The sequence below is a fragment of the Micromonospora sp. DT44 genome (assembly GCF_049841635.1).
Taxonomy (GTDB): Bacteria; Actinomycetota; Actinomycetes; order Mycobacteriales; family Micromonosporaceae; genus Micromonospora.
The window spans coordinates 1-56,196 of record NZ_JBNCKS010000038.1 but is presented as its reverse complement, the minus strand read 5'-3'; the positions used below and the strand labels follow the sequence as shown (position 1 = coordinate 56,196).

Sequence of the window (56,196 nt, the reverse complement as noted above, 5' to 3'; positions counted from 1 at the left end):
CGGTGCGACCCAGCCGCCGGAACGGACAACGTGGCCTCCGGGTGGTGGAAATTCCGTCCGGGGGCCTCGTCCGGCCCGCACCGCGCGTACCGTCGGTGGCACGGGAGGGTGGCATGTCGACGGTCGCGGTTACCGGTTTCATCGAGGCGGACGCCGTCGATGTCTGGTGCCTGCTGACCGACCTGTCCGACCGGGCCGCCCGACTGACCGGGGCCGGTCCGGTCGAGGTGCTGACCCCGGGCCCGTTCGGGCCGGGAACCGCCTGGCGTGCCGAGCGCGCCCAGCCGGGCGGCGGCACTCTCAGCGAGGAGTTCCTGGTGGTGGAGGCGATCGCGCCCCAGCGGCTGGTGCTCTGCTCCTCCGGCGCCGGTGCCGACTACCGGATCACCTGGCGGCTGCGTCCGGCCCGACGACGTCGCGGCCCGCGCACCGCGGTCACCGTCACCCAGGAGGCGGTGCCGACCGATCCGTACGGTCGGGTGGTGGCCCTGCTGCTCGGTGGCCTTGCCGCCCGGGCGGTCGAGGTGGCGCTCCGGCGTGACCTCGCCGACCTGGCCGTCGCGGCCAGCGCCGCCGGCTCGCTCGAAGCGGCCTGACCCCACGTGCGAGGGAGCTTGACCCGTACAACCTGACCGGGCTCCGACCCACTGCGCTGGGTAGGGTGCCGGGCGGAGGTGCGGCATGGGGTTCCCGAGGGGCCGGCGACGGCTCGTGCTGGCGGTGGCGGTGCTACTCGCCGTGGCGGCCGTCGCGGTCGTCGTCCACCGGGTGCTCGCGCCGGCCGAGGTGAGTACGCCGGCCCGAGCGGACTATCCGGCGGCGCCCCAACCCGCGGCCGGCGTGATCGGCCGTCTCCCGGTCGCCCCATTGATCGTGGACGGGCGGCTGCGGGTGTACGCCGCCCACCGCCAGGTCTACGCCGACCGGCCGGTCGACTGGCGGCACCGCACCACCCCCTACTGGTCGTACCGGCGGTGGCCGGCGGCGCTGACCGGGGTGGTGGCGAGCGGCACCATCGTGGTCAGCCGCTGGTCGGACGGCCGGCTGGTCGCGCTCGACGCGTCCACCGGGCGGGTCCGCTGGCGGGCCGACGGGCCGGTGCCCGTTGCGAGCACGGCGGTGGTCCGGCGCACCGGCACCGCCGTCGTCTGGAACCCGAGCGGTCTCCTTCTCAGCGACCTCCCGGACGGCCGGACCGTGCTGACGGTTTCCGGGAAGACGCGGGCGAGCGGGGTGGAGGTGTCCAGCGGTCGGGAGCTGTGGCGGACCGACCTGCCCGGCGACTGCCGCAGCGACGTCGGCACCACGGCGACCGGGCAGGTGATCGGTCTGGACACCTGCTCCGGACCGGCTGTGATCGAGTTCCGGGACGCCGCGACGGGCCGGGTCGGAGAGCGCTGGCGACCGCCGGGCGGCCCGGAAGACCTCAGGGTCACCCCGCTCGGATGTCGTACCGGCCGATCGGGGTGCCTGGCCCTGCGCACGGCTGGTCCGGGTGACGCCGGTGGCCGGGGTTGGGTGTTGGGGGGTGGCGAGCCGGTGGCCGCGCCCACGTTGGACCCGGCCGGCGTCGTCGTGGTCGGCGAACAGGCTGTCGGCGTCGTCGACGGGGTGGCGGTGGGTCGGTCGGCGCGTACGGGTGCCGAGCTGTGGCGCTATGCGGGCCTGGGTCCGGCGCGGGTGCTCGCCGCCCAGCCCGGCCGGGTGCATCTGCTGACCGAGGGGAACGACCTGGTGACGCTCGACCCCGCAAGCGGGCGTCTGCTGTCCCGCAGCACGCTCAACGTCGGCTCGGACGGCACGGGCTGGACGCCCGGGGCGGTCTGGGCCGAGGCGGGCTACGTCGCGATGGAGCGGCTGCGCGAGCCGGTCGATCCGGACGGCGACGACCAGCGCTACTACCTCACCTCGGAGGCGGTGATCCTGGCCGCCACCTGATCGGGGCACCCGACCCTGAAACTTCCACCATGTTTGACCACAATAGGTAGGTTTTTCATGGTTCAGGTTCCGGTGGAAGGAGTCGTCGAGTGGGCAACAGAGCAGCCAGGTGGTTGATCGCCGTCAGCGCCGGCCTCGTGATCGCGGTGCCGATGCTCGGATCGGGCGAGTTGCCGGCGACAGCGTTCACCGCGGTGCGGGTCGCGCCGTCGGAAGGTACCCGGGTCACCTTCGAGGTGGTGCCGACCGCCACGCCCCAGCCATCCCCGTCTACGCCCCAGCCATCCCCGTCTACGCCCCAGCCCTCCCCGTCGACGCCCCAGCCCACCCGGCACCCGCACCGGCCGACGCCCAGTCACGGCGGGAAGCTGCCGGTCACCGGCTCGGGCGGCGGGTCGGTACTGTTCCTCCTCGCGCTGGGCGTGACCCTGGTGGCCATCGGTTGGCTCGTCGCCCGACGCCGCCGACCGAACTGACACGACCCGCCGCGGGTTGAGACGCCCGGGGCTTCGACAAAACGGACAAAAACTACTATAGTCCCTGGCGTGCGTTCCATTGTTGTTCCACTTAGCCTGCTTCTCGCGCTCGGCGGGGCCCTGCCCGTCGAGGCTGCGCCGGCCACCCGAACCGTCGAACTTGCCCTCACGCCGGGCGTCGACATCACCGTGCCTGCCGCCGTCAATCTCGGCAGCGGCTTCGTCGGTGGTGTGCTGACCGGGCAGTTGGGCACGGTGGAGGTGCGCGACCAGCGCGGTAACGGAATCCGAACCTCTGGGTCGCCACGGTGAGCGCGACGGTCTTCATCACCGGAGGTGGCGGTGTCAACCGGACCATCTCGAACGGGCAGGTCTCGTACTGGTCCGGCCCGGCGGTCAACAGCACCGGGGGCGGCACCCTCGTCCCTGGTCAGTTGACCGCGGCGCAGGCCGTCACCCTGAACGTGACCCGCGAGGCCTTCCGCAAGACCGCCGGCAACGGCAACAACCGGGTGTCGTGGATCCCCACGATACGCGTCGCCGTACCGTCCAATGTGGTGGCAGGTGTGTACACCGGAACTATTACCCACTCTGTCGCCTAATGGGTGATTCGTCCGTTATGCCCCGCCTTGCGGAGACTCCAGCCCGTAGCGTCGCTTGCATGAGGAAGCCACTTCTTACCCTGTTCGCCGCCGGGGCCGCAGTGCTGGCCCTGGCGGCCCCCGCCGCGGCAGCGCCGTCCGGCGACACCGTCGTCACCTTCACCATCTCGACCGCGAACCTGGACATCTCGGTGCCGCCGTCGGTCAACCTGGGCGCGGCCTTCGCCGGCAGCACGATCCAGGGGCAACTCGGCAACGTCACCGTCATCGACAGCCGGTCGGCGCTCAGTGCCACCTGGACCGCCACGGTAACCAGCACCGCGTTCACCACCGGCGGTGGCACCGGCACGGAGACCATCCTGCCGAACCTGGTGGAGTACTGGTCCGGTCCGGCGGTCTCCACGACCGGTACCGGCACCTTCGTTCCCGGGCAGTTGACGTCCGCCGACGCGGTGACGCTGAACCTGCCCCGGGTGGCGTTCAGCAAGACCTCCGGCAGCGGCAACAACTCTGCGACCTGGAACCCCACGCTCCGCATCACGGTCCCGCCCGCCGCGGTCGGCGGCACCTACTCGGGGGTGATCACCCATTCGGTGGCATGACGTTCTTCGTACCCTCGCCCTGGCGGTGACCCTCGCGGTCACCGCCGGGGCGCCGGCCTTGCCCGCGACGGCGGCCGGCGCGCACTCCTTCGCGGGCGCGGCGCCCGACGATCCGAACATGGTGGAGGCGGACGTACCAGGCCTGGACCGGGGCGACAAGTCACCTCGGCCCTCGGCCAGTCCCACCAACGACGAAAATGCGGCCGCGGTCGGCGTACGGCTGCTCGACGCACCGGTCAACCGGCGCGACGACACCCGTGCACACAAGTACATCGTGGACCACGTGCACCCCGGCACCACCATCCGGCGGCGCATGGTGGTGGAGAACGTCTCAGCGGTGAAACGGCTCGTCGAGGTCTACCCGGCGGCGGCGGACGTGACCGACAAGGGCTTCGTGCTCGCGCCCGACCGGACGGAGAACGAACTCAGCAGTTGGATCAAGGTCGACACGACCGAGGTCAAGCTGGCATCGGAGGACGAGGTCACGGTCTGGGTCACCATCCGGGTGCCGGAGAAGGCCGAGGCCGGCGAGCGGTACGCGGTGGTGTGGGCCCAGTCCAGCAGCGGCGACGAGCGGATGGTCGAGCAGATCGCGCGGGCCGGCATCCGGGTCTACCTGTCGGTGGGGCCGGGCGGGGAACCGCCCTCCGGATTCGAGGTGGGCCCGCTCAGCGGCGGTCGGGAGACGGACGGCACCCCGTTCGTCACGACCGAGGTCCGCAACACCGGTCAACGCGCGCTCGACCTGGCCGGCGAGCTGCGGCTCACCGACGGGCCGAGCGGACTCTCGGCCGGTCCGCTGCGGGCCGAGGCGCGGACGCTACCGCTGAACGGACGGACGACAATCCGGGTCAGGCTGGACCGGCAACTACCGGACGGCCCGTGGAAGGCCCGGCTGGATCTGGCCAGCGGATGGACCAAGCGGACGGCCACCGGCTCGGTCGACTTCGGTCCCGCCACGGCCGCGACCACCAAGCGGAAGTTCGACAGCGGGGCACTCGTGCTCGGCTCGGGCGTGGCCGGCTCACTGCTGATCCTGCTGCTGTTCGGGGTGTACACCTACCGCCGACGGTTCCGGCAACCGGCGACCGCCGGTTGAGACGCCCGGGGCCGGTCCGTACGGGGTTGACGGACCGGCCCCGGGCAACAACTGTCAGGCGAGCGCCGCCTCCGCGGCCGCCAGGAACGTGTCGTTCTCGGCCGGGGTGCCGATGGTGACCCGGACGCCGTCCCCGGCGAACGGCCGCACGATCACCCCGCGCGACTCGCACGCCTTGCCGAACGCCACGGCCCGGTCGCCGAGCGGCAGCCAGACGAAGTTCGCCTGGCTGGTCGGCACGTCGGGCACGAACTTGCGCAGCGCCTCGGTGACCCGGTCCCGCTCGGCGACGACGAGCGCGCAGCGGCGCTCCATCTCGTCGGCCTGCGCCAGCGCCGCGAGCGCGCCGGCCTGGGCAGCCGTACTCGTGGAGAACGGCGTCACCACCTTGCGGACCGCCGCCGCCACCGCCGGCTGCGCGACCAGCCAGCCGATCCGCAGCCCGGCGAGGCCCCACGCCTTGGACATGGTGCGCAACACCGCCACGTTCGGCCGACCGAGATAGTCCAGGCCGTCCGGCACCTCGGGGTCCGTGACGAACTCCCGGTACGCCTCGTCGATGACCACCAGCACGTCGTCCGGCACCGAGTCGAGGAACCGGTCCAGCTCAGCCCGGCGGACGGCCGTGCCGGTGGGGTTGTTCGGGTTGCAGACCAGGATCATCCGGGTCCGGTCGGTCACGGCCGCCGCCATGGCCGCCAGGTCGTGCCCGTGCCCGGCGTCGTTGGCGACGCGCACGCTGGTCGCGCCGCTGGTCGCCGCGATGATCGGGTACGCCTCGAACGACCGCCACGCGTACAGCACCTCGTCACCCGGCAGGCAGGTGGCCCGTACGAGGTGCTCGGCGAGCGCCACCGAGCCGCAGCCCGTGGCGATCCGGTCGGCGTCCACGCCGTACCGCTGGGCCAACGCGTCGCGCAGCGCGACCACGCCCATGTCCGGGTACCGGTGCGAGCCGCTGACCGCCTCGGTGACCGCCTCGACCACGCCCGGCAGCGGCCCGTACGGCACCTCGTTGCTGGCGAGCTTGATGGCCTCCGGCAGACCCAGCTCGCGGGCCAGGTCGGCGGGGCTGCGCCCGGGCACGTAGCTGGGCAGCGCGTCCAGGTCGGCGCGGGTCAGTCGCATCGTCGGCTGGTGGCGTCCGGAGTCGGTCATGGGGTGTCTCCCGAGGGCTGAGGGTGATCGTCGTTGGCGGGGGGACCGGTGGTGGCGGGGACCTCGACGACCACCGTCAGCGCGCGTCGGTCGTGCAGCGCCCGGCGCAGCGGGTGGTCGACGAGCGGGGACACGGAGTCGATGAGCTGGATCAGCAGGCCGATCCCGAAGCAGGGCCAGAGCAGTGTGGGCATGCCCAGCGTCGTCCATCGGCGCAGCGCCCGGCCGAAGCCCAACGGCTGGTCGGCCTCGATGGGGACGGCGCGGATACGCATCACCCGCTTGCCGATGGTCTGCCCGTTGGCGGCCATGGCGGGCACCTCGTACGCCAGCCACAGCGCGGTGGCGATCACCACGATCGCCACCTGGAGGAGCCCGGCCTGCTCGCTGATCGGCGGCAGCCCCTCGCTGGAGGTGTTGCCCTCCATCCCACGTCGGAACGCCTCCCGCCAGTACGGCGTCAGCTCTTCCAGCCACCGCCAGACGAACCAGCCGTTGACGAGCACGTTCAGCGCGAAGACGAGAGCGAAGTCGATCAACCGGGCGACGAGCCGCCGCCCGTAACCGGCCAACCTGAGCCCGTGCGGACGCGGCTCCGGTGGACGGCCGGGCCAGCCGGGACCCCAGCCGGGCGGCACGCTCTGCGGGCCCCAGCCGGGAGGTGTGCCCTGCGGGCCCCAACCGGGCGGCGTGCCCTGCGGCCCCCAATTGGCGGGACCGTTCTGCTGGCCCCAGCCCGGAGGCGGGCCGGCTTGCGGACCGTGTCCAGGGTGCGGCGGGCCGGGGTGCGGTGGGCCGGGGTGCCGCGGCCAGCCCGGCGCGGTGTCCGCCGAGGGGGCGCCGACCGGCGCGACCGGGGTGACCGGTACGGGCGGCGGCTCGGGTGGGGGCGGTCCGTCGGGCGGGGTCGCGTCGACGGGGATGGCCGCGCCGAGCCAACCCTCGCCGTCCCAGTAACGACGGGTCTCGCGGTCGGCGGGGTCGACGTACCAGCCGGGCTGCACACTCACGCCGACGCTCCGCTGCCGTACCTGCTGGTTCGCTCGCTCACGAGGCAACCTTAACGACGACCGTCGCGGCGAACTTGTCGTGGAGGCACTGCTGCCAGGGCTTGTCCCAGAGCTGCCAGAACCCGTCGACGTAGCTCAGGCCGGGGACCAGCGAGCACGCCAGGTACTGCACGAGCCACCGGCGGCCGGCCATCCGTCGGTCCAGCGTGCGGTTCGGGTCGAGCGGCGCCACCCGCAGCTTCATGATCTTCTTGCCGAGCGTCTGGCCGCCGCGCTTGAGGTACTCCACGTGGTAGAGCCAGTAGAGCCCGAGCAGCACCACGACCAGTCCGAGCTCCGCCAGCAGGAGCGGCAGGAAGAAGTCGGTGAGGAAGGCGGCCGGGTCGGGCTCCACGAGCGTGCCGTCCGGGTTGGTACGGGTCATCTCGCTGAACATCTGCCACCACAGGACCAGGAAGACCGGCAGGAACAGCACCATCGACACGACACTCGCCAGTGCCGTGTCGATGAGCCAGGCCAGCAGCCGGTCACCGAAGCTGGCCAGCGGCTGGCCGGCCGGGCTGAGCGCGGGTTGGGCGACCGGCCAGCGCGGGGGAGGGTATCCGGGTGGGGCGTACTGCGGCGGCACGCCGTACCCCGCTGGGGCCTGGTGCGGCGGCACGCCGTACCCCTGGGGGTGTGGGCCGGGCGATGGCGCGACGCCGCCGGCGGCGGGCGGAGGCCCACCGGCCGGCGGCGTCGGGTACGACGGAGGCTGCGTCACGCTCGACAGTGTTACAGGTTGCCGCGCGCTTCCTGCTCCCGCTCGATGGCCTGGAAGAGCGCCTTGAAGTTGCCCTTGCCGAAGCCCAGCGAGCCGTGCCGCTCGATCAGCTCGAAGAAGACGGTCGGGCGGTCCTGCACCGGCTTGGTGAAGATCTGGAGCAGGTAGCCGTCCTCGTCCCGGTCGACCAGGATCTTGCGCTCCTTGAGCTGCTCGATCGGCACCCGCACGTTGCCGATCCGCTCCCGCAGCTCCGGGTCGTCGTAGTACGAGTCGGGCGTGTCCAGGAACTCGACACCGGCGGCGCGCATCGCGTCGACGCTGGCCACGATGTCATTGGTGGCGACGGCGATGTGCTGGGCGCCCGGGCCCTGGTAGAACTCCAGGTACTCGTCGATCTGCGACTTCTTGCGGGCGATGGCCGGCTCGTTGAGCGGGAACTTCACCTTGCGGGTGCCGTTCGCGACGACCTTGCTCATCAGCGCCGAGTAGTCGGTGGCGATGTCGTCGCCGACGAACTCCGCCATGTTGGAGAAGCCCATCACCCGCTTGTAGAACTCCACCCACTCGTCCATGCGGCCCAGCTCGACGTTGCCGACCACGTGGTCGACGGCCTGGAAGAACCGCTTCGGCTGGATGCCGGCGTCGATCATGGGCTGCCGGTCGACGATCGGGCCGCGGGCCACGAAGCCGGGCAGGAACGGGCCGCGGTAGCGGGACCGGTCGACGAGCGTGTGCCGGGTGTCGCCGTACGCGGCGATGGCGGCCATCCGGACGGTGCCGTTCTCGTCGGTCACGTCGTGCGGCTCGACGACGCCGGTGGCGCCCTGGCCGACGGCGTGCGTGTACGCGGCGTCGACGTTCGGCACCTCGAGCGCGATGTCGCTGATGCCGTCGCTGTGCTTCGCCACGTGCTCCGCGCCGTCGGCGTCCGGGCGCACCGCGCCGGTCAGCACGAACCGGGCCGATCCGCTGGTCAGCACGTACTGGGCGTGGTCGCGGTAACCCTGCTCCGGGCCCCGGTACGCCACGCAGGTCATCCCGAACGCGGTGGAGTAGTAGTGCGCCGCCTGCTTGGCGTTGCCGACCAGGAAGTGCACGTGGTCGAGCCCACGGACGGGGAACGGGTCGTGGCTGATGTCGTGGTCGACAGCGCCGACGAGCCGGTCGATGTCGACGTCCTCGGTCGACTGGGGTCGGTCGATCGCCTGGGTCATGGTGGCCTCCCTCGCGTACCGGCCGGCCTCGTGGGCCGGTTCCTGACCGAAGGATCGCGGGGCGGGCATCGAGTGGGCAACTGTCGACGTAAATGCTGGTCAGGTTGCGCATTCGGTATGGTCTGAACCCGTGAGAGGTGAGCAGGATGTACAGCTCGACGCACTCGATGTTCGATTGGTCGAACTGCTCGCCGAGGAGCCGCGGATCGGGGTGCTGGAGTGCTCCCGGCGGCTCGGCGTGGCCCGGGGCACCGTGCAGGCACGGCTGGACAAGCTCATCGAGCGGGGTGTCATCCGGGGCTTCGGTCCGGAGATCTCGCCGGCCGCGATCGGCTTCGGGGTGACCAGCTTCGTCACGCTGGAGATCAGCCAACGGCAGGGCCACGACCCGGTCACCGCCCACCTGGCGGCGATCCCCGAGGTGTTGGAGGCGCACACCATCACCGGCTCCAGCGACCTGCTCTGCCGGATCGTGGCCCGCTCCAACACCGACCTGCAACGGGTCATCGACCAGATCGTCTCGTTCGCCGGCATCACCCGCGCGTCGACGATCATCGCGCTGGCGGAGCAGATTCCCTACCGCACGCTCCCACTGGTCCGCAGCGCCGTAACACCTTCCGGCGCAGAAAGCGCGGCGACACGGCGGCGCGGGCGTACGGAAGATCCGTGATCGTGGCTACGGTGTGCGGGTGGCGAAGGGGAGCGTGCGCGTCGGGCTGCTGGCCGGCCTCGCCGTGGTCGTCGCCCTCGCCGCCACCGGCGTCTGGAATCCGTTCCCCGGCATCTGGGACTGGGTGGACCGCAGTGAACCCATCTCCGAGCCGGACGTGGTCTGGCAGCAGCGGGTCGGAGGCACCCCGCGCAGCGTGACCATCGCCGGCGACACTGTCGTGGTCGAGCAGCGCACCCGGGTGGAGGCCCGCAGCCTGGCCACCGGCGCCCAGCTCTGGGAACGCAAGGCGGACTGGTCGGCGGTCGCGGGTGGCGACCGCGATCCGGTCGTCGCCGTGGGCAAGCTCCTGGTCAAGGGGTACGAGCTGCTGGACCCGACCACCGGGGTGGTCCGACGGCGCGACGACGACGCCGTGGCCGTGTGGACGTACCGGAACCTGCTGCTGGACGCCCGCTGCACGGATGCCACCGACTGCACGCTGAGCGCGTGGGACCCGCGCGGCACCAAGCCACTGTGGACGGCCTTTCTGCCCGGGGTGCACAGCGGCCTGCTCGCCGACAACCCCGGCCTGCGCGGCACACGCCGGCTCACCGCCACCCGCATCGACGACGGAGTGGCCGGGGCCGAGGCGGCACCTCCGCTGCTCGGCTTCCCGGTCGACGGCCGGGTGCACGTCGTCGACACCGCCACCGGTCGCGTGCTGCAGAACGTCGAGCCCGGCCGGGACGAGCGGCTGTCGGTGGTGGGCGGCCGGATGCTGCGGATCGCCGCCCGCTCCGAGGACGGCACCTGCTACTTCGCCATCTCCGCGCGGGACCCGGCGACGGGGCAGGAGGCGTGGCAGCGGGCCGGGGTCAACCTGCGCACCGCCGACACCGCCGGCTGCGTCCAGCGCGAGGACCCGCAGGGCGCGCGGAACGTGCTGATCGGCGTCGGCCCGGACGGCCGCGAGGCGGTCATCGACGGGTACGACGGACGGCTGCTCTGGGTCGGCGAGGCCAGCACCAAGCTCGTCGCCGTCGACGACCGCTACGCGGTGTTCCGCTCCGCCGACAAGCGCTCGGTGGTGTCCCGTGAACTCGGTGCCGACAAGGTGCGGTGGACCAGGCCGGCCACCGCCAAGGCGGACGCGGCGCTCACCCCGTACGCGGCGGTGCTCGCCGACGAGAAGCCGTCGCGGCTGGTCGCCCTCGACCCGCGCACCGGGCGGGAGCTGGCCGTCCTGCGTACCTCGGCGAACGCTCTCGCCGTCGGCTCGCAGGGCATGATCATCGGCGAGGGGCGGGAGATCGGGTACGTCCGCTTCGGCGCCACGCCCGGCGCCCCCGTCCCGCAGCCCGGCGACGGCGGCAACCCCGGCCCGGGCGGCACCCGCCCGGGGTCGGGTGACGGCAACGGCGACTGCGGGCCCAAGGGTGAGTTGTGCACCGAACCGGACGGCGGCAAGGACGGCTGAGCGGACGGGACTTCGGGGCGCTGAGCGCTGCCGACCTCGGTGGATGAGAGCGGCGTCCCAGACCCAGCCCGGCGGGTGGGAATGATCGACCGGTCTGCCCTAGGCTTGCCGCTCATGAGCAGTGCCGCCGCATTCTCGTACGCCCCCCTGCTGCCGACCGGCCCCGACCAGACGGAATATCGCCTGGTCACCGACGAAGGCGTGGACGTCGTGCACGGCCCGGGGGGTCGTCGTTTCCTCACCGTGGAGCCGGCCGCGCTGACCGCGCTGACCGCCGAGGCGATGCACGACATCGCGCACTTCCTGCGCCCCGCGCACCTGGCGCAGCTCCGGGCGATCATCGACGACCCGGCGGCGTCGCCGAATGACCGGTTCGTCGCGCTGGACCTGCTGCGCAACGCCAACATCGCCGCCGGCGGGGTACTGCCGATGTGCCAGGACACCGGCACCGCGATCGTGATGGGCAAGCGCGGTCGGCACGTGCTGACCGACGGCGCGGACGCCGAGGCCATTTCCCGGGGCGTCTACCAGGCGTACACGAAGCTCAACCTGCGCTACTCCCAGCTCGCCCCGCTGACCATGTGGGACGAGCGGAACACCGGCAGCAACCTGCCGGCCCAGGTGGAGGTGTACGCCGAGGACCCGGACGGACACCCGGACGCGTACAAGTTTCTCTTCATGGCCAAGGGCGGCGGCTCGGCCAACAAGTCGTACCTCTACCAGGAGACCAAGGCGCTGCTCAACCCGACGCGGATGATGCAGTTCCTGGAGGAGAAGCTGCGGCTGATCGGCACCGCCGCCTGCCCGCCGTACCACCTGGCCATCGTCATCGGCGGCACCTCCGCCGAGTACGCGTTGAAGACCGCGAAGTACGCCTCGGCGAAGTACCTGGACGCCCTTCCGACGCAGGGCTCGATGAGCGCCCACGGCTTCCGCGACCTGGAGCTGGAGGCGGAGGTGCTGGAGCTGACCCGCAACTTCGGCATCGGCGCGCAGTTCGGTGGGCGCTACTTCTGCCACGACGTACGGGTGGTGCGGCTGCCCCGGCATGGCGCGTCGTGCCCGGTGGCGATCGCCGTCTCCTGCTCGGCGGACCGACAGGCCGTTGCCAAGATCACTCCGTCGGGCGTCTGGCTGGAGCGCCTCGAAACCGACCCGGCGCGGTTCCTGCCCGAGGTCACCGAGGATGCGCTCGACGCCGAGATGGTCGTCCGGGTCGACCTCAACCGGCCGATGGACGAGATCCGCGCCGAGCTGTCCAAGTACCCGGTGAAGACTCGCCTGTCGTTGTCCGGCCCGCTCGTCGTGGCCCGGGACATCGCCCACGCCAAGATCGCCGAGCGGCTGGACGCCGGTGAACCGATGCCGCAGTACCTGCGCGACCACGCCGTCTACTACGCCGGCCCGGCGAAGACGCCCGAGGGTTACGCGTCGGGCTCGTTCGGCCCGACCACGGCCGGCCGGATGGACGCGTACGTGGAGAAGTTCCAGGCCGCCGGCGGCTCGCAGGTGATGCTGGCCAAGGGCAACCGGTCGGGTCAGGTGACCCGCGCGTGCCAGCAGTACGGCGGGTTCTACCTCGGCTCGATCGGCGGACCGGCGGCCCGCCTCGCCCAGGACTGCATCAAGCACGTCGAGGTGCTCGAATACCCCGAGCTGGGCATGGAGGCCGTCTGGAAGATCGAGGTGGAGGACTTCCCCGCCTTCATCGTGGTCGACGACAAGGGCAACGACTTCTTCGCCGAGGTCACCAAGCCGGTGCTCACCATCGGCCGCCGCTGACCGCTCCGTCACGCCAAGAGGCGTCTCTCGCGTCGGTGGTCGGCCTGCGCCGAGCTGTGATCGTCGGACTACTCTGCTGGTTGGTTGTGTGATCGACGCGGGGGAGTAGATGCGGTTCGGGATCCTGGGGTCTCTGCGTGTCGGTGGTGGGTCCACCGTCACGGCAGGTCGGGACCGGGTCGTGCTCGCGATGCTGCTGCTGCGTGCCGGCCGGCTGGTGCCGGTCGACGAGCTCGTCGACGCGGTCTGGGAGGAGGATCCTCCGGCTACCGCCCGTGCCCAGTTGCAGACGTGTGTGTCGCGGCTGCGGCGTCGCCTCACCGAGCTGGGATTCACCTCGGGGACCATCGTGACCGATCCCGCCGGTTACGGCGTGCGTATCGATCCCGCCGACCTGGACGCGAACCTGTTCACCCGGGGGGTGGAGGTAGCTCGGGCGGCGGGCGCGGCCGGTCGTCTGGTCGACGCCCGTACGCACTACCGGGCGGCGCTGGCTCTGTGGCGGGGCCCGGCGCTGGCTGGCATCGCCAGCCGTAGTGTCCGTCGCCGGGCGCAGACGCTGGATGAGCAGCGCCTCACCGTGCTGGAGGAGTGCGTCGACGTCGAGCTGCGCCTCGGGCGGGCCGCCGAGCTGATCGTGGAGTTGACCGAGAGCGTCGAGGTGTACCCGTCGCGGGATCGGCTGCGGGGGCAACTGATGATCGCGCTCTCGTCGGTGGGTCGACAGGCCGACGCGCTGGCGGTCTACCGGGAGGGCCGTCGGTTCTACGCCGACGAGTTGGGCCTCGAACCGGGCGGCGCTCTGCAGGAGTTGCACCAGCGGGTGCTGGCCGGTGACCTCGCGCTGGCCGGCCGGGAGGTCCGGTCGGCGGGCCCGGTGCGCTCGCTGCCCCGGGCGATCGGCGACTTCACCGGCCGGCAGCAGACGTTGACGCGCCTGCTTAAGGACGTGGAGGCCGGCGCACGGATCCAGCTCATCGACGGCATGGCGGGCAGCGGCAAGCCCCTACCCGGAATTTGACACACTGATTTTCCGACCTACCGCCCGCATTGACCATGGATCAGCGATCTATGACGGCTACGTCCAAGCCGTCCCGTGTGCGCATGCCGGACTGGGTGTGCCGCTCGCAATGTCCGCCTCTGCTGAGAGGGCGGCCCGATGAGTGGCCGTGCCGATTGGGTGTTGCGCGCGTTGGCGTGGGTGACCGTTCTCGCGTTGGCGGGCGTCGCGGGCGCGATCTCGTTCGCTCACATGACCGAACTCGCCTTGCTGCATGGCCAGTCGGGTTGGAAGGCGTATGCGTTCCCGGTCAGCGTTGACGGGTTGGAGATCGTGGCGAGTCTGCATCTGGTAGTGCAGCGGCGCGCTGGCCGTCGGACCGGCTGGGTTCCGTGGGTGGCGCTCGTGGTTGGCACTCTGGCCAGTCTCGCCGCGAACGTCGCTGTGGGCGGCGACGATCTGATTGGCAAGGCGTTGGCCGGGTGGCCGGCGCTGTCCATGCTAGCGGCGGTCAAGTTGCTGTTCAGCATGATCGATCACGCCGGGGACGATCAGCGGACGGTCCGGGACGATCAGCGGACGGCCGCTGATCGTCCGGCGGTCCCCGGGACCGTCCTGGGGACCGGCCCGGACGGCGGAGCGTCGTCCGGGCCGACGCCGGACGGACGGACGGGCAACCTCGGACCGTTCGCGAGGGACGGGACCGGCCTACCGGGGAGCCCGGCCTCGGGCCGGTCGGCCGGCCCGCCCGTTCCGGTGGGTGCGAGCGCGGTGATGCATCTGCTGGCGGCGGCGCGGGCCGCTTACGCCGCCCTTGCCAGGGACGGTCGGCCCCTGTCTCGGGACGCTTTGGCCGACGCGATGCGCGACGACGGGCACGGAGTATCCAACGCTCGCGTCTCGCTGCTGCTGAAGATCCTCAGAGCGGAGCAGACTGCGTTGCCCGCGTCTTCGGCTGACAGCGAGGCGACGTTGATGTTGGATCAGGCCGAAGCGAGCGAGGACGTGGCCTAACGGAAGGCGGATTGCAAGGCCGGCCGGCAGGCATCCTCGTTAGGGTTGCCTTCCGCTCGGCGTCTGCCTGAGCAGCGTCGGCAACGCCGGGGGTCTCCAGAGGTGCTGTTTAAGGGTGACAGTGGACCCAGGCTGGGCCGGAAGCCAACGCGTAATCAAGTTTCCGCGCGAACCACAGGGCCGCCCACGTCAACCGGCCAGCGCTGTTGCAGCCCTGTGGAGCTTGGCAATGGGCATGGACCACAGTTCCTGCCGGCCTACTCATGCGGACCCCTACCGCTGTCGCCTCAGGGGCATCCCGCCGCCACTGCCTGGCTGCCTCAGTCAGGTTTCTGGACGGTTCGCCGGGTAAGCGACCCGGCCGAAAGGGGGGGAGCCATGTCCAGTCGTCGGGATCGCCGGGGTTTGGTGTGGGCGGTGGTGCGATGCCGCCGGCCTTGCGGTCTGCGACGATGTTGGCGATGATCTGATCGACCGTCATGGCGGCTAGGCGTTCCGGCCACTCGTACATGTAGTCGTAGCCATTCAGGACATGCCATTCTTTGATCAAACTGGCGGCCTCGCGCTGCTCCTCAATTCTGAGGCCACACCGGTCCGCGTACGCGACACGCGCGATGAGCTGCTCGATGACCGTCTCCTCGTCAAGCTCGCGAATGCTGATGGACCGCTGGGGTGTCCTTGACCGCCCGGCTGAGTACCAACCAGCGATAGGCCTCTTCGTCGTCCATCACGGTGCCCGGAATCAGCGGAATGATCCACTCCTGACCCTGTTGGTCACTGCCCTCACTCACCACAACCTCCCCACGCCGTCAAGCGACAGCTCCAGCGTAAGAACAACGACACGAGATCAACCACCCGTTTGGGCTTCCCAGGCTTTCGGATAAAGGCTGCGCGCTCCGCTGTGGACGTACAAATGATGCGTGGCTCGTGCGGCGACGATCGGGGCCCCGGTACACGTGACGGTGAATGTTGCGGCGGTCTGGCCCGGGCAATCCGTGGCGGCGTTGCGCGTTACGGTTACCAGCGGCCCTGCTTCGGCCAGACATCGCATCGAGAAGGGGTGGCCGGTCGTGACCGAGACGAAGGCAAGCCTGCCCGTGAGGTGGGATCTCGACAACGCCGGTGAGGCGTGGGAGCGGGGCCTGCAGAAGCTGTTCGCCCTGCTGGAGCAGCGCCCCGGCTGGCGGCGTGGGCAGGGCGGTTGGGATTTCGTGCCATCGATGCCGCCGGGCGCCAGTGGCGAACGGGGTTCCGTCACGCCGTGTGAGGCGACGGCGATCGATGATGACGGTTCGGTCTACCCGCCGTCGGTGCGGTACTACTACGACGAGGATGATTCGGAGCCGGCGCTGCGCACCGCGGCCGAGATCACCGGAATAGCGCATCCGCCGCTGAGCGGTGAGGTCAAATCGGTCACCTTCGACTCGACCGACGAGATCGTGGCGGCTCTCGACGAGATCGAGTCGTGGCGGTGGCCGGCCCGGCTCCCGGACCGTGACTTCAACGCAGGCCGTGGAGTTTCCTGGGAGCCAGGGCTCCCCTCCGACATCGACGAGTTGTCCGCGGTGCTGGCGGGCCGGCCCGGATGGCGGCGAGAGGAGGAGGCTCACGACGGCTTGAGCCTCGCGCAGCTGTGGCCTGCCTGGACGTACCTGCCCACGAGCCCTGAGGGCACCACAATCCGGCCCGACCAGTTCGACGGCGTGGGCTATCGAGTGTGGGCCCCGGTCGGCAGTTACCGCCACCTGCACTTTTTTGGCGCGGCGTCGCTGACCCTCGTGCTGACGCAGATCGAGTCGTGGCGTCGGGATCACCGCCCCCGATGGATCGACCGGGCCACGTCCCGGACGGCGGCTGCCTGTCCGCGGTGCGGCGTGGAGGCGGGCCAGGAATGCCACAGCGGGGGCGGCTTCGGGTACGTGATCCACAGCGACCGGCTCGCAGCCGACGCCATCGCCGTCACGGCCAGCGTCGCAGCGCCCCGGCCCGGTCAACGACCCCAAGGACGCCCCCGACGCAAGACCCGCAAGCGGTGAAGGAGCAGCGGCATCATGACCGATCAGAGAGATCGATCCTCACGTCTCGAGGGCACGCGATCATTTCGACAGGAGCTCGCCCCGCAGTTGGTCGAGCGGGCGAAGGCCGAGGGGTGTCGCTGGTCGGGCTGGGTGGGCTGGGTGATGTCGCCGGTAGTGCCGAGCCGGTGACAGCGCCAGAACGACAGCCAGTCCTGTGTCGCTGAGGGGCAGCGCCTTGATGCGCCGCTTTTGGACACGAACCGCTGACATCGCGTCCGTCGTTTCGACGACACACACCCTCGGGTGGTCGTGTGCAAACGGGGATCGTGTGACGATGAATTCTTCCCGACCGCTGAACGCCCGCCGTTCGATCCCTGCTGATGCTGAGGCAAGCGATATGCCTGACTCGCACGATCCCGTTACACCCTCCTGGTTGTGTCGTGGTTGCAGACAGGAGTGGCCCTGTCCCACTCGTCGTCGCCTGCTACTGCACGAGTACGAACGCGAGCCGGCGAACCTCTGCATCTACCTAGCCGCCTGCCTAGCCGAAGCGACCGCCGACCTCGTTGCCTCGCCCCGTGACCTGAGGCAACGGTTTCTCGGCTGGGTACAGAGTTCCCGCCAGCGCCCCGCCCGCGCCAGCTCCTGAGACCGCCTCACGTGACCCTCGGCCCGCTGCGACCTCGTACTGGGAGCGGTGTATTCCGAGCCGGCGCTGTCAGGATTGAGTGCATGCCCCGCTCGGGCGGGCGTAGCCCGTTTCACCCGGACGCTGACCATCTGAGCACTGGATCGCTGGAAGCGGCCATCGCCGATGCGCACCACCCTTACGATGGCGCTCGTGGACAGGCCACGCCGACGCGAGCACGGCTCCTACCTGCCGCCCGAGCTGCGTGACCAGGACATCGCGCCCGAGTAGCTGCTCGCCCAACCGTGCCAGGCATAAACGGGCAGGGGTGGGTGTCGATGCCCGACTCCGACGACGACATCGACCTCCCACCCCTCCCCGACTGAGCGTCTCGCCAGTCGCCATGCGGCGCCGGACCGCCTCGGAGAGTAATGTGCAGGTGCCACCCGACCTCTCGCCGCGACTGAAGCCCCTGCGACGGGGTGCGAAGCGAGGAACCATGAACGTGACGATCACCGCCAGCGGTGAGGGCATACTCGTACGGCTGCGCCTGACCGGCCAACTCGACGCCGCGACGAGCGGCCTCGTTCACGACGCCGTGCTCGCCGCGCTGCGCGGCGACACCGTCCAGCACGTCGACCTCGACATCGCCGGCCTGGCCCACTTCGACCCGGCCGCCACCAGCACGCTCGTGGCCTGCCACCGGGCCGTGTATGTGCGCGGCGGGACCCTGCGGCTGGTCAACATCCCACCCGCCGTCCGGCGGCAACTGTTCACCGCCGGACTACTCGGCCTGCTCGACGGCGACAACAGCACCGCGCGAGCCCCGACCCAACCTGTCTAGGCCTGCTGTGATCGCGCGTGCCGGCTAGCTCTGGGTCAGATGCCCGCCTGCTGCGAGGGTGTGGGTGGCCGCCACATGGGCCATAGGGTGGGGCCGTCGCCGGGTAGGACGATGGGTATTCGCAGGGTGTAGCCGAGGCGCAGGTACAGGTTGCGGTTGCGTTCGTTGCTGGCTTCCAAGTAGGCGGGCGTGTTGGTGCGGTCCAGCGTGGTGTGGTAGGCGGCGAGCAGGGCGCTGCCGATGCCGTGTCCCTGCCGCGTGGGGTCGACGGCGACGAAGGCGAGGTAGTGGTGCGCCTCGTGGGGGTGGGCGGCCTCGAAGGTGGCGTCGAGCAGGCTGAATCTGTGGGCGTAGATGCCGGTGGTCTGTGCGAGGTCGTAATCGCTGGATGAGGGCGGTGGCGGTTGGGTGCGGTCGTACCAGATGGCGACGGCGGACAGGTCGGTGGTGGTGGCGACGTGGCCGTGGTGCAGGCCGCGGTGCAGCATCAGCGCGAAGTACCGGTGGTAGATCGTCCGGCGGTGGGTGAGGTTGGGGATGAGCCAGTCGCCGATCGGGCCGGGCAGGAACGCCTCGGCGAGCACGGTGCTCAGCGCAGTGGCGTCGTCGTCGGTGGCGCGGCGAACGGTCACGGCGGGTGTGCTGGGTGGCATGGTCTCCTGGCCTGAGGGTTAGGCGGGTTGGCGGACGACGGGGTCGCGCAAGGGTGCGGCGACGCTGGCCGCGCCGAGGCCGATCGCCGCGTAGGCGTCCGGGCGCATGCCGCGTAGCAGCAGCGCCCAGGTGGCGCCGAGGATGCCGGCGACGGCGTATGCGGCGGGGAACGCCCAGCGCAGCGGGCTGGTGGCGTCGATGCCGAGGAGGGTGTCGAACTCCTGCAGGGTGACGGCGAGGATCGCGCCGAGGGTGAGGGTGGCCGCCAGCGGGGCGATCCACGTCCGCCAGGCGCTCTCGTCGTGGCCGGTGGTGGCGAAGAAGCCGATGACCGCGGCGGAGGTGACGGTCATGAGGATGAGCACGCCGAGTCCTCCGGTGACGGTGATCCAGAAGAACAGGTGCACGATCGGGTCCGCCCTGGCTAGTGCGTAGCCGGTGATCACCGCGAGGGCGAGGACGCTCTGGGTGAGCGAGCCGGCCTTCGGCGCGCCGGTGCGGCGGCTGGTGCGGGCCAGCACGGCGGGCAGCACGCGTTCACGGCCGAGGGCGAACAGGTAGCGGGCGACCGTGTGATGAAAGGAGAGCAGGGCGGCGAAGAGGCTGGTGATGAACAGGATCCGGCCGATCGTGACGATGGTGTCGCCCAGGTGCGGGGACACCAGGTTGAAGATGAGGTCGGTGCCGTCGGTCTGGGCGGCGGCGACGATCTGGTCGGGTCCGGTGGCGACGGACATGGCCCAGGCGGACAGGCCGTAGAGCAGGCCGGTAACTGCCACCGCGATGTAGGTCGCGCGCGCCACGGTCCGGCGAGGGTCTCTAGTCTCTTCGGAGAACACGACGGTGCCTTCGAAGCCGACGAATCCGGTAATCGCGGTGACCAGCGCCGCCCCGATGCCGGCGGCGAAGATGTGCGACGGGGCGAGAGTGTCGAAGGTGACGCCGGCGCCGTTGACGGGCCGGGTCACCATGACGGCGTCGAAGAGCAAGGCGACGGCGCACTCGGCGACGAGCATGACGGCCAGGACCTTGCCGTTGAGGTCGATGCGCAGGACCCCGAGAACCGCGACCACCGCCCAGCCTGCCAGGGCGCACGCCCACCAGGTCACGTCCCAGCCGTAGCGGGCTTGCAGGAACTGGGCCAGGACCGCGCCGAAGCCGCCGTAGAGGCCGATTTGCATCGCGTTGTATGCCAACAGCGCCACGAAAGCGGCGGCCACGCCGGTGGGCCGGCCGAGTCCCCGGGCGACGTAGGTGTAGAAAGCTCCCGCGTTGACGATGCGGCGGGACATCGCCACGTAGCCGACCGCGAACAGCGCCAGCACCACGGCGACGACGAGGTAGGCCACGGGGATGCCGGTCACGCCGGTGACCGCGTAGCCGGTGGTCGCGCCGCCCGCGACGACGGTCAGTGGCGCGGCGGCGGCGATGACGAAGAACACCACCGAGGGGATCCCGAGCCGGCCGCGCGCCAGCACGGCCGACACGGTGTCCGGTTGGTTGTGAGCCATGACGTCTCTTTCCATTGAGGGGGTAAGGGGTGGGTTAGCCGCCGCAGTTCGCGCGCGGCGGATTAGGTGCGGTGGGTCAGGACGCTGTTGCCGATCGCGGTGCCGAGATCGGCGAGCAGGTCGCGCAGCGCCGGCCAGGCCGCGTCGAGCAGGCCGCGCAGGTGCGCTCCGGTGGCGTAGGGCGCGCCGTCGAGGACGTACCGGTCCAGCCCGGTGTGCATCACCAGGCCAGCGAGGGCCAGGTCGAACGGGTCGAGTTGCTCGTAGCGGCGCAGCTTGTACGACAACCGGGCCCACGGCCACGCTGCGGCGTTGATGTCGGTGGGCACGTAGACGACGCTGCTGCGCCACAACCGCCGCACCTGCGTCGGCTGCACTTTTCCGGCCTGCCACAGCCGCTGCGCTACCTGCTCGGCGGCGGAGTCCGCGACGAAGGCCAGCCAGACCTGCGTGGCGGTGTGCTGCGACTCGGCTACGAGCCGGTCCAAGACCAGATGCTGCAGCGCGTCCGCCGGGGGGCGGCTGTCCCGCACCCGCAGTTGCCCGCGGTCGAAGGTCACCCTGCCCTCGTGGTGCAGTTCCAGTAGCAGCGCTGCGGCCAGGCCGAGACCGATGCCCGCATCGTGCAGGCGGGGTCGACCAGTCTGGTCATGGTGTGCGACGAGGAAGAACTCGTCGGCCAGCCGAACTGGCCGTGCCGGCACGGCGCTGATGACCTGCGTGGGCTGCTCGAACGTGTCCGGCTCCACATGTCGAGGAGGGCGCTGGTGAGCGGCGCCGTCGGGTGCGTTCACCGGGAGTTGCCTTCGGTGGTCGGCTTGTCGCCGGACGGGTTGTCGAGCAGAGCCCAGAAGGCGCGGTTCTCTTCGGCTACCTCGTCGGCCGGTTGATTGGCGTGAGCAGTCGGGTTGGCGAGCAGCCAGCCACCGTGGCGGCCGTAGCGGGTGGCGGAACCGAGCCCTACGGGATCGAAAGGTTCGTCACCTGCGGGTAGCAGCCACTTGGCGCGCCTCATCCGGAGGCCTCCTTCGATATGGGTAGGGTCCGGCAGGCGTGCAGAGAGTTGACCAGCCGAGCCGTGTGTGGGCAGAAACAGGCCCGCGGCGGGCGGCTTGGAGGCGGTGATTCAGGCATCGGAACCCCCTCCGGCCTTCTGGGCGCGGACGAGCAGGCAGCAGGTGTTGTCGCCGCCGGGTGTGTCGATGGAGTCGGCACTCAGGCATTGCAGGCCGGCAGCGGTGACGGCGGCCCTCCAGCCCTGCGGCCCTGACAGCCAGCGGGCGACGGGAGCCCAGCTTCCGTCAGCTAGCCGCATCAGGGTGCGGCGTGGGCCGAGCCAGCGCGGGTCGGGTACGGAGAACAGCAGCCGGCCGCCGGGGCGCAGGTGCTGCGCGATCAGCGGTAGGAGTTGCTCCGGTGGGCACAGGCCCACCGCGCCGAAGATGGAGAAGCAGACATCCAGCGGGCGTGTGTGGGTGAGGAAGGCGCGGGCGTCGGCGCAGTGGAAGTGGATCGGCAGGTGGCCCCAGCGGGTGAGCGCCCGACTGATCTGCAGCGGTGCGAGGTCCACCCCGACGCAGCGCGCGCCGCGTACCGCAAGCGGGGCCAGGTTGTCGCCGCTGCCGCAGCCGAGTTCGGCCACGGTCAGTCCGCTGACGTCGCCGAACAGCTCGGTGCCCGGGCCGTGCCCGGGATACTGGGTCCACTCGATCCGCCCGGGTGTCATCGGCCGGTCGTGCGGCAGCGCGAGGCGCGCCTGACGGTCCCATGCTCGCCGGTTGATCGCGGTGGAGGTGTTGGTGCTGCGCATGGGGCTACGCCTTGGTGACGTCGAGGCAGGCTTGGACGTTGCGCATTTTTTTGCCGAGGTTGACCAGGCTGCGGGCGGCGGCCTTGAGGTCTTTGGACGCGGCGCGCATCGCGGCCAGGTTCGCGGCGTCGGTGTGCGGGTTGGCCTTGACCCAGCGGTCGATGGTGCGGGCGACGTGTTCGGCCAGTTCGGCTTCCTTGGTCATGACGCTGCGGAAGTGGCCGGCGGACTCGGTCCAGTTCCACGGGTGGGGCTCGTGACCGGTGCCGGCGGTGTCGAGCTGGTAGTTGGTGTATTTCAGCGAGGTGCTGATGCCGTCGAGCATGTCGCGGACCGTCACGACCCGGCCGCTGGTGTCCCTGGCGATAGCCACTGCCACTCCTGGAAGTTCCTGGGGTGGCCGCGCGCGGCGCGGGGGATGCTGCGCGCGGCCACCGGTTCGGATGGGCGATGGCCGCGCGGGCAAGGTGAAGCGTTGGAGGGCGCCGCGCGGTCACCGGTTCTGTCAGGCCAGCGGGGCCAGGGTCCGCTCGATCCAGGGCACGCGCATGCCGGCCAGCTCGCGGCGCATCGTTTCGACGTCGGTGCCGAAGGGCACGACGCAGCCGCCGGACATGTTGGGAGCGCCCTGGCAGGCGTGAACCAGCCTGCCGCCGAGAGCCGCGTGCGCGAGGATGCTCTCGCGTCGCCGCGACTCGTTGAACCAGGTGCCGTGATACAGCTCGTCGAGCACTTCAGCGGTCGCCTTGTCCAGATCGTAGACGACCCGGGCGGCGGCGCACAGCATCCAGGCAGGGGACACGTTGCTGATGTGCCCGTCCAGCTCGACCCGGTTGAGCGCCATCAGGGTGCCGCACTCGCGCAGCATCCGCAGCGTCCCGTCGGGCACGAAGTCCAGGCCGGGATCCTGCAGGTGCTCCTCGCGGAACATGTAGGCGTACACGTCGTGCGCGGTGCGCAGCACCTCCGCCGGGTCGGTGGTGGAGTAGCCGTGCTCCTTGACGAAGTCCAGCACGAGCTGCTCGATGGTCAGGTCCTCGCTCTCCACGGCCGGGAGCAGCTCGTCGCGGACCCGCTGCCAGTCGCACAGCAGCCAGCTCGGGTTCTCGTAGCGGAAGAAGAACTCCTCCGGCCTGATGGTCAGCGTCGGTCCGTCGATGGTGATGCCGGGGATGCGCTCCCAGGTCTTGGTGAACGGCGTGGGCAGGTCGACCTTGATAAGGTCGGCAGTGGCTACCGTCATCGCGGGCAATTCCTCTCCAAGTGGGATATGACCGTTTGCGGTGGTCGGGCGGTCCTGTTGAGCTAGCCGGCTGGCAGGACCGTCGCTACGAGCGGCACTTGAGTGGCCTCGCGCTCACCTCCTCTTCGAATTCAGAACAGGCGTCGGCTCCGTGAGCCGCGCTGCCTGTACCGGGGCCGGCGAGACGCCGGCCACCGAGGTCGGCCGCTCGGCGCGCTGGCAGCCAGGACCGAGTGCGCGCTGGACGGCTCGGGCGATCAGCGGCTCGGCTCGGACAGGTAGGCCGCGCGAACGGCTCTCGCCCATCCCGCCGGCTCGCACGGAAACGAAGCGAGGCGGCCCCACAACACCAGACAGCCGGTACACCAGCCCTCCAGATTCGGCGTGTGCTGCCGCAACACCTCGGACACCGCGGTACGCATCCGCATATCCGCCGCGTCGCTGTTCACTGCCGCCTCCCGTCCGCAGCACCACGCCGTGCCGCGGCCACGTCCTGCTGGGCGTGCCAGTTACGCCGCGACTCGGACCAAGCGGCGGGCCGCCCGCCCGTGTTCGCGATGCGCCTGCCACCCGACTCAAGAGCATGCAGCCGCTGTCACGAAGCACCGAGCAGACAGCGGGACGATGGACGCTGGTCGGCGCGCCACTGGCATCCGAGGCGAATGCGATGCGCACCCGCCGCGACGCGACTGTCTGATCCACCTGCCCCACCCCTCCCTCTGTGGCATGCCCTGTCTCCGACCCGCCCCGTGCCCGCGGCACTTGCCGTGACACCGGGGAGCCGGTCGCCTAACGCGTTCGCGGCGCACGGCACGGTGCGTGGTGGTTCCGATGCGTTAGGTCTTGCATCGGAGTCTGGCGATGGGGACCATGCCGTTAGAAGCGCACGGCGGGGCCGGATCGCTGCCACTGCGCTGCCGTAAGGCGGACATCCTTCGGCCTTATCCCCTGGTGATGTGCGTAGGACTAGTTGCCGGGCCGGTCGCCGCCCTACCGTCATGACTAGATCCGTCCGGAAGGGGTCGGGGATGTCGCAGGAGAAACTCACGCTGCTCGCGGTCCTCATCGGCCGCGATGAGCGCACCCACACCGAGATCGTGGCCAGGTTCGAGCGGTGCGCGCGGGACAACGATGAAGATGCAACTCTTAGCGTTCGCACGCTGCGGCGTTGGATCGCCGGTGACGTGCAGACCGCGCCTCGGCCGTCGCAGCGACGAGTTGCCCGCCTGTTCTGGGGCTACCCGATGTCTGAACTGCTCGCGCCCGCCCCAGAACGGATCGTGCTGGCGTCACCCGAGGCCAGCGCGGTCATGACCGCGTACGCCGGCCACATGCCGGCTGCGGAACCGGCGGAACCACTCACATCAACGGACGAGCCAGGCCGCTCGTCGGACCCTCTAGAAAGGCAGGTTGCGATGGCATCGCGGCGCGCGGCACGGTTCGCGACATTTGCAGAGGTCGACAACGTTGGCCCGGAGGCGATCGCCCAACTGCGCGACGACGTCGTCCATCTCGCCAACGCCTACATCCACGACCCGCTGGCCTCGATCATGGGTGACCTCATCGATGAGCAGGAGACGGTCTTCCGGCTGCTGGAGGGCAGGCAGAAACCCGCACTCAGCCGCGACCTCTACCTGCTGGCCGGGGTGGTCTCCGGCCTGATCTCCAAGGCAAGCCAGGACCTCGGCCGCTTCCACGAGGCCATGACCCACGCCCGGACCCTGTACGTCTGCGCAGACAACGCCGATCACCAAGGACTGCGGGCGTGGGCCCGAGGACTGCAGAGCCTCATCGCCTACTGGGCGGGCCGCCCCCAGGAAGCGGTGCGGTTGGCGCAGAGCGGCGCCGAGTACGCCGCCAATGTCTCCGGCTCCGTCGCGTCCTGGCTGCCCGCGCTCGAAGCCCGCGCCTGGGCGTTGATGAACTCCACCGACGACGCCCGCCGCGCACTCACCCGAGCCGCCGACCACCGGGCCGGACACCAACCCGACGACCTCGACGCGATCGGCGGCCTGCTCGGCTTCCCACAGGCCAAACAGAACTACTACGCCGCCGGAACCTACGTCTGCCTCGACGGAGAGCACGAGCGCGCCCAGTCGGAGGCGTTGTCCGCGCTCGAACTGTTCGAGCAAGGCCGCCCCGAGGACCGGTCGTTCAGCGACGAGGCGGGAGCCCGCGCCGAACTCGCCCTCGCCCGCGTCAACGCCGGCCACGTCGACGGCGCCCAACAGGCACTCGCCCCCGTCCTCGCCCTCGAACCCGAGCGACGCATCGGCGGCATCCTCACCAGCGCCAGCCGGGTACACCAAGCCCTCCGCAGTCGACAACACGCCGGCTCACCAGCAGCCCGCGACCTGCGTGAGGAGATCGAGGCGTTCTGCCGCGTCCCGGCCGCTGCCCTCCCCGCCTAACCGACGCCAACCGGTCCGACTACCGTCATCATCGTGTTCCCCGTTGCGATCACCGGCCCGCGCCTCACCCTGCGTGAGTTCCGCGAGGATGACCTGGACGCTTCGATGGCGGTAGTCGGCGACCCGGAAGTCACCCGCTCGCTCAGCTTCGACGCCCGCAACCGAGCCGAGCAGGCTGAGCGGTTGGCTCAGGACATCACCCGGGCCCAGACAGCACCGCGACCGGACTATTACCTCGCCATCGCCAACGACACCGACGTGCTCGTCGGCTTCATTCGCATCGGACTCGCCCGTGACAAGAGCGGCGAACTCGGCTACGCCATCCGCCGCGAAGACTGGAACAAGGGCTACGCAACCGAGGCCGCCACGTTGATGCTCGACTTCGGCTTCAACACCCTCCACCTACACCGCATCCAGGCAGCATGCGGCCCAGACAACCATGCTTCCCAACGACTTCTCGCCAGGCTCGCCTTCACTCCCGAGGGCCGCATGAGAGATCACGTATTCACCAACGACGCCTGGCGAGACTCCCTCCTGTACTCCTTACTCGATCACGAGTGGAGGAGCCAGCGTCAAGCGCTCGGCCGATAACCGGCCGAATCGAGGTCACCCGATCCGACGTGGGCCTGTCAAACGACGGTGGACCCACATTAGGGTGTCCGGGTCGAGGCGGACCGCATTCGTCCCCCAACTCCGGGGCAGGTCCCGGCACGAGCCGCTGGGCGTGCGGCGTCGGCGTCAGGCATCAGGAATCGGGGCAGCGGGACCCGTCGCCGGGTCTTGGGGGTGCACGCTAAGTCGCTTTAGCCGTCTTTGTGCATCAGCCTTTCGGCTTATTCGGTGAACACCCGAGCCCTGGAAAGCGCTTTCTGATCAGTATTAGGTAGTGCGTAGTTAGTTTCGGAAGTGGATTCCCCGCGAGGCCGGCTGCCGGACTCGGAGCCCGGCCGATGGGGAGGGGGTGGCGGTGTGGCGCGGCGGTACGCGGTCGGGCCGCAGGAGAACTCGCTTCAGCCTCCGGCCCGGCGGTCCGGTGATGCTCAGCTGCATGGGTTGGGGCCGCGGCATTGGGCGGTGCTGTCGTTGTTGGCCGAGCACGGGGTGCTGCACACGGGGCAGGTCACGACGTTGCTGTTCGGCAGCCGTCCGGCCGCCGCGCGGCATCTGGGGGTGCTGGCGCGGGCGGGGCTGGTGTGGCGGTTCGTCCACGACGACGACCCGCGCCACGTGGCGTTCTACGAGTTGAGCGCGGCGGGGGCGGAGGCGTTGACGGCGCGGCTGCGCGAAGCGGGCCGGGCGGTGCCGGTGGCGTTGGGCCGGCCGGGTCCGGGCGAGTTCGTGGTCAACGAGTTCTTCGTCGGGCTGGTCGCCCATGCCAGCAAGGATCCGCGGTGTGAGTTGTTCCGGTGGCGCCGGGCGCTGGAGGCCGCCGTGTGGCTGCGGGAGCACGGCGTGGCGGAGGTGACGCCGAGCGCGTACGGGGTGTGGATCGAGGGCGGGCGGGCCGTGCGGTTCGTGCTGCACGTCGACCACAGCGTTGGAGCGGGTGCGCTGTCCGGGCTTGCTGCGCCGCCCCAGGCGGACGTCTTGGCGGGCTACCGGCGCGCGCCGCGAGGTGTCCCGGTTGCCGCGGTCCTGGTGCTGTGTCCGAGCGTGGAGCGTGAGATCGAGGTGTGTCGTGACGTGGCTGCCGCGCGGTTGCCGGTGACGGTCGGCACGGCGACCCTCGACCGGCTGTTCGACGCGTCCAGTGCCGCTGAGGCGATCTGGGCCGTGGTCGGGGGCGAGGGTCTGCGTCGGTTGGCGGAGGTCGGCCGGTAGCTGGCAGCGGGTGAGCAACCCGCTCCTCACCCGAACGAGTGACCGGCCTGCACATTAGCGGTGTGACCAACAGGAATCGATAAAGTCACCCCCGATGGAGCGGCGGGCACCCCAAGGGTCGGGGAGCTTCCTCAAAGCGCCCGCCGCTCCCATCAGTCGTCTCGAGGGGAGCCGGCTCGGCAGGTGGGGGTTCCTGCCGCCCGCTCGGGATGTGGTGACGGGGCGACGTGCCTCCGGGGCCGCCGCCCACAGCAGCGGGTCAGCCGTCGCCCCGTCGCCAACTCACCGCCGGCTACAGCCCCTTCAGGGCGGCGCGGATGGCGGGCACCGCTTCGGCGGGGTGGTGGTCGCGGGGCAGGTCCTTGACCGCCGCGTAGACCGCTTCATCGATGTCTGTGACGGTGATGTCGCCGGGTAGGCGTTGGAACCAGCGGTAGCCGGTCGGCCGCTGCGGCAGCCCCACGTCCCGCAGATACGAGTTCGCGGCCTCGTCGATGGTCGCTTGATCGTCGGCCGTGCGCGGCACGAAGAGCGTGCGCTTCGCGGTTCTGTCGATGACCGTCACCTCGACCTGATGGTGCCGGGTCTCGACGCACCGAGCCAGGGTGGCGGGGTCGGCGAGGTAGCCGAGCATCGCGTCCCAGCCCGATTCGCTCAGCTCCCAGAGGCCTGCCATCAGCAGTATCGATGGCGTCGCGGCGATCGGGAAGGCACGGCGGTGAACCGGGGAACGGCCTAGCCGTGTCCCAGGCGTTCGGTGCGGCGCTGGTATCGCTCATGATGCGCTCCCTCGACCAGCGTCTCGGAAGACAGGACGCTGGTCCTTCGCTGCGCCGCCGCGGAACGCCGGTCGGCCCGTCAAGCGTCACCCGGTCGCGGGACTCGTCCTCAGTGTCGTTAGGTGCCACGTCTTCGTCAGTAGCGGGAAGCGCTGTCATCCCCTTGCTCGGTGGTGGCCAGGTCGGTGAGCCGGTCAGGCGCGGGATGTCTGCGGGTTGTCGCGGCCGAGCAGCGGCAGGATGCCGGTGACGGTGAGGACGCGCTTAACCTGGCCGGTGGGGTGCAGCAGGGTCAGGGCGCCGCCGGCGAGAGCGGCGGCGTGGTGAGCTGAGACAAGCACGCTGATGACGGTGGAGTCGATGAAGGTCACGGCGGCCAGGTCGACGTCCACGCTCGGGGTGGCGGCGATGGTGGCAGTCAGCCGGTCGCGCAACTGCTCGACGCTGCTGAGGTCGAGTTCCCCGGCGAGAGTGACCAGGGTGCGGCCGTGGCGGGGTTGACTGTCCCATCGCCAGAGGTCCACGGGGCCGCTCATAGCGCTTCCGCTGGGCCGAGGGGGGCGCTGACCGTTGCGGTCAGCCCGTGCGGGGTGGTGTCCAGCGTGAGGCCGCCGGTGAGGTGGTGGGCGAGCCAGAGGCCGCGCTGGCCGGGAACGTTAGCGTTGGGCAGCGCGGGCACGTCGGCGCTCGTGCCGCCGCCGTGGTCACTGACCTGACAGGTCAGGCGTCCGGGCTGGCGGTGCAGGCGCAGCTCGCCGCTGCCGCCGCCGTGGCGGACGGCGTTGGTGACCAGCTCGTGCACGGCGAGCACGAAGTCCTCCCCTTCATCCCCGGCCAGGCCGGCGCGGGCGACCGCCGCCGTAAGGGTGTGTCGCACCTCGGGCACCAGCTCGGCGGTGAACGCCACGACCAGCAGCAGCACACCCTCGATGCTCGGCGGTGTGGGCGCCTGTCCGTAATCAGCCGATCCGCTGATCATGCGCGGAACATACCGCACCCGAGGAGCCACCGCCCTGCGACAGCCGTCCGAGTATGGGCCCGACCGCTGCTGTCCCTGCGCCTGACAGACGCGAGAGTCTGTCAGGCGGGGTTGAACAGCTCGGCGGTCAGGTTGGGTCAGGCGCTGACAGAGCCCCCTGCCTGGCGGAGGGGTTTGCGGATTGGTCTGGACCCGATCCGCAACCTGACAGGCCCTGAAGAGGCGGGTCGACGCCGAGTTTCGCCTGGTGGCGAGACCGGCGACTGACATATGTCATCTCTCCCCCGGGGAAGCGGATATCCGCGTAACAGCGCGAAAGGAGTGTGCTGATGCCGTCCGGAACGACTGACCGGCTGCGGGCCTCCGGCGGCCCCAGCGAACACCTTCTTGTCCTTCTCAACGATCACCGGGTGATGACCACTGACCAGCTCGCCCGTGCCACCGGGACCCCGGCGCGGACGGTGCTGTACCGGCTCGAGCAGCTGCGCACGGCCGGTCTGGTCGACTATGACCGGCCCGGCCGTCAGCGCGGCAGCGCGCCGCACCACTGGTGGTTGCGTCCCGCCGGAGCCCGCCTGGTCACCGGCACCTCCCCGGCGGACGGACGCCGCCCGTCGGCGTTGTTCAGCGCGCACGCGGCCACCATCACCGAGGTGTGGCTCGCCCTGCGCGAGCACGGCCCCTCCGCCGGTCTGACGCTGACAGGCTGGGCCACCGACCGGGCCGGCTGGCAGGAGTGGGAAGGCTCGGCCTCCCGGTGGGGTGGCACGAGCGTCAAGCGGCTCACCCCGGACGCCGTGTTGGAGGCGGTCCTGGGCGACGGGCAGGCGGTGGCGGCGTTCATCGAGGTCGACCTGGCGTCGATGACGCAGACCCAGCTGCGGGGCAAGCTGGACCGGTACCGGGCCTACGCCCGCGACGAGGCGTGGCGGCGCCGGTTCCCGTACTGCCCGCCGCTGCTGCTGCTGACCACGACCGACCATCGGGCGGTCACCTTCACCCGCAACGCCGCCCGCCACCTCGGCGAGAAAAGCCTGCCCGGCTATGGGCGGCGGCTGGTCGACGACTTCGACCTCATCGCCGCGCACGGCCGGCTCGTCGTCGCCGCGGCCGGTTGCGTCCGCGATCCGGCCCGCGCGGTCACCGAGCACGCCTGGACGCTGACCGACCCGGAAGCCGCCGAGGTCACCCTGACCGCGATCTGCACCGAACGCGCCACCACCGCCGCCGCCGCGCGGCCGGCCTACCACCGGCAAGAAGCCGAAGCCGACCGCCTGCAGCGCGACGAGACACTGCGGCGCCTCCGCGTCAACCCGCGTCCCCTGCTCCCGATGCTCGGCCCGGCCGCCGTCGACCTGACCAGCTACCTGCTCGACACCCACCACGACCCGACCGACCCGTTCACACCCCACCTCGACACTGACGCGACCCTGGACGCCCTCGCCGAGTGGTGGCGGCGCACCCCCCGCTCCAGCGGCGACACGCCCGCCCTGGCCGCCACTCTCACCCGCCTACACCAGCAGGCGTGGTCACACCAGGTCCGCCAGCTCGCCCGCCTCGCCGCCACCGGGGAGGACCGGCCCGCCTGGTACGCCGCCGCCGCAGACCTCGCCGGGCGGCGCCTGCTCACCCCCGCCGAGCACCACCGGCTTACCGACGCCGGCTCCCGTAACGAGGCGCAGGCGCAGGTGTGGCGCTACTGGCAGCCACCCAACCAGCGTGACGAGGCCACGGCACTGACCTACCCGCAGTGGCGTGACCAGCAAGTCACCGTCGAGTGGACCCACCTGTCCTGGTGGCACCGCCAACGCACCGACCGCACGGCACTCGCCGCCGCCTTCGACACCGAGCACCTCACCGCCTGCGCCCGCTGCGCGCTCACCATCCCCGCCACCGACACCGGCGACTGCCCCGGCTGCCACCACACCAAGCGCCTACCCCACGACCAACGCCACACCGTCACCCCACTGACCGACCTCATCGCGGCGCTGCTCGCCGCCACCACCAACAACCCCTGACCGCCGTGCGCACCCGCCTACACGCCCGCCAGGCGGCCCGCCGCGCGCAGTGCGCGCGGCAGCGCCCTCGCGTCGTCCGCCGTACAGCCCCGTGCGGACGGGCCAGCACGCACACCGATGCTCCACACCCGCCTGGCGATCCCCGCCGGGCCACATCGTCCCGTACCCCCGGCGCCGCCGGCACCGAGAGGCCACGGGAGCGCGGGCGGCAACGCCCCGCAGATCAACCACCACGACAGGAAGGACAAGGCGATGACCGCAGACGACCGCAACCCCGCGACCGTGACTGTGGAGGACGATGGCCACGAGCCAGCCCACGACACCTAACCCACGCCGTCGCCCACCAGGCGACCGGTCACCGGACACTGGCGTAGACGCGCCAGGCCGGGATCTCACCCCCGCCTACCAGCCGCCCGGCCAGCCCAACGCACGGGGGACGTTACCGCTGGCCACCCACCCGCCCCGTATCCGGGCAACAGCCCGGATCACACCCCGACCCGCCCCGCCCGCAGAAGCCGGCCATCCGCAGCCGGCCACCGAGCAGACCTCTACGGGGCCGCCGGAGGTGCAGGCGCTGATGCGGGCGCGCCTCGCGGCGATGGCCGCGCCTCGCGACTCCGACGACCCGGAACTGGCGGCGCTGCGGGCCGTGCTGCGCGACGAGGCGCTCATGGCCCACGTGACAGCGAACGTGGACCGGTGGCCGCCGCTGACCGACGCGCAACGCGCCACCGTGGCCGCGCTGCTCGGCCGACGTCGACAATCACCGCCCCGCTGAATACCGCCGTACCCGGAAGGGGGTGCCCCATCCCGGGGCATCCCCTGCTGTCAAATTTCGGCACCGCTACGCCGTACGGTGGCGCGGCAGGCGGTGACGACCGCGCTGGCCGCGTGGGGGTTGCTCGATGGTGAAATGGGTGCACGTGCGACGGTGGACGGGGTCTGGGCGTCATCGAGGCCCTGTCGCAGGCGTGGGCGTGGGCGTGCAGGAGCATCACGGTGGCAAGCGCGTCTGCCGCCGCCCTCGCCGTGCGGCTAACTTCCGGCGTGGTCGGTCCTCGGGTCAGGTTGGACCTGCTGCGGCAGCGGCGAGGGCGAGGAGACGTCCGGTGCGGGCGGTGGCACGGCTGCCGCAGCGTCGGAGGCAGCGAGCAGGCCGAGTAGTCCGGCGGCGAAGTGCTGCCGGCGGACCTGGGGTGAGATGTTGACCAGGCGCAGGTCTCCGCCGCGCACGTGCACGGCCCGGTGGCAGGCCACCAGGGTGCTGGTGGCGGCGGGGTCGAAGCGGGCCAGGCCGGTGAGGTCGAGGTCGACGTGCCCGACCGCTTGGATTCGCAGCGCTGCGAGCACCTCGTCGTGCACGAGCCCGGCCGTCGCCGCGCCGAGACGGCCGTACAGGTGCAGGCACGCCCGGGGGCCGCTGCGGACGGCGGTGATTGTCAGGTCCATGTGTCCCGGCTTCGGAAGGTAACAGGGCGAGCAATCGCCTCGGGGTCTTGTCGACCGTACGTTGCCCGCCTACCCGGCGACGGTCATTCGACCACGACCGGCCCTCGGTCCCGCGGCCTTCGGGCGCGGTGGGAGCGGGAAGCGGTGAAGAGAGGCCGGCGAGCGGACGCACCCGGCCGGCCTCCCACGGCTCGGCAACGCTCATCCACCGTCGTCAAGACCGCCGGCCAAGCGGCTCCCCACCGCAGCGGTCATCCCCGCGCCAGCGTGGGTCGGAACTCCTAGACAAACACTTCTCCTGGGTATCCGGTTGTCGTGAGGCCGTTCTGGTCGTCCAGCTCAGACACCCCGATTCGCCGTGCGCCGGATCCACATCCGACGACTAGGCGGGTTCCAGGAGTTTCACCCCTTCGTGGCCTTAAATATGCAAAAGTCCGTTTAAGGATATTCGTCCGTCGGTGTGATCTCCAGGCCGCCGTCGTGGCGGCATATGCCGGAGACGCACCCATGAGAGGGCCACATCGTGACAACCACTGCACTTCGTCTTCGAGGCGCGGCACTGCCCGTGCTCGCGGCCGTCGCGGCCGCCGTCGCGGCGGTCGCCGTGCTCATCTTCACCGGAACCGGTGCCAGCGCTCAGCCAGCGCCGGTCGGCCTGGGGACGGCGGCGAACTTCTCCGTGCTGGCCGGCTCCACCGTCACCAACACCGGCCCGAGCTTCCTGGCGCAGAGCCTCGGCGTCCATCCCGGCAACACCGCGCCGGGCTTCCCACCGGGGATCGTCGCCGGGGAGATCCACCTCGGCGACGCCGTCGCCCTCCAAGCCAAGAACGACCTGACCACCGCCTACAACGACGCCGCCGGCCGGACCCCGTTCACCAACCTCCCCGCCGAACTCGGCGGATCCACCCTCACCCCCGGGGTGTACCGGATCGGCGCCGCACAACTGACCGGCACCCTGACCCTCGACAGCCAGGGCGACCCGGCGGCGGTGTTCATCTTCCAGATCGCCTCCACCCTCATCACCGCCTCCAACAGCAGCGTGGTGTTCATCAACGGCGCTACGCCCTGCAACGTCGGCTGGCAGGTGGGCAGCTCGGCCACGATCGGCACCGGCACCCGGTTCGTGGGCAACATCCTGGCCCAGACCTCGATCACCATGAACACCGGCGCAACCCTCCAAGGCCGCGCCCTGGCACAGACCGGCGCTGTCACCCTCGACACCAACACCATCACCGCACCCGTCTGCCTCCAGCCCACCGGAACCCCAACAACCACGCCCACCGCGACGCCGACCGCCACGCCCACGGCCACGCCCACGGCCACGCCGACCGCGACGCCCACGGCCACGCCCACGGCCACGGCCACACCGACAGGTGCTCCGACCGTTCAGCCCACCGGAACTCCTACCGCACTGCCGACTTCCACCCGTACGGAGCTGCCGGTGACCGGCGGCAGCGGCGGTAGCACGCTGGTACCCGTCCTGACGGGCCTCGGCAGCATCGCCGTCGCCACTGGCACAGCATTGCTTCTCTACAACCGCCGCAGGACCTCGCAGTCCTGATCGGGCAGGCCCCGGCGGCCGGCCACGGCCGCCGGGGCACAAAGCTCTGTACACGAGTCCCGTTGCTGGCGACCACCGTCGCGACGCGTCACACCCACGCCAAGCAGGAACTGATGCTCGTCGGCCGACAGCTGGCACATCATCTGCTACCGAGCCGTGCACCAGACGCACCAGAGCCCGGCCGACCACCCACCCGGCTGCAGTGCAGCCCGTTCGGTGATGCCGAAATGGTCGGCGACAGCGAACCTGACCGGCGGCAACCAACCACGACGTCACCCACCTCATTCCCTTGGTCGACAAGTTTCCCCAGGTCAGGGCATTCGCGCGGCAGGCGCCGGCATCGAGTGGAGCGGATCTACGCCGACCGCGCGGGTGAGCCGAGTGTGTGCTTCGGTCCGATGTGCAACGTGGCCAGGTCGAACCCGCGTCCCTTGCGCTGGGTGCGCAGGATCGTCACGGTCATCAGCCGGTCGATCACGACGCGCTTGTCGGCCAACGGCGCGTCCCGCCACGCCTTCACCGGGTCCGGCGCGTTCACCAACGGCGCCAACGGGTCGCTACCGACGTTCGCGTGCAACTGCTCGTCGATCTCCGCGATCATCGCAGCGGCCTCCCGCCGGGCCTCGCGCGCGTACTCCCGCGTCTCCAACCCCCGCAACTCGTCGGCGAGGATCCGCTTCAACCGCTGCCCGATCGCCGCCCGCTGCGCCCGCAGCCCTTCTACGCCGACCTCCGGGGCCGGCTCGGTCAGCAACTCGAACGCACGCGGATGCGTCAACGCGTACACCACGTGCGCGAACACCGCCGCGTCCACATGCGCCTGGTTGCGGGTCAGGTGGTTGTGCTTCCGGCACTTGTAGCGCGGTGCCCGCCCGCCGAGGGTGACCTGAACCGTCACCGGCCGCCCCCTGTCCACACCGGGCGGGGTGCACACCCCGCACCGGTAGATGCCCGTGCCCACCCAGCGCGGAGCCGCCCCAGGGCCGCTGCGCCGCGACGGATCGGTCAACAGGTCCCGCACAGCGAAGAACACCTCCGGACCGATGATCGGCTTCCACGGCGCGGTCACACCCTCCAGGATCTTCCCGTCGTACACCATGAAACCCGCGTTACGCGGGCGCAACAGGATGTCCCGCAACCCCTCAGCCGACCACGGCACGCCCGTCACCGTCGGCATCCCCCTCTCCCGCAACTCGGCCGCCAGGGACCGCAAAGTGGCCCCCTCCAACAACCGCTCCGCACAGTCCGCGATCACGTCCGCCTCGGCCTCGACCCGGGTGATCCCCGCCAGGCAGTCCCGGCCACCGTGCCACCGGCATACATACCCTGCCGGGTCACCGGTGCCCACCTCCGGCGGGCCGCCGCAGAACCCGAACGGCCGCCGCCCGCCACCCCACTCCCCGTTGATGGCCTGCCGCAGGCGGGCCGCGCTCACCCGACGTGAGGTGTCCCGGCTGGCCTTGTTCGCCATCGTCACCATCACCCGTGCCAGGGTGATCTCCGAATCCGTCCCGCCATCGGTGAACCGCAGCGAACCCGACAGCGACTGCGCGTTGGCTGCCTTCTCCTGAACGATGTCGATCAGGTCCTCCAAGTCCCGAGGATCACGCACCGTCCGGTCCAAGTCCACCGCCAACACCGCCTGAGACCGGCCGTGCCGCAACCTGTCCAACAACCGGGTGAACCCCGGCCGGATCACCCGCAACACCGTCGTCCCGTCCGCCAACCTCACCTTCTTACGCTTGAACGCCGAGGCGGGTTTCGGCTTGCCGTTGACCATGTCGTTCTCCACGATTACCTCACCCACCGTCCACCCGAGACGACCCGCACGCTCGACCAGCAACCGCTCGTGCTCCACGAGCCCCTTGCTCTCACCATCGCTGTTCAAGTCCTCGACCCGCAGGTCAGACAAGCGAAGGTAAAGATCGGCTACAACAGCAGGAGGAACAACCATGCCCATACATCGACTATGTGCTAGAAACCGGGTTCCGGCAAGACCACGCTGGCGGTGCACGTCGCGACTGTCCTCGCGGAGAGCTATCCGGACGCTCAGCTCTACATCGACCTGCACGGGCACAGCGAGCGCACCCCGTTGACGCCGTCGGCGGCGGTGGCAACCCTGCTACGGCAGCTCGGTGTTCCCGCCGACCGGGTGCCGACGACCCAGGACGACCGGTTGGCGCTCTGGCGCACCGAGCTGGCCGGTCGGCGGGCCCTGCTGGTGCTGGACAACGCCGCCACGGCTGGACAGGTGACGCCGCTGCTGCCCAACGGCTCGCACTGCCTGGTCCTGGTCACCAGCCGTCGCCGGCTGGTCGGCGTGGACGAGGGACGGCCCCTGTCACTGCCGGTGCTCGACCGGGACGAGGCGGTCGAACTGCTCGGGCACGTGGTCGGCTCCGACCGGGTTGCCGCCGAGCCGGAGGCGGCAGCCGAGATGGTGCGGCGCTGCGGTCACCTGCCACTTGCGATCCGGCTGGCCGGCGCTCGCCTGGCCCATCGGCCCCGCTGGCGCATCGCCGACCTCGCGGAACGGCTGTCGAGTCGACCCGACCCGCTGACCGAGCTTGAGGCGGGCGACCGGTCCGTGGGCCGCGCCTTCGCCCTGTCGTACGCCCAGGTGTCGCCGTCGGCGCAGCGTGCGTTCCGGCTGCTGGGCCTGCACCCGGGGGTACGGTTCGACACCTCGGTCGCCGCCGTCCTCGCCGAGTTGTCCCTTGCCGGCGCGCAGGACCTGCTGGACGAGCTGGTCGACGCGCACCTGGTGGAGGAGGTGCAGCCGGGTCGGTACCGGTTGCACGACCTCGTCCGCGAGTACGCACGGACCTTGATGGCCGACCCGGACCGGGCGGTGGAGCGCCGGGATGGCGTCGAGCGTCTCCTCGATCATCATCTGCAGGTCGCCCTCGCGATCGCCCGCAAGCGCGAACTCTCCGCCTCTCGTCCGCAGCTCGTGGTGGCCGGGCCGCTCCGCGCCGACCTGGCCGCGAGCGTCACCGAGCAGGGCGGAGCCTGGGTCGACGAGAACGTGGCCCTGTGGCCCGCCCTGGTCCGCCTGGCCGAGACGGAGGGGTTCCTGCACTACTGCTGGCAGTTGACCAGGGCGTGCTGGTACGCCCAGTTCGAGAGCGGCCGTCTCGACGAGCTGATCGAGACGCACTCCGTCGGACTGCGCGCCGCGGAGGAGCTGGGTGACGAGCGGGCGACGGCGACGCTGCTCAACTATCTCGCCTCGGCCCACTACCGGCTGGGCGACTTTCCCGAGTCGATCCGGGTGACGGAGATGTCGCTCGACATCTTCCGCCGGCTCGGTCTGCGTCGCGAAATCCGCAACACCCTCGTCAATCTGGGTACCTCGTACGCCGCCAACTTCGAGTTCCAGCGGGCCCGGGATGCCTACGAGGCTTCCCGGGCGATGGCGACGCGGATGCCTGACAATGACGCGCTGGCGAACGAACTCAACAACCTGTCGATGAGCCTGCTGCTGTGGGGTCGGCTCGACGAGGCGGTGTTCACGGCCCGCAAGCACCTGATCGTCGCCCGCGAGATCGGCGACCCGCGCCGCATCGCCAACGCCATCGGGCACCTCGGGATGGCCCGGCACCGGATGGGTGACGTGGGTCCGGCCGGCCGGCTGCTGCGGGCGGCGCTGCGCCTGAAGCGGCAGGTGGGTGCCCGGTTCGGCGAGGGTGAGGTGTTGAACGAGATCGGGATGATGGAACGCGAGGCCGGCCGTCCGGAACGGGCCGCCGACCTGCACCGCTCGGCGCTCGTCGCAATGACCGAAGTGGGTGACCGCGTCGCCCAGTGCGGCTCGCGCAACCTGTTGGCCTGGGCCATCCTGGCCCAGGGGGACGTGACCAGTGCCCTCGATCTGTACCGCCGGGTGCTCGCCGACGCGACCGGGTTGGGCGCCCGCTACGAGCAGGGCCGGGCGCTGGAGGGCATCGGCCGGTGCCTGCTGACGACCGATCCGGCGGCGGCCCGCGCACACCTGACCCGGGCGCTGTCCCTGTACCGGCAGATCGACGTGCCGGACCGGCACGGGGTGGAGCGACTGCTCGCCATCGACCCTCACTGATCGGTCGGTGACGCGACGAGGCGCCAGGCTTCCGCCTGGCGCCTCGTCCGTCGGTAGCACCTCCACCGACATCGGTACGCCCGCCCGCTGGGGGGTGGGACGGTCGCACCGCCCCCGTCGGATGTCGTCACCGGCAACCTGGAACAAGTCTGCGGTGCACCACACTCGATCCGCTCTCAGATCACTATCACCGGACCGCGTCGTGACGGATCATCTGCGGTTCACCCGTGGGCGCGGCAGGATGGTACGCGTGACGACTCCAGAGGCGACCGGTTACCGGATCGAACGCGACTCGATGGGCGAGGTGGAGGTGCCCGCCGAGGCGCTGTGGCGGGCGCAGACCCAGCGCGCGGTGCAGAACTTTCCGATCTCCGGCCGGGGCATCGAACCCGCCCAGATCAAGGCACTGGCCCAGATCAAGGGCGCGGCGGCCGAGGTCAACGGCGAGCTTGGCGTGATCGACGCCAACGTGGCCGCCTCGATCGCCGCCGCTGCCGCGCATGTGGCCGACGGTGGGTACGACGACCAGTTCCCGGTCGACGTCTTCCAGACCGGCTCCGGAACGTCGTCCAACATGAACGCCAACGAGGTGATCGCGACCCTGGCGAGCCGGGAGCTGGGCTCTCCGGTGCACCCGAACGACCACGTCAACGCGTCCCAGTCCAGCAACGACGTGTTCCCCTCCTCGATCCACCTGGCGGCCACCCAGTTCATCGCGGAGGACCTGCTGCCGTCGCTGGCCCACCTCGCCGAGGCGCTGGAGGCCAAGGCTGCCGAGTTCGAGACGGTGGTGAAGGCGGGGCGTACGCACCTGATGGACGCCACGCCGGTCACCCTCGGGCAGGAGTTCGGCGGGTACGCCGCCCAGGTCCGCTACGGCATCGAGCGGTTGGAGGGCTCGCTGCCCCGGCTGGCCGAACTGCCACTGGGCGGTACCGCCGTGGGCACCGGGATCAACACGCCGCTGGGCTTCGCCGCCGCCGTGATCGGCAAGCTGCGCGAGTCGACCGGGCTGCCGCTGTCGGAGGCCCGTAACCACTTCGAGGCGCAGGGCGCCCGCGACGCCCTGGTGGAGACCTCCGGGCAGCTCCGCACCATCGCGGTTGGCCTCTACAAGGTCGCGAACGACATCCGCTGGATGGGCTCCGGCCCCCGGGCCGGCCTGCGGGAGCTGCGCATCCCCGACCTTCAGCCCGGGTCGTCGATCATGCCGGGCAAGGTCAACCCGGTGGTCGCCGAGGCGATGCGGCAGGTCTGCGCCCAGGTCATCGGCAACGACGCGACAGTCGGGTTCGCCGGCTCTCAGGGCGACTTCGAGCTGAACGTCATGCTCCCGGTGATGGGCCGCAACCTGCTGGAGTCGATCCGGCTGCTGGCCGCCGCGAGTCGGCTGTTCGCCGACCGTCTGGTGGCCGGCCTGGTCGCGGACGCCGAGGTCTGTCTGGCGTACGCCGAGGGCTCACCGTCGATCGTCACCCCGCTGAACCGCTACCTCGGGTACGACGAGGCCGCCTCCATCGCCAAGGAGGCGCTGGCGAAGCAGGCGTCGATCCGCGAGGTCGTCATCTCCCGAGGGCACGTCGACTCCGGCAAGCTCACCGAGACCCAGCTCGACGAGACGCTGGACCTGCTCCGGATGACCCACCCCTGACCGGTTGCCGGGTGACTCCTCGCCGAACAGCTCAGGGCGGGTCGCCGCGCGGTGCCGCCCAGGCGAGGAACCGCGTGTAGAGGGCCTTCGGGTCCGGGCCGTCGTGCGGGTTGAGCCGGTACAGGTCGGCAGCCGCGTCGTGCAGGACCGTGCACAGGTAGATGCTCAGAGCGATCCGGTCGTGGGCGTACTCCTGGCGCAGGGCGAGTCGGGCCACCGGGCACGGCCACGGCGCGGCGCAGACCCGGCACAGCCACAACGGCCGCAACGGCAGGTGCGGTCGACGGGGTACGGCCGCGCGGTCCTCCGAGACGGTCCGGGACATGGTGTGGGGGTCCTTTCGAGCTGAATCGTCTGCGACATCACCCCCGCACCCGATCAAGATCGTGCTCGATCCTGGATGTAGTGGTCTCGGCAGGCTCGCAAGGCCACTGTTTCCACGATCGAGCGCGATCTTGCGGGGTGGGACCGCCCGGCACGGGGGTTCGGGCGGTCCCGGGCGATGCCGCTGAGCCCGGGGGATGGGGAGCGGCGTCGCACTTCACAGTCTGGTGATCGGACGACTACGGTCGGAAGGGTTTGGCCGACCTGTCGTGGCTGCCCTGTTTCCGGGCGGTGCCGGCTCTGTTGGCCGTTTGGAGTTGATCGCCGGCGGGTTGGAGAGTGGTCGGGCATGGCCGATGGGCAGATGACGGCGGCGGCGTTTCTGGTCGCGGAGCTGCGCCGGGCGCGGACCCGCCGAGGCTGGAGCCAGGACGAGTTGGCCAAGGCGGTCAACTACTCGCCGTCGATGGTGAGCGCGATCGAGTTGGGCCAGCAGCCGCCCACCGCGAAGTACCTGGAACTCCTCGACCGCGCCCTGGACACCGGCGGCCTCTTCAGCCGCATGTCCACCGAGTTGGTCAGCCTGGACCGTGCGCAACCCTGGCTGCGAGGCTGGCAGACGATCTTTGCGCAGGCGCGCGCGGTCCGGTGGTACGAGCCCTGTTACGTGCCGGGGCTGTTTCAGACCGAGGCCTACGCCCGGGCGGTCTTCGAGGCGGGCAACCTGCTCGTCCCCGAGGAGGTCGACCGGCGGCTGGTCGACCGGATGAACCGGCAGGACGTGTTGCGCGGCGAGAGTGCGCCGCAGATGGTGGTGGTGCTGGACGAGGCGGTGCTGCGACGACGGGTCGGCGGGCGGAAGGCGATGCGCGACCAGGCCCTGCACCTGGCCAGCATCGCCACGTCGCACCCACGAGTCCGGCTACACGTGGTGCCGCGCTCCGCCGAGGAGTATCCGGGGCTCGGTGGGCAGTTCGCGCTCGCCGCCCTGCCCGACGGCACGGAAGTGGCCTACCTGGAGTGCCAGGTTCGCGGTCAGGAACTGGACCAGCCCAAGGATCTGCGGCGGTTGCAGCGGGTCTGGGAGGCTACCCTGGGCGAAGCCCTGCCCCCGCAGGCGTCGATCGAGTTGATCAGCGAGGTGGCCGAGTCGTGGAGCTGACCGAGGCACGCTGGCGCAAGAGCAGCCGCAGTAACCAGGACAACTGGTGCGTCGAGGTGGCTACGAATCTGGGGGGCGTGGTCGGGGTGCGAGACAGTAAGGACTCGGACGGGCCCGTGCTGGTGGTCGACGCGTACTCCTGGCGGCTCTTCGTGGTCGCGCCCCCGCACTGACGTGACGGCCCTGCCCGCGACGGTGGTCGCGGGGTTTCCTGCGCAACTTCGGGGAAACTGCTGCTTCCGCGCGGCGTGAGGCAGCAGCTTCCCCGAAGTTGCGCGGATCTTGCGGGTAATCGGCTCGACGGTGTCCCGCGGCGGCGCGATGATCCGGTCCATGGGTGGACAACCTCCGTCGACCGAGCGGCTGCGGATGCGCCGGTTGACCAGGGCCGACGTGGACGCGCTCGTCGAGCTGGACGGCGATCCCGAGGTGATGCGGTTCCTCACCGGTGGCGTCGCCACGCCGCTCGCCACCGTGCGGGACGAGCAGTTGCCGAGGCTGCTCGCCCAGTACGAACAGCATCCGGGCCTGGGGCGTTGGGCGGCGCTCGACCGGGCGTCCGGTGAGTTCCTGGGGTGGTTCGCGCTCGACCCGTCGGCGGGCGGCACCGAGGCCGAGTTGGGCTACCGGCTGCGCCGCGCGACGTGGGGGCGCGGCCTGGCGACGGAGGGGTCCCGGGCGCTGGTCCGGTACGCGCTCGACGTGGTGGGCGTGCGCCGCGTGTGGGCGCAGACGATGGCGGTCAACGAGCGGTCCCGCCGGGTGATGGAGAGGGCGGGGCTGCGGTACGTGCGGACGTTCCACCTGGACTTCGACGACCCGATCCCGGGGACCGAGCAGGGTGAGGTGGAGTACGAGCTGCTGGCCGCCGACGTCGCTCAGGACCGGCCGGCGGCCTTGCGGGCCCGGTAGGCGGTCACGGCCGCGCGGTTGCCGCAACCGGCCTCGCAGAACCGTCGCGACCGGTTGCGGGACAGGTCGACGACGACGTTGTCGCAGTCCGGGTGCTCGCAGATGCGCAGCCGGCTCAGCTCGCCGGTCCGGACCAGGTCGGCGATCGCCATGGCCGCCTCCACCGCCATGCGGGTGGCCAGCGGCGCGTCGCGGGGCACGGCGTGCAGGTGGTACGGCTCGTCGTCGTGCTCGATGAGCTGCGGCAGCGCCCGGTGTTCGCGGAGCAGGCCGTTGATGATGTCGACGACCTCGGGCGGTTCGGCGTCCCAGATGCGGCGCAGGCGGGGGCGCAACTGTCGTACGGCGCGTAGTTCGGCGTCGGTGTGCTCGTGCCGCCCGCTGTAGGTGTGCCGGACGAAGAACGCGTCCAGCGCGGCGACGTCGGGCAGCAGCTCACCGTCGCGGCCTCCGGTGTTGACCAGCGCGGTGGCGGCGATCAGCGAGCATTCGGTGTCATGAGCGAATAGCAACTTGACTCCTGTCACGATGGCCGCCTAGCGTCATGGGCGCAAGGATAGTTTGCCCATGACACCTGTGTCCCAGCGAGGAGCGCGAGATGCCGCAACGACCCGCCGTCGGCGCCGCGCTGGCGCTGCTCTCCGCCGTCACGTTCGCCACCTCGGGCACCTTCGCGCGCTCGCTCATCGACGCCGGGTGGTCGGCCGAGGCCGCGGTCATCGCCCGGGTCGGAGTGGCCGCCCTGGTGCTCGCGATCCCCGCCCTGCTGTCGTTGCGCGGCAGGTGGCACGTGCTGCGCGACAACAGCACGGCGGTCGTGATGTTCGGGCTGCTCGGTGTGGCCCTGGCGCAGGTGTGCTTCTTCAACGCCGTGCGCTACCTGCCGGTCGGCATCGCGCTCCTGCTGGAATACCTGGGCATCATCCTCGTCGTGGGCTGGATGTGGCTGCGGCACGGCCAGCGCCCCCGGCGGCTCACCGTGGCCGGCTCTGCCGCCGCGATGCTCGGGTTGGCGTTCGTCCTGGACCTCACCGGCAACGCCGGCTTCGACCCGGTCGGCGTGGTGTGGGGGCTGGGCGCCGCGTTCGGCCTGGCCGGCTACTTCGTACTCGCCGGCCGGGTCGACCCCCGCCTGCCGTCGGTCGCCATGGCCAGCGGCGGGATGGCCGTCGGCGCGGCCGTGCTGCTGCTCATCGGGGTGACCGGGCTGCTGCCGCTGCGTGCCACTTTCGGCGAGGTCACCTTCGCCGGGCAGCGCACCACCTGGCTGCTGCCCATCGTCGGGCTCACCCTCGTCGCCGCCGTGATCGCGTACCTGGCCGGCATCGCCGGCAACCGGATCCTCGGCCCCCGGCTGTCGTCGTTCGTCGGGCTGACCGAGGTGCTGTTCGCCGTGCTCATCGCCTGGCTGTTCCTCGACGAACTCCCGACCGCCTGGCAACTCCTCGGTGGCCTGCTGATCGTCGCCGGGGTCGCCCTGGTACGCCTCGACGAGCTGCGCGGCGTGCCCGCGCCCGCCGGGCCCGAGCCCGCGCTGGCGGCCGGCACCCGGTGAGACAGTGGCGGACGTGCTGACCACTGTGGTGTTCGACGCCGACGAGACCCTGCTCGACCTGCGGCCGGCGGTGACCGGCGGGCTGGTGGCCGTCCTCGACGAGATGCGGCGTCGCACACCCGACGCCGCCGGCGTGACGCTCGCCGAGTTGGAGTCCGACTGGGGAGCGGTCTTCGGTGAGCTGAGCGCCGCCCCGGTCATGGAGATCCGCCGCGCCGCGCTGGCCCGGTCGCTGGCCCGCGCCGGCCTCGGCGATCACCTCGACGAGATCGCCGACCTCTTCTTCGCCCGCCGGTTCGCCCTCACCCGGCCGTTCCCGGACGTCCCACCGGCGCTGGTGGCGCTGCGCCGCCGGTACACGCTGGGCTTCGCCACGAACGGCAACAGCCGCGCCGAACGCTGCGGGCTCGCCGGCGAGTTCGCCTTCGAGGTGTACGCGCACGAGAACGGCCTGCCCAAGAAGCCCGCCCCGGAGTTCTACGCGGCGGTGGTCGAGGTTGCCGGGGTGCCCGCTGAGCAGATCGTGTACGTCGGCGACTCGTGGGAGCACGACGTGGTGGCGCCCCGGCGGGCCGGTCTGCGTTCGGTGTGGCTGAACCGGCACGGGCTGCCCCGCCCGGCCGGTCTCATCCCCGACGCGGAGGTGTCCACCCTGGCCGAACTGCCGACGGTCCTGTCGGATCTGCCGGCAGCATCGTCCGACCGGGTGGATCTGGGCATCGGCCTGGGCCGAGGATGGACAGATTCACCGGCATAACGGACGTTGATCTGGCGGGAACCCGTCGAGTGTTGTGTGATGACGCCACGTCCCTCAACGAGAGGATTCGATGTGGTGAGCAAGCGCTTCACTGTCGGTGCCGTCGCGACCGCAGCGGTACTGGCACTTACGGCAGCGGGCCTGGGTGTACCGGCCAGCGCCGCGCCGAGCACGTCCCGCACCTTCACGGTGGTCGCCGAGGACGGGGTGGCCGCCGACACGGCGGTCGCCGCCATCCGGGCCGCCGGTGGCACGGTGGTGTCCTCGTCCGACGAGGTCGGCATGTTCCAGGTCACCAGTGACCGGGCTGACTTCGCGGCCCGGGCCGCCGCCGCGCCGACCCTGGTCGGCGCCGCCGAGCAGAAGGCCATCGGCCGCAAGCCGAAGCTGGACCGGGTCGAGCAGGAGAACCTGACGGCTGCCACCAAGGCCGTCGCCGGCGCTGCCGCCCGACGCGGGACCAAGATGGACCCGCTCGACGACAAGCTCTGGGGCCTGGAGATGATCCGGGCCGACAAGGCCCGCAAGATCGAGCCCGGTGACCGTCGGGTGACCGTCGGCGTGCTGGACACCGGCGTCGACGCCAGCAACCCGGACATCGCGCCCAACTTCAACTGGGCGTTGTCGCGCAACTTCGCACCCGACGTGATCGACGTGGACGGCCCCTGCGAGGTGCCGAGCTGCCTCGACCCGGTCGGCACCGACGACGGCGGGCACGGCACCCACGTGGCCGGCACCATCGGCGCCGCCGCCAATGGCTTCGGCCTCTCCGGTGTCGCCCCGAACGTGTCGCTGGTCGAGCTCAAGGGTGGCCAGGACTCCGGCTACTTCTTCCTCGACCCGGTCGTCAACGCCCTGGTCTACGCCGGCCGCAACGGGATCGACGTGGTCAACATGTCGTTCTACGTCGACCCGTGGCTCTACAACTGCACCGCCAACCCGGCCGACTCGCCCGAGGCGCAGGCCGAGCAGCGGGCCATCATCAAGGCCATGAAGCGGGCGCTGGTCTTCGCCCACAACAAGGGCGTCACCCTGGTCGGCGCGCTCGGCAACAACCACGAGGACCTGGGCGCTCCCCGTACCGACACGTCCAGCCCGGACTACGGCGCCGACCCGTACCCGCGCCCGATCGACAACAACAGCTGCTGGGACCTGCCCACCGAGGGCCCGCACGTGATCGGCGTGTCGTCGGTCGGCCCGTCCGGCAAGAAGGCCGACTACTCCAACTACGGCACCGAGCAGATTTCGATCGCCGCGCCGGGCGGCTGGTTCCGCGACGGCTTCGGCACGGACACCTACCGCGCCGACGCCAACATGATCCTGTCGTCCTACCCGAAGCACGTGCTCCAGGAGGAGGGCTCGGTCGACGCCGACGGCAACATCGTCGCCGGGTTCGAGGAGTCCGTCTTCAAGCAGTGCAAGCGCAACGGTGAGTGCGGCTACTACACCTACCTCCAGGGCACCTCGATGGCGTCCCCGCACGCCGCCGGTGTGGCCGCGCTGATCGTCAGCCGGTACGGCAAGCCGCAGGGCCGAGGTGGCTTCGGCATGTCCCCGGACCAGGTGGAGCAGCACCTCTACCGCACGGCGGCCGAGCACGCCTGCCCGGAGCCGCGCCTTCAGCAGTACCGCAACGAGGGCCGTGACGAGACCTTCGACGCGTACTGCGCCGGTGGGCTCAACTTCAACGGCTTCTACGGGTACGGGATCATCGACGCCTACGCGGCGGTGAAGACCCCGCTCAAGCTCAACGCCCGCCCGTAACGCCCGCCCGTAACGCACCGCCCGCAGGGCCCGGTCGACACTCGTCGGCCGGGCCCTGCCGCGTCCGGCGCCCGGCCTCTCCGGGCGGATGGGCGCGATGATCGACTCGGTTTCTTGCAAGGCGGGGTGTCGCGGCGCCCCGGACAGCCCGGTTTCCAGGAAGCCGAGTCGATCACGGGCATTCGCCGCCGGGGCGCGGGCGATCGCCGCCGCGGCGCGGGCGCTCATCGTCGCCAGCCGCGGGCGTTCAGGGCGGCGCGCACCTCGCGCAGCACCGCCGGGAACTCGGCGTGCATCCGTCGACTGGTCACGTGGAGCACCAGCCAACCCGCGCCCACCAGCAGGTTGAGCCGTCGGCGGTCACGGTGCAACTGGTCGATGTCGGAGTGCCACTTCCCGTCGTACTCGACCGCCACCCGGTAGGTGGGCCACGCCAGGTCGGGGTGCAGGACCACTCCGTTGGGCAGGCGTACCGGATGTTGGACGACGGGGCATGGCAGGCCGTCCAGCACCAACCGCGCCCGTAGCTGTGACTCCGGCGGCGACTGGGCCCGACCGTCGGCCAGGTCGAAGAGCCAGTCCGCCCGGCGAGCCCCGGGTCGGTCCGTGTTGAGGGCTGCCTCCTTGGCCAGCGCGGCGCTGTCGGTCAGTCCCCGCCCGAGCAACGTGTCGATGATGGGGAGCGCGCGGACCGGGTCGAGCCAGACCGCCGTCTCCCAGGCGCACCGCGCGGGACTCGAGCAGGGCAGTGGGCCGCGCGCCAGGCGTTCCGGTCCCGGTGGGCGGGTCGCGCCGGTCGGGCGTCTCGCTTTCGAGGGACCGGTCGCCGGCGGATAGGGGGCCGCCCGTTCAGGCATCGGACCGCTTACGCGCGGGCCGGTGGCGGCGTGTTCGGACGTGGTGTGGGCATGCACCCGAAGGCCGCGTTGAGCGCCGACCCGCAACGGTCGGGGCGCGAGGATGTGCACGTCGTCGGTGAACGCGGCGGCGTGCTCGACGCCGTGCAGGAAGGCGGCCGACGGACCACCCACGACCACCCCGGGCGGCAGCCGCAGGAGCGCGGCGCGGCAGGCCAGGGCGTGGTCCCTGCCCAGCCGGGCGTCGGCGTAGATGTCGTGGCGAAGTCGTACCCAGGCGCTGCTGCGTAGCTGGTGCTCGGTGAGCAGGCCATCCCGGACGACGTCGGAGCCGCGGAAAACCTGCCAGGTCAGGGCGTCGGGTCGGTACGGACGTGGTGGCATGCCGAGCAGCGTGCTGCCGGTCGCCACCCGCCCGAAACCCCTGTGGACAACCCCGCCAAGGGCCACGCGAGTGCCTGTGGACAACCACGAATCGCCTCGAAGATCTTGCTATGGGTGGGCGGGGTCCTGGAAGTCGGGGCGTCGCGGTTGCCCGGACAGCCCGACTTCAACAAACCCGGGGTGGATCAAGGGGTCAGCAGAGAATGGCCGCCACCGCCGTCGCGGCGGCCTGCACCTGGGGGCCGACCAGGGCGACGTCCAGCGGGGCGAGCGCGACCACGCCGACGCTGGCCTCCAGGCCCGGTACGCCGAGCACCGGCGCGGCCACCCCGTACGCCCCGGATTCCAACTCGCCGCTGCTGCTCACCGGGTCGGCCGTGCCGCTCCGGCCGGCCAGGATGGCCCGACCCGCCGCGCCCCGGTCCAGGGGGTGTCGCGCCCCCGTTCGGTAAGCGACGTGGAACGACGTCCAACTCGGCTCGACCACCGCCAGGGCGACACCCTCACCGCCGTCCACCACGGTCAGGTGGGCGGTCGCGCCGGCCTGTTCGGCGAGTCGGCGCAGCGCCGGCAACGCTCCCTCGGCGAGCAGCGGCTGGGCGCGTCGGGCCAGGTGCAGCACGCCCGCGCCGATCCGGAGTCGGCCATCGCTGCCCCGGCGCAGCATGCCGTGCCCGGTCAGCGGGCCGACCAGCCGGTAGACGGCCGCCCGGCCAACGCCGAGTCGGTTCGCCGCCTCGCTGACGGTCAGCCCGGCCGGCGTATCGGCCACCAGGTGCAGAAGCCGTAGACCCCGGTCGAGCGTCTGGGACGTCTCCCCGGTCCGGTTGGACCCTGCCGTCGCATCCACAGCACGCAGCGTACGACCCGGCACCGGCGGACCCGGACAGGCGCGGACGGCTACCCTTGTACGGTGACGCTACGCCTGTATGACACCGCCACCCGATCGGTGCGGGACTTCGTCCCGCGGGAAGCCGGCAAGGTGGGGGTCTACCTGTGTGGTCTCACCCTCCAGGCACCGCCGCACATCGGCCACCTTCGCTCCGGCGTCAACTACGACGTGCTGCGCCGCTGGTTGCTCGCTGCCGGCTACGAGGTCACGTTCATCCGCAACCTGACCGACATCGACGACAAGATCCTCGTCAAGGCGGGTGAGCAGGGTCGGCCGTTCTGGTCGATCGCGTACGCCAACGAGTTGATCCTCGCCGAGTCGTACCGGGCGTTGAACGTGCTGTCGCCCACCTACGAGCCGCGCGCCACCGGGCACATCCCGGAGATGCACGAGCTGATCACCAAGCTGATCACGGACGGGCACGCGTACCCGGCCACCGACGGCTCCGGCGACGTCTACTTCGATGTGGCGTCCTGGCCGGCGTACGGGTCGCTGTCGGGCCAGTCGCCGGACGCGATGCAGTCGGCCGGCGACGCGCCGGACCGGGGTAAGCGGGATCCGCGCGACTTCGCCCTCTGGAAGGGCGCCAAGCCGGACGAGCCGGCGGACGCGTACTGGCCGTCTCCGTGGGGGCTGGGCCGCCCGGGCTGGCACATCGAGTGCTCGGCGATGTGCTGGCGCTACCTGGGCCCGGAGTTCGACATCCACGGCGGTGGTCTGGACCTGACGTTCCCGCACCACGAGAACGAGATCGCCCAGTCCCAGGCGGCCGGGCTGCCGTTCGCCCGCTACTGGGTGCACCACGGCCTGCTCAGCATCGGCGGGGCCAAGATGGGCAAGTCGGCGGGTAACGCCCTGGGCCTCGCGTACGTCGACTCGCTCGGCGTGCGGCCGGTGGAGCTGCGCTACTACTACGCCACCGCGCACTACCGCTCGGTGATCGACTACTCGGAGGACTCGCTGCGCGAGGCGGCCACCGCGTACCGCCGGATCGAGGGTTTCGTCCAGCGGGCCGTCGAGCGGGTGGGCGCCGGGCAGCTCGGCGAACTGCCGGCCGGTTTCGTCGCGGCGATGGACGACGACCTCAACACGTCCGCCGCGCTGGCCGTGCTGCAACAGCACCTTCGGGACGGCAACACCGCGCTGAGCGCCGGCGACGATGTGACTGTCCGCACCACCCTGGCCGTCGTACGCGCGATGCTGGATATCCTCGGCATCGACCCCCTCGACGAGGCGTGGACCGGCGGCGGTCGTTCGGACGATCTGCGCGCCGTGGTGGACTCCCTGATCGCGCTGGCCCTGGAGCAGCGCGCGCAGGCCCGGGGCCGCAAGGACTGGGCTGCCGCGGACGCGGTACGTGACCAGCTCAAGCTGGCCGGCGTGGTGGTCGAGGACACCCCCCAGGGCCCCCGTTGGACTATTGGAGAGCAGGACTGATGGCCGGCAACTCGCAGCGCCGTGGCCGGCGACTGACGTCGAAGGCAGGCGCCCCCAAGGGCACCGGCGGCAAGAACAAGGACTCCCTCGCCGGGCGGGGTCGCACCCTTCCCGCTGACGAGCGGCCGTGGCACAAGGGCTACTCGGGCACCGAGAAGCTGCCGCAGCGCACCGCCTGGAAGCAGGACAAGGAGCGCCGGGTGGCGGCCGAGGAGGGGCGTGCCCCGAAGATCGGTCAGCCGGGCAGCAAGGACACCACCTGGGGCAAGGGTGGCGGTCGGGGCGTACCGGTCGGTCGTGCCGCGACCGGCGGTCGGGGTGGCAAGCCCACCTCGCGGTCCGGTCCCCGGGTCTCCCCGGGGCGCAAGTCCAACCCGTCCAAGGACTCCCCGGAGCTGTTGGTCGGGCGCAACCCGGTGCTGGAGGCGCTGCGCGCCCAGGTGCCGGCGACGGCGCTCTACACGGCCCAGGGCATCGACGTGGACGAGCGGACCAAGGAGATCATCCGGACCGCCGCCGACCGGGGCATCGCCAACCTGGAGATCAGCCGGGCCGAACTGGACCGGATGACCGGTGGGGTGCTGCACCAGGGCGTCGGGTTGCAGGTGCCGCCGTTCGCGTACCAGCCCTTCGAGGACATGGTGGCCGCGTCGCTGGAGCAGCAGGCCCCGCTGCTGGTCGCGCTGGACGGGGTCACCGACCCGCGCAACCTGGGTGCCGTGATCCGGTCGGCCGCGGCGTTCGGCGCGCAGGGTGTCTTCGTACCCGAGCGTCGTGCCGCCGGGATCACCGCGACCGCCTGGCGGACCAGTGCCGGCGCGGCCGCGCGGGTGCCGGTGGCCCAGGTCACCAACCTGACCCGGTCGCTGAAGGCCTGCCGGGACGCCGGTTTCATGGTGGTCGGCCTGGACGCCGACGGCGACACCGACCTGTACGACCTGGAGGCCGCCGTCGGCCCGCTGGTGGTGGTCGTCGGTTCCGAGGGACGCGGGTTGTCCCGGCTGGTCGGGGAGACCTGCGACCTGACCGTCAGCATCCCGATGATCTCCGAGGTGGAGTCGCTCAACGCGAGCGTGGCCGCCGCGGTCACCCTGGCCGAGGTCGCCCGCCGCCGCTCGGTCGAGCTGTAACGACGTCGACGAGGCCCCCTACCGCTCGAAAGCGGTAGGGGGCCTCGCCGTCAGATCTGGTGGAGCCAGGCGACGAAGAAGACCGCACCGGCCACCGCCATCAGCAGCGTGGCCGGCAGCAGCCGGGCCGGACCCCGCTCCCCGTCGAGGCGTCGGGTCAGTCGTTGGTGCACGGCGGCGATGCCGATGAGCGCGGCCAGCCCGCCGGCCGCCATTGGCAGGCCGATGAGGAAGTGCGCCAGCCACGCGCCGGCCCGGCTCGGACCGCCCCAGGAGTGGTCGTACGGGCCGGGATCGACCACCCGATACAGGACGCCGCGCAACACCATCAACACCTCGACGCCGATCGGCAGCAGGGCCACGAGGCCGAGCAGCAGGCTGAGCAGCGCGTGACCGAGCACCGCGAGCGTTCCGGGTCGCCGGCCGGGCACGGCCGTCGGGGGTGCGCCGAGCAGGCCGGTCCGCAGGCTCCGCCACCGCGCGACAGCGGCGTCGGCCCCGCCCACCGGCGTGGCAACCAGCGTGAACAGGGCGACCGGCACCAGCGTCGCGCAGTAGGCGAGGCTGCGGCCGGCCCGGTGGATGATCTGGTTCCGGTGAACGGTGGCGGTGGCGGACACGGCGTCTCCTCGGGCTCGGTGTGCCGCGAACGCTAGGGATACGGCACACCCCGCCGCGTCACCCCGGGGAGCCACGCTCGCGCTGGCTCCCGGGGATGACGACCCCTCCCGGGTACGACGAAAGGGGCGGCCCGCCGCAGCGGACCGCCCCTCGCGTGTACGGCGTTACGTCAGATCCGGCTGCCGGTGGCGGCGTGGAAGACGTGGCTGCGACCGGCGACCGGCTTGACGAAGACGGTGTCACCCATGTTCGGCATGCTGCGCCGGTCGGTACGGACGACGAAGCGCTCCGAGTTGCCACCCAGCGCGGCGTGGCCGTAGACGTTGGCGTCCGAACCGAGGTCCTCGACCAGTTCGACCACGACCGGCATGCCGCCCTCGGTCGAGCTGACCAGCTCGCAGTCCTCCGGGCGGAAGCCCACGGTGACCTTGCCGTCGCCACCCTCGGCGCGGGCCGCCTCGACCTGCTCCCGGGTCAGCGGGATCTGCAGCTCGGCGAACTCGGCGCCCCGCTCGTTCAGCGGAACGGTCTTGATGTTCATGGCGGGAGAGCCCATGAAGCCGGCGACGAACACGTTGGCCGGGGTGTCGTAGAGCGCCCGCGGGGTGTCCACCTGCTGGAGGACACCGTCGAGCAGCACGGCGACCCGGTGGCCCATGGTCATGGCCTCGACCTGGTCGTGCGTGACGTAGACGGTGGTGACGCCCAGCTTGGCCTGGAGCGACGCGATCTGCGTACGGGTCTGGACACGCAGCTTGGCGTCGAGGTTCGACAGCGGCTCGTCCATGAGGAAGACCTGCGGCTCGCGGACGATCGCCCGGCCCATGGCGACACGCTGACGCTGACCACCGGAGAGCGCCTTCGGCTTGCGGCTGAGGTACTCCTCAAGCTGGAGCAGCCCGGCCGCCTCCTTGACCCGCCGGTCGATCTCCGACTTGGAGGTCTTGCGCAGCTTCAGGGCGAACGCCATGTTCTCGTACACCGTCATGTGCGGGTAGAGGGCGTAGTTCTGGAAGACCATCGCGATGTCGCGGGCCTTCGGGGGAAGGTGGGTGACGTCGCGCTGGTCGATGTAGATCGAGCCGGCGTCGACGTCCTCGAGACCGGCGAGCATCCGCAGGCTGGTGGACTTGCCACAACCCGACGGGCCGACCAGAACGAGGAACTCGCCGTCGCCGATCTCGAGGTTGAGCTCGTTGACGGCGGGACGCTCGGTGCCCGGGTAGATCCGGGACGCCTTGGAATAGGTGACCGTAGCCATGGTGGTGCGCTTCCTTTCACCGGCAGGAACGTGCCGGACGATCCGAGTGAAGGAGCAACCGGCACGAGCCCGTGCCGGTCAGCGGACGGCAGTCGGTCGCGAGGGCGGCCGGGCTGTCGCCCGTGTCACTGCACCGTAATTGGCTTTCCCCGCCCTGCCAAGACGAGGGACCCTCGGAAGTGACCCAATGCCTACGCATTACGGGCAGTCGGGCACGGCAAGGCATCAATCGACGTCGCGGTGCGGCGTCGCGCGTCGGGTTGTTGACGTTTCCCGTGCTCGGGAGCACTCGCGAGCGGGATATCCGGACGCCAGTCGCTATGCTGGCGTCGACACACGCGCCCCTGTAGCTCAGCTGGCCAGAGCACTCGCCTTGTAAGCGAGATGTCGCCGGTTCGATCCCGGCCGGGGGCTCCAATTCCATCAGGCGCTTCCCCGGACCGTAGGACCGGGAGCGCGGTTATGACAGCAGCCATCCCGCCCGGCGTGGTGGGTCACCTCAACCAATCGAAGCCATCACACACCTTGGGGCCACCCGTCTCCAGGCCCACAGCCAGCCACATGACGCCGGTCGTTTCGTCGGGGTAGGCCAGGGTGACCGGGAAGGTCAGGTAGGTGCCGTCGATGCCGGTGGACTCCGCCGGCTCGCCGAGGGAGAACGAGACGAACGGGCGGTGCTCTCGAAGGAACGCGGCGTAGTCCGACTCGGCGTACTCCGGTACGACGTCCGAGCAGAGCTGCTGGTAGGCCGCGCCGTAATCGGCGGCCTGAACCCGCTCCAGGTACGTGGTCAGGGCGGCCGTGGCCTTGCTCCGGTCCTGTCGTTGGTGCATCTCGCCCTGCCAGGTGAAGGCTCCGCAGCACATCAGCACGCAGGCCACTGACAGGAGGGCCAGGAGCAGGCGGCGTCGGGTGCGCCCAGCCAACAGGACCATGGGGCGGAGAGTATCGGTGGCGAGGTCAACCCGGGGGGGCACGCACCGCACCCGTGCCACGGCGTCGTCGCGCGTGGAGCAGCGGTTCAGGGGTATAGTGCCAACGCCGTTCAGTTAGGTTGGGCCTGCCCCGTTTTGACGGACATCCGAGATCAGGGGACCTGGGGTCTCCGGGAGGATGTCCAGCATCATGGAGAACGTGGGGAAGAAGCGGTCACGGCCTCGGCGGTCGTTCACGGCGCAGTTCAAGGCCGAGATCGTCGAGTTGTCACCCACCCCACCGGCACCCCAGCATCCAACGCCCGGGTGAGCATCTCCCGCGCCATCTGCACCTTCGATGTTCGCATACAGTACGGTCGGAAGGGCGTTGAGGTCAGTCGTCACGAACTGATCCTCAACGCTCTTCGTCTATCTCCGGTACCCCGGGGGCGTTACCGTAGTTAGGCCTGACCGTCTAGCGTCGGCGAGGCGAGGGATCACGGGGTGGTGCGGCGGCAGGCGGGCGAGTCGACGCCTCGGCGTTGGACCCGTCCGGCGCACCGTCCGGCGCACCGTCCGACCGGAGTGCCGCCACGTCCGCACGAGGGCCCTGAGGAGGGAACGGGGCGGCCGGACTGTGCTGCCGCAGAGCATCGGAGGCCAGAGACATCATCGCGTGACCGCCGAGACCCCTCCGCTGCAGTTCAGCCATGACGTCCTGGGCCACCCTCGCGTTGTTTGCCATGACGTCAGGGGATTGTTGACCATAGGGGCGGGCGTCGTGATAGACCCCTGCCAAGAGCAGGTCGGCCATTTTTTCAGCAAACGTCTTATTTGTTTTATTGTCCCATTCATCTCCGAGGAGCGGTTCCCCCAGGCGGCTCATGGAATCATCGTACAAATACACAAGCCTTTTAGTTCCTTTGCGCAGCTGAGCGCGATCATCGAGGTATTTGATCACGTCTTTACGCGCCTCGTCGGGTGAAGAACCCGTCAAATTTTGATTTCTAATTTTGCCGACGGCGTTTCTCCAGGTGCCTTGAAAGGAATTCGAGCGCCGCGACAGCCTTTACCGATTCCTCGCGCCAACCCTCCACGTCTTCCAATAGACTTTCCTGGTCCCAGCTGGGTCGGTGACGGCTCTTGTCGGCTCGAAGTTTCGTCTCAACCATCTTGAGGAAGAGCGCGGAAGCTTGTATCCAATCGCGAGTCTCGTTGACCCCCGCCGTCCCCTCCTCCAACTGATCCAAAGCCTCGTTCAGCGGCCTGTTGAAGAATTGCAATTGTTGCCGAACTCTTTCCGCAGATGTGCTGGGCTGCTCGCCTTCGGTGAACGTTTCGTTGGCTTTATTAACCAGGAAGCCGGCCATGAGCAACTGCTCCTTGCTGGGCAGGTACTTCCAGAGGTCAACCATTGCCTGTTGTGGGGTGACGTTGGGATTGCGGCCTCGGGTGTCGACGACATCTTCGGCCCCGTTGGGGTCGCTCCTGCTGCGCCCAGCTTGCTGGACTCCCTCTTCCACTGCCATACCTCCGGTTAGGTGTCCTGACGATGCGCAGGTAATACGGCGCGGTCGGGTGGGCGGTTCAACGATGAGGTGATCTCAACAGGAACCGATGTGTCGCTCGGGATCATCGACGTGCCCAGAGAGCTCGTGCGGTACGTGGCGCGGTTGCTGCGCGCCGAGCGTCGGGATTCGGGGTGTCGAGGGCAGCCGCCTACCGGGCAGGTGGCCAAGGCCGTCCGGGTCCTGGCGGCAAACCGATCCGGCAGCTCATCGAGTCCGTCAACGACACGCTCAAGGGCCAACCCGACCTCGAACTACACCGCGGACGCAACATCGAAGGCATCGCCGCACGCGTCGCGTAACGCCTCCTCGCAGCGACCTACTGAACAAACCTAGATGATCGATTCCAAGGGATGTGGGACCGCAAGTAGACGCGAGGGCGTCCATGATCGGCGTTGTCTAGGCAA

Annotated in this window: 54 protein-coding genes, 1 tRNA gene and 3 pseudogenes; 33 read left to right on the top strand and 25 right to left on the bottom strand. The window is 70.6% G+C overall.

Going from position 1 to position 56,196, the window contains the following annotated elements:
• Nucleotides 1-113: 113 nt before the first annotated feature.
• From ACLQ25_RS21735 to ACLQ25_RS21705, 7 genes are all read left to right on the top strand, one after another.
• On the top strand, nt 114-596 hold the full coding sequence (locus tag ACLQ25_RS21735) for an SRPBCC family protein (RefSeq protein WP_425732639.1): 483 nt from the start codon (nt 114-116) through the stop codon (nt 594-596).
• A gap of 85 nt (nt 597-681) precedes the next feature.
• Nucleotides 682-1,938 (top strand): PQQ-binding-like beta-propeller repeat protein, encoded by a 1,257-nt coding sequence (locus ACLQ25_RS21730; protein ID WP_425732638.1) that lies wholly within the window; start codon nt 682-684, stop codon nt 1,936-1,938.
• Between the two features lie 89 nt (nt 1,939-2,027).
• Complete coding sequence (locus ACLQ25_RS21725) at nt 2,028-2,414, top strand: LPXTG cell wall anchor domain-containing protein (RefSeq protein WP_425732637.1); 387 nt, start codon at nt 2,028-2,030, stop codon at nt 2,412-2,414.
• Between the two features lie 69 nt (nt 2,415-2,483).
• A complete protein-coding gene (locus ACLQ25_RS21720; protein WP_425732636.1) occupies nt 2,484-2,726 on the top strand; it encodes a hypothetical protein in 243 nt (80 codons plus the stop codon).
• On the top strand, nt 2,723-3,016 hold the full coding sequence (locus ACLQ25_RS21715) for a hypothetical protein (protein WP_425732635.1): 294 nt from the start codon (nt 2,723-2,725) through the stop codon (nt 3,014-3,016). Before ACLQ25_RS21720 ends, ACLQ25_RS21715 begins: the two co-directional genes overlap by 4 nt.
• A 59-nt stretch (nt 3,017-3,075) precedes the next feature.
• Entirely contained in the window at nt 3,076-3,618 is a 543-nt protein-coding gene (locus ACLQ25_RS21710; RefSeq protein ID WP_425732634.1) for a hypothetical protein, read from the top strand.
• Between the two features lie 25 nt (nt 3,619-3,643).
• The gene (locus ACLQ25_RS21705; protein WP_425732633.1) at nt 3,644-4,717 is read left to right on the top strand and encodes a hypothetical protein; all 1,074 of its coding nucleotides are present in this window, start codon (nt 3,644-3,646) and stop codon (nt 4,715-4,717) included.
• Nucleotides 4,718-4,771: 54 nt separating this feature from the next.
• Here the strand turns inward: ACLQ25_RS21705 and hisC are convergent, their stop codons facing one another.
• From hisC to hppD, 4 genes are read right to left on the bottom strand one after another with little or no spacing between them, the layout of a single operon-like run.
• Nucleotides 4,772-5,875 carry a histidinol-phosphate transaminase gene (gene hisC / locus ACLQ25_RS21700; protein WP_425732632.1) on the bottom strand — a complete coding sequence of 368 codons (1,104 nt, stop codon included), beginning with the start codon at nt 5,873-5,875 and terminating at the stop codon, nt 4,772-4,774.
• Complete coding sequence (locus ACLQ25_RS21695; protein ID WP_425732631.1) at nt 5,872-6,885, bottom strand: RDD family protein; 1,014 nt, start codon at nt 6,883-6,885, stop codon at nt 5,872-5,874. The genes hisC and ACLQ25_RS21695 overlap by 4 nt, the downstream gene beginning before the upstream one ends.
• Nucleotides 6,886-6,922: 37 nt before the next feature.
• A complete protein-coding gene (locus tag ACLQ25_RS21690; protein WP_425732630.1) occupies nt 6,923-7,648 on the bottom strand; it encodes an RDD family protein in 726 nt (241 codons plus the stop codon).
• Nucleotides 7,649-7,659: 11 nt separating this feature from the next.
• Entirely contained in the window at nt 7,660-8,865 is a 1,206-nt protein-coding gene (gene hppD, locus ACLQ25_RS21685) for a 4-hydroxyphenylpyruvate dioxygenase (RefSeq protein WP_425732629.1), read from the bottom strand.
• Nucleotides 8,866-8,995: 130 nt separating this feature from the next.
• On the opposite strand from hppD, the gene ACLQ25_RS21680 reads away from it, so the two are divergent.
• The 5 genes and pseudogenes from ACLQ25_RS21680 to ACLQ25_RS21660 all read left to right on the top strand — a co-directional run bounded on the left by ACLQ25_RS21680 (nt 8,996) and on the right by ACLQ25_RS21660 (nt 14,790).
• Complete coding sequence (locus ACLQ25_RS21680; protein WP_425732628.1) at nt 8,996-9,535, top strand: Lrp/AsnC family transcriptional regulator; 540 nt, start codon at nt 8,996-8,998, stop codon at nt 9,533-9,535.
• Nucleotides 9,536-9,548: 13 nt separating this feature from the next.
• Complete coding sequence (locus ACLQ25_RS21675) at nt 9,549-10,994, top strand: PQQ-binding-like beta-propeller repeat protein (protein WP_425732627.1); 1,446 nt, start codon at nt 9,549-9,551, stop codon at nt 10,992-10,994.
• Between the two features lie 114 nt (nt 10,995-11,108).
• Nucleotides 11,109-12,776, top strand: a complete 1,668-nt coding sequence (locus ACLQ25_RS21670) for a fumarate hydratase (RefSeq protein ID WP_425732626.1) — start codon at nt 11,109-11,111, stop codon at nt 12,774-12,776.
• Nucleotides 12,777-12,885: 109 nt separating this feature from the next.
• A pseudogene (locus ACLQ25_RS21665) lies at nt 12,886-13,779 on the top strand (AfsR/SARP family transcriptional regulator); the annotation flags it as partial.
• A gap of 156 nt (nt 13,780-13,935) precedes the next feature.
• Nucleotides 13,936-14,790: a DUF2637 domain-containing protein gene (locus ACLQ25_RS21660; protein WP_425732625.1), complete on the top strand. Its 855-nt coding sequence runs from the start codon at nt 13,936-13,938 to the stop codon at nt 14,788-14,790.
• A 641-nt stretch (nt 14,791-15,431) separates the two neighbouring features.
• Here ACLQ25_RS21660 and ACLQ25_RS21655 read toward each other — a convergent pair.
• Nucleotides 15,432-15,581: a hypothetical protein gene (locus tag ACLQ25_RS21655; protein WP_425732624.1), complete on the bottom strand. Its 150-nt coding sequence runs from the start codon at nt 15,579-15,581 to the stop codon at nt 15,432-15,434.
• A 279-nt stretch (nt 15,582-15,860) separates the two neighbouring features.
• Between ACLQ25_RS21655 and ACLQ25_RS21650 the strand changes: the two genes are divergently transcribed.
• Together ACLQ25_RS21650 and ACLQ25_RS21645 are read left to right on the top strand one after the other, a co-directional pair.
• The gene (locus ACLQ25_RS21650) at nt 15,861-16,826 is read left to right on the top strand and encodes a hypothetical protein (protein WP_425732623.1); all 966 of its coding nucleotides are present in this window, start codon (nt 15,861-15,863) and stop codon (nt 16,824-16,826) included.
• A 1,109-nt stretch (nt 16,827-17,935) separates the two neighbouring features.
• Nucleotides 17,936-18,280: an STAS domain-containing protein gene (locus ACLQ25_RS21645; protein ID WP_425732622.1), complete on the top strand. Its 345-nt coding sequence runs from the start codon at nt 17,936-17,938 to the stop codon at nt 18,278-18,280.
• A 35-nt stretch (nt 18,281-18,315) separates the two neighbouring features.
• Here the strand turns inward: ACLQ25_RS21645 and ACLQ25_RS21640 are convergent, their stop codons facing one another.
• The 7 genes from ACLQ25_RS21640 to ACLQ25_RS21610 form a co-directional block, all read right to left on the bottom strand.
• A complete protein-coding gene (locus tag ACLQ25_RS21640) occupies nt 18,316-18,933 on the bottom strand; it encodes a GNAT family N-acetyltransferase (RefSeq protein WP_425732621.1) in 618 nt (205 codons plus the stop codon).
• A gap of 18 nt (nt 18,934-18,951) precedes the next feature.
• Nucleotides 18,952-20,445, bottom strand: coding sequence for an APC family permease (locus ACLQ25_RS21635; RefSeq protein WP_425732620.1), 1,494 nt, complete (start codon nt 20,443-20,445; stop codon nt 18,952-18,954).
• Nucleotides 20,446-20,507: 62 nt separating this feature from the next.
• On the bottom strand, nt 20,508-21,239 hold the full coding sequence (locus tag ACLQ25_RS21630; RefSeq protein WP_425732619.1) for a GOLPH3/VPS74 family protein: 732 nt from the start codon (nt 21,237-21,239) through the stop codon (nt 20,508-20,510).
• Nucleotides 21,236-21,460 carry a hypothetical protein gene (locus ACLQ25_RS21625; protein ID WP_425732618.1) on the bottom strand — a complete coding sequence of 75 codons (225 nt, stop codon included), beginning with the start codon at nt 21,458-21,460 and terminating at the stop codon, nt 21,236-21,238. The genes ACLQ25_RS21630 and ACLQ25_RS21625 overlap by 4 nt, the downstream gene beginning before the upstream one ends.
• Nucleotides 21,461-21,571: 111 nt before the next feature.
• Nucleotides 21,572-22,255 carry a class I SAM-dependent methyltransferase gene (locus ACLQ25_RS21620; protein WP_425732617.1) on the bottom strand — a complete coding sequence of 228 codons (684 nt, stop codon included), beginning with the start codon at nt 22,253-22,255 and terminating at the stop codon, nt 21,572-21,574.
• Between the two features lie 4 nt (nt 22,256-22,259).
• Complete coding sequence (locus ACLQ25_RS21615; protein WP_425732616.1) at nt 22,260-22,628, bottom strand: hypothetical protein; 369 nt, start codon at nt 22,626-22,628, stop codon at nt 22,260-22,262.
• 132 nt (nt 22,629-22,760) lie between these two features.
• Entirely contained in the window at nt 22,761-23,498 is a 738-nt protein-coding gene (locus tag ACLQ25_RS21610) for a hypothetical protein (RefSeq protein WP_425732615.1), read from the bottom strand.
• 1,415 nt (nt 23,499-24,913) lie between these two features.
• Here ACLQ25_RS21610 and ACLQ25_RS21605 point away from each other — a divergent pair.
• The 3 genes from ACLQ25_RS21605 to ACLQ25_RS21595 all read left to right on the top strand — a co-directional run bounded on the left by ACLQ25_RS21605 (nt 24,914) and on the right by ACLQ25_RS21595 (nt 27,730).
• The gene (locus ACLQ25_RS21605) at nt 24,914-25,909 is read left to right on the top strand and encodes a hypothetical protein (protein ID WP_425732614.1); all 996 of its coding nucleotides are present in this window, start codon (nt 24,914-24,916) and stop codon (nt 25,907-25,909) included.
• A 33-nt stretch (nt 25,910-25,942) separates the two neighbouring features.
• Complete coding sequence (locus tag ACLQ25_RS21600) at nt 25,943-26,500, top strand: GNAT family N-acetyltransferase (protein WP_425732613.1); 558 nt, start codon at nt 25,943-25,945, stop codon at nt 26,498-26,500.
• A gap of 483 nt (nt 26,501-26,983) precedes the next feature.
• Nucleotides 26,984-27,730 (top strand): replication-relaxation family protein, encoded by a 747-nt coding sequence (locus ACLQ25_RS21595; protein WP_425732612.1) that lies wholly within the window; start codon nt 26,984-26,986, stop codon nt 27,728-27,730.
• A gap of 292 nt (nt 27,731-28,022) precedes the next feature.
• Here the strand turns inward: ACLQ25_RS21595 and ACLQ25_RS21590 are convergent, their stop codons facing one another.
• The 3 genes from ACLQ25_RS21590 to ACLQ25_RS21580 form a co-directional block, all read right to left on the bottom strand.
• The gene (locus tag ACLQ25_RS21590; RefSeq protein WP_425732611.1) at nt 28,023-28,406 is read right to left on the bottom strand and encodes a DUF5956 family protein; all 384 of its coding nucleotides are present in this window, start codon (nt 28,404-28,406) and stop codon (nt 28,023-28,025) included.
• A gap of 297 nt (nt 28,407-28,703) precedes the next feature.
• On the bottom strand, nt 28,704-29,045 hold the full coding sequence (locus ACLQ25_RS21585; RefSeq protein WP_425732610.1) for an STAS domain-containing protein: 342 nt from the start codon (nt 29,043-29,045) through the stop codon (nt 28,704-28,706).
• Entirely contained in the window at nt 29,042-29,488 is a 447-nt protein-coding gene (locus tag ACLQ25_RS21580; RefSeq protein ID WP_425732609.1) for an ATP-binding protein, read from the bottom strand. Before ACLQ25_RS21580 ends, ACLQ25_RS21585 begins: the two co-directional genes overlap by 4 nt.
• 329 nt (nt 29,489-29,817) lie before the next feature.
• Between ACLQ25_RS21580 and ACLQ25_RS21575 the strand changes: the two genes are divergently transcribed.
• Nucleotides 29,818-31,506: a replication-relaxation family protein gene (locus tag ACLQ25_RS21575; protein ID WP_425732608.1), complete on the top strand. Its 1,689-nt coding sequence runs from the start codon at nt 29,818-29,820 to the stop codon at nt 31,504-31,506.
• A gap of 577 nt (nt 31,507-32,083) precedes the next feature.
• Nucleotides 32,084-32,284: a hypothetical protein gene (locus ACLQ25_RS21570; RefSeq protein WP_425732607.1), complete on the top strand. Its 201-nt coding sequence runs from the start codon at nt 32,084-32,086 to the stop codon at nt 32,282-32,284.
• A gap of 257 nt (nt 32,285-32,541) precedes the next feature.
• Here ACLQ25_RS21570 and ACLQ25_RS21565 read toward each other — a convergent pair whose 3' ends face one another.
• Nucleotides 32,542-32,955: an STAS domain-containing protein gene (locus ACLQ25_RS21565; RefSeq protein ID WP_425732606.1), complete on the bottom strand. Its 414-nt coding sequence runs from the start codon at nt 32,953-32,955 to the stop codon at nt 32,542-32,544.
• A 523-nt stretch (nt 32,956-33,478) separates the two neighbouring features.
• Here ACLQ25_RS21565 and ACLQ25_RS21560 point away from each other — a divergent pair.
• Nucleotides 33,479-34,519, top strand: a complete 1,041-nt coding sequence (locus tag ACLQ25_RS21560; RefSeq protein ID WP_425732605.1) for an ice-binding family protein — start codon at nt 33,479-33,481, stop codon at nt 34,517-34,519.
• A 355-nt stretch (nt 34,520-34,874) separates the two neighbouring features.
• Here ACLQ25_RS21560 and ACLQ25_RS21555 read toward each other — a convergent pair whose 3' ends face one another.
• The gene (locus ACLQ25_RS21555; protein WP_425732604.1) at nt 34,875-36,431 is read right to left on the bottom strand and encodes a recombinase family protein; all 1,557 of its coding nucleotides are present in this window, start codon (nt 36,429-36,431) and stop codon (nt 34,875-34,877) included.
• Nucleotides 36,432-36,503: 72 nt separating this feature from the next.
• Between ACLQ25_RS21555 and ACLQ25_RS21550 the strand changes: the two are divergent.
• Together ACLQ25_RS21550 and ACLQ25_RS21545 are read left to right on the top strand one after the other, a co-directional pair.
• Nucleotides 36,504-38,600: pseudogene (locus tag ACLQ25_RS21550) on the top strand (ATP-binding protein); the annotation flags it as partial.
• 241 nt (nt 38,601-38,841) lie between these two features.
• A complete protein-coding gene (locus ACLQ25_RS21545) occupies nt 38,842-40,251 on the top strand; it encodes a class II fumarate hydratase (protein WP_425732603.1) in 1,410 nt (469 codons plus the stop codon).
• A gap of 31 nt (nt 40,252-40,282) precedes the next feature.
• On the opposite strand, the gene ACLQ25_RS21540 is transcribed toward ACLQ25_RS21545, so the two are convergent.
• Complete coding sequence (locus ACLQ25_RS21540) at nt 40,283-40,576, bottom strand: hypothetical protein (protein ID WP_425732602.1); 294 nt, start codon at nt 40,574-40,576, stop codon at nt 40,283-40,285.
• 348 nt (nt 40,577-40,924) lie between these two features.
• Between ACLQ25_RS21540 and ACLQ25_RS21535 the strand changes: the two genes are divergently transcribed.
• From ACLQ25_RS21535 to ACLQ25_RS21525, 3 genes are all read left to right on the top strand, one after another.
• Entirely contained in the window at nt 40,925-41,737 is an 813-nt protein-coding gene (locus tag ACLQ25_RS21535) for a helix-turn-helix domain-containing protein (protein WP_425732601.1), read from the top strand.
• The gene (locus ACLQ25_RS21530; RefSeq protein WP_425732600.1) at nt 41,728-41,910 is read left to right on the top strand and encodes a DUF397 domain-containing protein; all 183 of its coding nucleotides are present in this window, start codon (nt 41,728-41,730) and stop codon (nt 41,908-41,910) included. Before ACLQ25_RS21535 ends, ACLQ25_RS21530 begins: the two co-directional genes overlap by 10 nt.
• 160 nt (nt 41,911-42,070) lie before the next feature.
• A complete protein-coding gene (locus tag ACLQ25_RS21525; protein ID WP_425732599.1) occupies nt 42,071-42,649 on the top strand; it encodes a GNAT family N-acetyltransferase in 579 nt (192 codons plus the stop codon).
• Here the strand turns inward: ACLQ25_RS21525 and ACLQ25_RS21520 are convergent.
• Complete coding sequence (locus ACLQ25_RS21520) at nt 42,616-43,161, bottom strand: CGNR zinc finger domain-containing protein (RefSeq protein ID WP_425732598.1); 546 nt, start codon at nt 43,159-43,161, stop codon at nt 42,616-42,618. The genes ACLQ25_RS21525 and ACLQ25_RS21520 overlap by 34 nt on opposite strands.
• A gap of 86 nt (nt 43,162-43,247) precedes the next feature.
• On the opposite strand from ACLQ25_RS21520, the gene ACLQ25_RS21515 reads away from it, so the two are divergent.
• The 3 genes from ACLQ25_RS21515 to ACLQ25_RS21505 all read left to right on the top strand — a co-directional run bounded on the left by ACLQ25_RS21515 (nt 43,248) and on the right by ACLQ25_RS21505 (nt 46,725).
• Entirely contained in the window at nt 43,248-44,204 is a 957-nt protein-coding gene (locus tag ACLQ25_RS21515) for an EamA family transporter (protein WP_425732597.1), read from the top strand.
• A 13-nt stretch (nt 44,205-44,217) separates the two neighbouring features.
• The gene (locus ACLQ25_RS21510; protein WP_425732596.1) at nt 44,218-44,961 is read left to right on the top strand and encodes an HAD family hydrolase; all 744 of its coding nucleotides are present in this window, start codon (nt 44,218-44,220) and stop codon (nt 44,959-44,961) included.
• 75 nt (nt 44,962-45,036) lie between these two features.
• Nucleotides 45,037-46,725: a S8 family serine peptidase gene (locus ACLQ25_RS21505; protein WP_425732595.1), complete on the top strand. Its 1,689-nt coding sequence runs from the start codon at nt 45,037-45,039 to the stop codon at nt 46,723-46,725.
• Between the two features lie 224 nt (nt 46,726-46,949).
• Here ACLQ25_RS21505 and ACLQ25_RS21500 read toward each other — a convergent pair whose 3' ends face one another.
• Together ACLQ25_RS21500 and ACLQ25_RS21495 are read right to left on the bottom strand one after the other, a co-directional pair.
• On the bottom strand, nt 46,950-47,966 hold the full coding sequence (locus ACLQ25_RS21500; RefSeq protein WP_425732594.1) for a hypothetical protein: 1,017 nt from the start codon (nt 47,964-47,966) through the stop codon (nt 46,950-46,952).
• A gap of 193 nt (nt 47,967-48,159) precedes the next feature.
• Nucleotides 48,160-48,825: an IclR family transcriptional regulator gene (locus tag ACLQ25_RS21495; protein ID WP_425732659.1), complete on the bottom strand. Its 666-nt coding sequence runs from the start codon at nt 48,823-48,825 to the stop codon at nt 48,160-48,162.
• A gap of 54 nt (nt 48,826-48,879) precedes the next feature.
• On the opposite strand from ACLQ25_RS21495, the gene cysS reads away from it, so the two are divergent.
• Together cysS and rlmB are read left to right on the top strand one after the other, a co-directional pair.
• Nucleotides 48,880-50,295: a cysteine--tRNA ligase gene (cysS, locus tag ACLQ25_RS21490; protein ID WP_425732593.1), complete on the top strand. Its 1,416-nt coding sequence runs from the start codon at nt 48,880-48,882 to the stop codon at nt 50,293-50,295.
• Complete coding sequence (gene rlmB, locus ACLQ25_RS21485; RefSeq protein ID WP_425732592.1) at nt 50,295-51,425, top strand: 23S rRNA (guanosine(2251)-2'-O)-methyltransferase RlmB; 1,131 nt, start codon at nt 50,295-50,297, stop codon at nt 51,423-51,425. The genes cysS and rlmB overlap by 1 nt, the downstream gene beginning before the upstream one ends.
• A 50-nt stretch (nt 51,426-51,475) precedes the next feature.
• On the opposite strand, the gene ACLQ25_RS21480 is transcribed toward rlmB, so the two are convergent.
• Together ACLQ25_RS21480 and ACLQ25_RS21475 are read right to left on the bottom strand one after the other, a co-directional pair.
• On the bottom strand, nt 51,476-52,045 hold the full coding sequence (locus ACLQ25_RS21480; protein ID WP_425732591.1) for a hypothetical protein: 570 nt from the start codon (nt 52,043-52,045) through the stop codon (nt 51,476-51,478).
• A gap of 170 nt (nt 52,046-52,215) precedes the next feature.
• Nucleotides 52,216-53,307, bottom strand: coding sequence for an ABC transporter ATP-binding protein (locus ACLQ25_RS21475; RefSeq protein ID WP_425732590.1), 1,092 nt, complete (start codon nt 53,305-53,307; stop codon nt 52,216-52,218).
• A 340-nt stretch (nt 53,308-53,647) separates the two neighbouring features.
• On the opposite strand from ACLQ25_RS21475, the gene ACLQ25_RS21470 reads away from it, so the two are divergent.
• Nucleotides 53,648-53,724: transfer RNA gene (locus ACLQ25_RS21470), tRNA-Thr, on the top strand.
• A 77-nt stretch (nt 53,725-53,801) separates the two neighbouring features.
• Here the strand turns inward: ACLQ25_RS21470 and ACLQ25_RS21465 are convergent.
• Nucleotides 53,802-54,242: a hypothetical protein gene (locus ACLQ25_RS21465; RefSeq protein ID WP_425732589.1), complete on the bottom strand. Its 441-nt coding sequence runs from the start codon at nt 54,240-54,242 to the stop codon at nt 53,802-53,804.
• 655 nt (nt 54,243-54,897) lie between these two features.
• Here ACLQ25_RS21465 and ACLQ25_RS21460 point away from each other — a divergent pair.
• The gene (locus tag ACLQ25_RS21460) at nt 54,898-55,206 is read left to right on the top strand and encodes a hypothetical protein (RefSeq protein ID WP_425732588.1); all 309 of its coding nucleotides are present in this window, start codon (nt 54,898-54,900) and stop codon (nt 55,204-55,206) included.
• Nucleotides 55,207-55,228: 22 nt separating this feature from the next.
• Here the strand turns inward: ACLQ25_RS21460 and ACLQ25_RS21455 are convergent, their stop codons facing one another.
• The gene (locus tag ACLQ25_RS21455; protein WP_425732587.1) at nt 55,229-55,744 is read right to left on the bottom strand and encodes a hypothetical protein; all 516 of its coding nucleotides are present in this window, start codon (nt 55,742-55,744) and stop codon (nt 55,229-55,231) included.
• Nucleotides 55,745-55,980: 236 nt separating this feature from the next.
• On the opposite strand from ACLQ25_RS21455, the pseudogene ACLQ25_RS21450 reads away from it, so the two are divergent.
• Nucleotides 55,981-56,088 (top strand): annotated as a pseudogene (locus ACLQ25_RS21450) (IS982 family transposase); the annotation flags it as partial.
• Nucleotides 56,089-56,196: the final 108 nt, after the last annotated feature.

Bases quoted from the DNA above. Each gene is read 5' to 3' on its own strand.
- ACLQ25_RS21660 (WP_425732625.1), top strand. From the start codon at position 13,936: ATGAGTGGCCGTGCCGATTGGGTGTTGCGCGCGTTGGCGTGGGTGACC.
- ACLQ25_RS21570 (WP_425732607.1), top strand. From the start codon at position 32,084: ATGCGGGCGCGCCTCGCGGCGATGGCCGCGCCTCGCGACTCCGACGAC.
- ACLQ25_RS21610 (WP_425732615.1), bottom strand. From the start codon at position 23,498: ATGACGGTAGCCACTGCCGACCTTATCAAGGTCGACCTGCCCACGCCG.
- rlmB (WP_425732592.1), top strand. From the start codon at position 50,295: ATGGCCGGCAACTCGCAGCGCCGTGGCCGGCGACTGACGTCGAAGGCA.
- ACLQ25_RS21625 (WP_425732618.1), bottom strand. From the start codon at position 21,460: ATGAGGCGCGCCAAGTGGCTGCTACCCGCAGGTGACGAACCTTTCGAT.
- ACLQ25_RS21535 (WP_425732601.1), top strand. From the start codon at position 40,925: ATGGCCGATGGGCAGATGACGGCGGCGGCGTTTCTGGTCGCGGAGCTG.
- ACLQ25_RS21585 (WP_425732610.1), bottom strand. From the start codon at position 29,045: ATGAGCGGCCCCGTGGACCTCTGGCGATGGGACAGTCAACCCCGCCAC.
- ACLQ25_RS21515 (WP_425732597.1), top strand. From the start codon at position 43,248: ATGCCGCAACGACCCGCCGTCGGCGCCGCGCTGGCGCTGCTCTCCGCC.
- ACLQ25_RS21590 (WP_425732611.1), bottom strand. From the start codon at position 28,406: ATGGCAGGCCTCTGGGAGCTGAGCGAATCGGGCTGGGACGCGATGCTC.
- ACLQ25_RS21525 (WP_425732599.1), top strand. From the start codon at position 42,071: ATGGGTGGACAACCTCCGTCGACCGAGCGGCTGCGGATGCGCCGGTTG.
- ACLQ25_RS21500 (WP_425732594.1), bottom strand. From the start codon at position 47,966: ATGCCACCACGTCCGTACCGACCCGACGCCCTGACCTGGCAGGTTTTC.
- ACLQ25_RS21620 (WP_425732617.1), bottom strand. From the start codon at position 22,255: ATGCGCAGCACCAACACCTCCACCGCGATCAACCGGCGAGCATGGGAC.
- ACLQ25_RS21735 (WP_425732639.1), top strand. From the start codon at position 114: ATGTCGACGGTCGCGGTTACCGGTTTCATCGAGGCGGACGCCGTCGAT.
- ACLQ25_RS21545 (WP_425732603.1), top strand. From the start codon at position 38,842: ATGGTACGCGTGACGACTCCAGAGGCGACCGGTTACCGGATCGAACGC.
- ACLQ25_RS21465 (WP_425732589.1), bottom strand. From the start codon at position 54,242: ATGGTCCTGTTGGCTGGGCGCACCCGACGCCGCCTGCTCCTGGCCCTC.
- hppD (WP_425732629.1), bottom strand. From the start codon at position 8,865: ATGACCCAGGCGATCGACCGACCCCAGTCGACCGAGGACGTCGACATC.
- ACLQ25_RS21640 (WP_425732621.1), bottom strand. From the start codon at position 18,933: ATGCCACCCAGCACACCCGCCGTGACCGTTCGCCGCGCCACCGACGAC.
- ACLQ25_RS21645 (WP_425732622.1), top strand. From the start codon at position 17,936: ATGAACGTGACGATCACCGCCAGCGGTGAGGGCATACTCGTACGGCTG.
- ACLQ25_RS21540 (WP_425732602.1), bottom strand. From the start codon at position 40,576: ATGTCCCGGACCGTCTCGGAGGACCGCGCGGCCGTACCCCGTCGACCG.
- ACLQ25_RS21580 (WP_425732609.1), bottom strand. From the start codon at position 29,488: ATGATCAGCGGATCGGCTGATTACGGACAGGCGCCCACACCGCCGAGC.
- ACLQ25_RS21575 (WP_425732608.1), top strand. From the start codon at position 29,818: ATGCCGTCCGGAACGACTGACCGGCTGCGGGCCTCCGGCGGCCCCAGC.
- ACLQ25_RS21565 (WP_425732606.1), bottom strand. From the start codon at position 32,955: ATGGACCTGACAATCACCGCCGTCCGCAGCGGCCCCCGGGCGTGCCTG.
- ACLQ25_RS21730 (WP_425732638.1), top strand. From the start codon at position 682: ATGGGGTTCCCGAGGGGCCGGCGACGGCTCGTGCTGGCGGTGGCGGTG.
- ACLQ25_RS21635 (WP_425732620.1), bottom strand. From the start codon at position 20,445: ATGGCTCACAACCAACCGGACACCGTGTCGGCCGTGCTGGCGCGCGGC.
- ACLQ25_RS21475 (WP_425732590.1), bottom strand. From the start codon at position 53,307: ATGGCTACGGTCACCTATTCCAAGGCGTCCCGGATCTACCCGGGCACC.
- ACLQ25_RS21670 (WP_425732626.1), top strand. From the start codon at position 11,109: ATGAGCAGTGCCGCCGCATTCTCGTACGCCCCCCTGCTGCCGACCGGC.
- ACLQ25_RS21710 (WP_425732634.1), top strand. From the start codon at position 3,076: ATGAGGAAGCCACTTCTTACCCTGTTCGCCGCCGGGGCCGCAGTGCTG.
- hisC (WP_425732632.1), bottom strand. From the start codon at position 5,875: ATGACCGACTCCGGACGCCACCAGCCGACGATGCGACTGACCCGCGCC.
- ACLQ25_RS21605 (WP_425732614.1), top strand. From the start codon at position 24,914: ATGGCATCGCGGCGCGCGGCACGGTTCGCGACATTTGCAGAGGTCGAC.